The organism is Streptomyces sp. CB01201 (assembly GCF_002803085.1).
Classification (GTDB): domain Bacteria; phylum Actinomycetota; class Actinomycetes; order Streptomycetales; family Streptomycetaceae; genus Streptomyces; species Streptomyces hundungensis.
The window spans coordinates 115,343-173,013 of the sequence record NZ_NNBJ01000017.1; the positions used below are offsets into that span (position 1 = coordinate 115,343).

General features: G+C 72.2%; 48 protein-coding genes and 1 tRNA gene (2 of these 49 running past the window's edge). 22 read left to right on the forward strand and 27 right to left on the reverse strand.

Annotated features, from left to right (window positions below; genetic code table 11):
• Both iolD and CG740_RS30275 read left to right on the forward strand, forming a co-directional pair.
• Window positions 1-522, forward strand: the end of a protein-coding gene (gene iolD / locus CG740_RS30270) for a 3D-(3,5/4)-trihydroxycyclohexane-1,2-dione acylhydrolase (decyclizing) (protein WP_100578527.1). 1,368 nt of this gene lie to the left of the window's left edge; 522 of the gene's 1,890 nt are visible here — the last part of the coding sequence; its start codon lies off the left edge, out of view; it ends in the stop codon at window positions 520-522.
• 14 nt (window positions 523-536) lie between these two features.
• Complete coding sequence (locus CG740_RS30275; RefSeq protein WP_100578463.1) at window positions 537-2,039, forward strand: CoA-acylating methylmalonate-semialdehyde dehydrogenase; 1,503 nt, start codon at window positions 537-539, stop codon at window positions 2,037-2,039.
• Window positions 2,040-2,123: 84 nt separating this feature from the next.
• Here CG740_RS30275 and CG740_RS30280 read toward each other — a convergent pair whose 3' ends face one another.
• Window positions 2,124-2,903, reverse strand: a complete 780-nt coding sequence (locus CG740_RS30280) for a helix-turn-helix domain-containing protein (protein ID WP_100578464.1) — start codon at window positions 2,901-2,903, stop codon at window positions 2,124-2,126.
• Window positions 2,904-3,237: 334 nt separating this feature from the next.
• Here CG740_RS30280 and CG740_RS30285 point away from each other — a divergent pair, with 334 nt between their 5' ends.
• The 6 genes from CG740_RS30285 (at window position 3,238) to CG740_RS30310 (ending at window position 11,126) form a co-directional block, all read left to right on the forward strand.
• Entirely contained in the window at window positions 3,238-3,699 is a 462-nt protein-coding gene (locus CG740_RS30285) for a glycine-rich domain-containing protein (protein ID WP_100578465.1), read from the forward strand.
• Between the two features lie 79 nt (window positions 3,700-3,778).
• Window positions 3,779-4,495: a class I SAM-dependent methyltransferase gene (locus tag CG740_RS30290; protein WP_234376557.1), complete on the forward strand. Its 717-nt coding sequence runs from the start codon at window positions 3,779-3,781 to the stop codon at window positions 4,493-4,495.
• Window positions 4,496-4,970: 475 nt separating this feature from the next.
• Complete coding sequence (locus tag CG740_RS30295; RefSeq protein WP_100578467.1) at window positions 4,971-6,368, forward strand: APC family permease; 1,398 nt, start codon at window positions 4,971-4,973, stop codon at window positions 6,366-6,368.
• Window positions 6,369-6,389: 21 nt separating this feature from the next.
• Complete coding sequence (locus CG740_RS30300) at window positions 6,390-7,163, forward strand: maleylpyruvate isomerase family mycothiol-dependent enzyme (RefSeq protein ID WP_100578468.1); 774 nt, start codon at window positions 6,390-6,392, stop codon at window positions 7,161-7,163.
• 475 nt (window positions 7,164-7,638) lie between these two features.
• Window positions 7,639-10,260, forward strand: a complete 2,622-nt coding sequence (locus CG740_RS30305) for an alpha/beta fold hydrolase (RefSeq protein WP_100578469.1) — start codon at window positions 7,639-7,641, stop codon at window positions 10,258-10,260.
• Between the two features lie 8 nt (window positions 10,261-10,268).
• Window positions 10,269-11,126: an ABC transporter permease gene (locus CG740_RS30310; protein WP_100578528.1), complete on the forward strand. Its 858-nt coding sequence runs from the start codon at window positions 10,269-10,271 to the stop codon at window positions 11,124-11,126.
• 99 nt (window positions 11,127-11,225) lie between these two features.
• On the opposite strand, the gene CG740_RS30315 is transcribed toward CG740_RS30310, so the two are convergent.
• Both CG740_RS30315 and tsaD read right to left on the reverse strand, forming a co-directional pair.
• Window positions 11,226-12,497, reverse strand: a complete 1,272-nt coding sequence (locus CG740_RS30315; RefSeq protein WP_100578470.1) for an aminotransferase class I/II-fold pyridoxal phosphate-dependent enzyme — start codon at window positions 12,495-12,497, stop codon at window positions 11,226-11,228.
• A gap of 116 nt (window positions 12,498-12,613) precedes the next feature.
• A complete protein-coding gene (gene tsaD / locus CG740_RS30320; protein ID WP_442802861.1) occupies window positions 12,614-13,756 on the reverse strand; it encodes a tRNA (adenosine(37)-N6)-threonylcarbamoyltransferase complex transferase subunit TsaD in 1,143 nt (380 codons plus the stop codon).
• Window positions 13,757-13,917: 161 nt separating this feature from the next.
• Here tsaD and qcrB point away from each other — a divergent pair, with 161 nt between their 5' ends.
• The 4 genes from qcrB to CG740_RS30340 all read left to right on the forward strand — a co-directional run bounded on the left by qcrB (window position 13,918) and on the right by CG740_RS30340 (window position 17,452).
• Window positions 13,918-15,480 carry a cytochrome bc1 complex cytochrome b subunit gene (gene qcrB / locus CG740_RS30325; protein WP_100578471.1) on the forward strand — a complete coding sequence of 521 codons (1,563 nt, stop codon included), beginning with the start codon at window positions 13,918-13,920 and terminating at the stop codon, window positions 15,478-15,480.
• 29 nt (window positions 15,481-15,509) lie between these two features.
• Window positions 15,510-15,932, forward strand: coding sequence for a PPOX class F420-dependent oxidoreductase (locus tag CG740_RS30330; protein ID WP_100578472.1), 423 nt, complete (start codon window positions 15,510-15,512; stop codon window positions 15,930-15,932).
• Between the two features lie 55 nt (window positions 15,933-15,987).
• Window positions 15,988-16,686, forward strand: a complete 699-nt coding sequence (locus tag CG740_RS30335; RefSeq protein ID WP_100578473.1) for a TetR/AcrR family transcriptional regulator — start codon at window positions 15,988-15,990, stop codon at window positions 16,684-16,686.
• 367 nt (window positions 16,687-17,053) lie between these two features.
• The gene (locus CG740_RS30340) at window positions 17,054-17,452 is read left to right on the forward strand and encodes a response regulator transcription factor (RefSeq protein ID WP_234376558.1); all 399 of its coding nucleotides are present in this window, start codon (window positions 17,054-17,056) and stop codon (window positions 17,450-17,452) included.
• 287 nt (window positions 17,453-17,739) lie between these two features.
• Here the strand turns inward: CG740_RS30340 and CG740_RS30345 are convergent.
• Window positions 17,740-17,812: transfer RNA gene (locus tag CG740_RS30345), tRNA-Arg, on the reverse strand.
• Window positions 17,813-18,176: 364 nt separating this feature from the next.
• Here CG740_RS30345 and CG740_RS30350 point away from each other — a divergent pair.
• The 4 genes from CG740_RS30350 (at window position 18,177) to CG740_RS30365 (ending at window position 24,086) form a co-directional block, all read left to right on the forward strand.
• Complete coding sequence (locus CG740_RS30350; protein ID WP_100578475.1) at window positions 18,177-19,781, forward strand: dynamin family protein; 1,605 nt, start codon at window positions 18,177-18,179, stop codon at window positions 19,779-19,781.
• Window positions 19,778-21,484, forward strand: a complete 1,707-nt coding sequence (locus CG740_RS30355) for a GTPase (RefSeq protein WP_100578476.1) — start codon at window positions 19,778-19,780, stop codon at window positions 21,482-21,484. Before CG740_RS30350 ends, CG740_RS30355 begins: the two co-directional genes overlap by 4 nt.
• A gap of 308 nt (window positions 21,485-21,792) precedes the next feature.
• Complete coding sequence (locus CG740_RS30360; protein ID WP_100578477.1) at window positions 21,793-22,353, forward strand: single-stranded DNA-binding protein; 561 nt, start codon at window positions 21,793-21,795, stop codon at window positions 22,351-22,353.
• A 314-nt stretch (window positions 22,354-22,667) separates the two neighbouring features.
• Window positions 22,668-24,086, forward strand: coding sequence for a thioester domain-containing protein (locus tag CG740_RS30365; protein WP_100578478.1), 1,419 nt, complete (start codon window positions 22,668-22,670; stop codon window positions 24,084-24,086).
• A gap of 380 nt (window positions 24,087-24,466) precedes the next feature.
• Here the strand turns inward: CG740_RS30365 and CG740_RS30370 are convergent, their stop codons facing one another.
• The 13 genes from CG740_RS30370 to CG740_RS30425 all read right to left on the reverse strand — a co-directional run bounded on the left by CG740_RS30370 (window position 24,467) and on the right by CG740_RS30425 (window position 34,615).
• Entirely contained in the window at window positions 24,467-25,729 is a 1,263-nt protein-coding gene (locus CG740_RS30370; protein WP_100578479.1) for a tyrosine-type recombinase/integrase, read from the reverse strand.
• 67 nt (window positions 25,730-25,796) lie between these two features.
• Window positions 25,797-26,030, reverse strand: coding sequence for a helix-turn-helix transcriptional regulator (locus CG740_RS30375; protein WP_100578480.1), 234 nt, complete (start codon window positions 26,028-26,030; stop codon window positions 25,797-25,799).
• Window positions 26,031-26,514: 484 nt separating this feature from the next.
• Entirely contained in the window at window positions 26,515-27,990 is a 1,476-nt protein-coding gene (locus tag CG740_RS30380) for an ATP-binding protein (protein ID WP_100578481.1), read from the reverse strand.
• Window positions 27,991-27,993: 3 nt separating this feature from the next.
• Window positions 27,994-28,884 (reverse strand): bifunctional DNA primase/polymerase, encoded by an 891-nt coding sequence (locus CG740_RS30385; RefSeq protein ID WP_234376559.1) that lies wholly within the window; start codon window positions 28,882-28,884, stop codon window positions 27,994-27,996.
• Between the two features lie 92 nt (window positions 28,885-28,976).
• A complete protein-coding gene (locus CG740_RS30390; RefSeq protein WP_100578482.1) occupies window positions 28,977-29,249 on the reverse strand; it encodes a hypothetical protein in 273 nt (90 codons plus the stop codon).
• 20 nt (window positions 29,250-29,269) lie between these two features.
• Window positions 29,270-29,428, reverse strand: coding sequence for a hypothetical protein (locus tag CG740_RS39895; protein WP_159030434.1), 159 nt, complete (start codon window positions 29,426-29,428; stop codon window positions 29,270-29,272).
• Window positions 29,429-29,450: 22 nt separating this feature from the next.
• Window positions 29,451-29,906 carry a hypothetical protein gene (locus CG740_RS30395; RefSeq protein WP_100578483.1) on the reverse strand — a complete coding sequence of 152 codons (456 nt, stop codon included), beginning with the start codon at window positions 29,904-29,906 and terminating at the stop codon, window positions 29,451-29,453.
• Between the two features lie 205 nt (window positions 29,907-30,111).
• Window positions 30,112-32,229 (reverse strand): FtsK/SpoIIIE domain-containing protein, encoded by a 2,118-nt coding sequence (locus tag CG740_RS30400; protein WP_100578484.1) that lies wholly within the window; start codon window positions 32,227-32,229, stop codon window positions 30,112-30,114.
• Window positions 32,230-32,291: 62 nt separating this feature from the next.
• Window positions 32,292-32,609, reverse strand: a complete 318-nt coding sequence (locus CG740_RS30405; RefSeq protein ID WP_100578485.1) for a hypothetical protein — start codon at window positions 32,607-32,609, stop codon at window positions 32,292-32,294.
• A 1-nt stretch (window position 32,610) separates the two neighbouring features.
• Window positions 32,611-32,952, reverse strand: coding sequence for an RRQRL motif-containing zinc-binding protein (locus tag CG740_RS30410; RefSeq protein ID WP_100578486.1), 342 nt, complete (start codon window positions 32,950-32,952; stop codon window positions 32,611-32,613).
• The gene (locus CG740_RS30415; protein WP_100578487.1) at window positions 32,952-33,803 is read right to left on the reverse strand and encodes a protein spdB; all 852 of its coding nucleotides are present in this window, start codon (window positions 33,801-33,803) and stop codon (window positions 32,952-32,954) included. The genes CG740_RS30410 and CG740_RS30415 overlap by 1 nt, the downstream gene beginning before the upstream one ends.
• A complete protein-coding gene (locus CG740_RS30420) occupies window positions 33,800-34,063 on the reverse strand; it encodes a DUF6284 family protein (protein ID WP_100578488.1) in 264 nt (87 codons plus the stop codon). Before CG740_RS30420 ends, CG740_RS30415 begins: the two co-directional genes overlap by 4 nt.
• Before the next feature lie 99 nt (window positions 34,064-34,162).
• A complete protein-coding gene (locus CG740_RS30425) occupies window positions 34,163-34,615 on the reverse strand; it encodes a pRL2-23 (protein ID WP_100578489.1) in 453 nt (150 codons plus the stop codon).
• A gap of 410 nt (window positions 34,616-35,025) precedes the next feature.
• On the opposite strand from CG740_RS30425, the gene CG740_RS30430 reads away from it, so the two are divergent.
• The 5 genes from CG740_RS30430 to CG740_RS30450 all read left to right on the forward strand — a co-directional run bounded on the left by CG740_RS30430 (window position 35,026) and on the right by CG740_RS30450 (window position 39,414).
• Window positions 35,026-35,799 (forward strand): GntR family transcriptional regulator, encoded by a 774-nt coding sequence (locus CG740_RS30430; protein WP_100578490.1) that lies wholly within the window; start codon window positions 35,026-35,028, stop codon window positions 35,797-35,799.
• On the forward strand, window positions 35,796-36,365 hold the full coding sequence (locus CG740_RS30435; protein WP_100578491.1) for a GNAT family N-acetyltransferase: 570 nt from the start codon (window positions 35,796-35,798) through the stop codon (window positions 36,363-36,365). The genes CG740_RS30430 and CG740_RS30435 overlap by 4 nt, the downstream gene beginning before the upstream one ends.
• Window positions 36,366-36,565: 200 nt before the next feature.
• Window positions 36,566-38,230, forward strand: coding sequence for an energy-dependent translational throttle protein EttA (gene ettA, locus CG740_RS30440; protein ID WP_100578492.1), 1,665 nt, complete (start codon window positions 36,566-36,568; stop codon window positions 38,228-38,230).
• Between the two features lie 6 nt (window positions 38,231-38,236).
• The gene (locus tag CG740_RS30445) at window positions 38,237-38,725 is read left to right on the forward strand and encodes an acyl-CoA thioesterase (RefSeq protein ID WP_100578493.1); all 489 of its coding nucleotides are present in this window, start codon (window positions 38,237-38,239) and stop codon (window positions 38,723-38,725) included.
• Window positions 38,722-39,414, forward strand: a complete 693-nt coding sequence (locus tag CG740_RS30450) for a hypothetical protein (RefSeq protein ID WP_100578494.1) — start codon at window positions 38,722-38,724, stop codon at window positions 39,412-39,414. Before CG740_RS30445 ends, CG740_RS30450 begins: the two co-directional genes overlap by 4 nt.
• A 327-nt stretch (window positions 39,415-39,741) precedes the next feature.
• Here CG740_RS30450 and CG740_RS30455 read toward each other — a convergent pair whose 3' ends face one another.
• The 4 genes from CG740_RS30455 to CG740_RS30470 form a co-directional block, all read right to left on the reverse strand.
• Complete coding sequence (locus CG740_RS30455) at window positions 39,742-40,680, reverse strand: ABC transporter ATP-binding protein (RefSeq protein WP_100578495.1); 939 nt, start codon at window positions 40,678-40,680, stop codon at window positions 39,742-39,744.
• Window positions 40,677-43,466 (reverse strand): FtsX-like permease family protein, encoded by a 2,790-nt coding sequence (locus tag CG740_RS30460; RefSeq protein WP_100578496.1) that lies wholly within the window; start codon window positions 43,464-43,466, stop codon window positions 40,677-40,679. The genes CG740_RS30455 and CG740_RS30460 overlap by 4 nt, the downstream gene beginning before the upstream one ends.
• Window position 43,467: 1 nt before the next feature.
• Window positions 43,468-46,710, reverse strand: a complete 3,243-nt coding sequence (locus CG740_RS30465) for an FtsX-like permease family protein (protein ID WP_100578497.1) — start codon at window positions 46,708-46,710, stop codon at window positions 43,468-43,470.
• A 216-nt stretch (window positions 46,711-46,926) separates the two neighbouring features.
• Entirely contained in the window at window positions 46,927-47,331 is a 405-nt protein-coding gene (locus tag CG740_RS30470) for a globin (protein WP_100578531.1), read from the reverse strand.
• Window positions 47,332-47,588: 257 nt separating this feature from the next.
• On the opposite strand from CG740_RS30470, the gene CG740_RS30475 reads away from it, so the two are divergent.
• Window positions 47,589-48,566, forward strand: a complete 978-nt coding sequence (locus tag CG740_RS30475) for a methyltransferase domain-containing protein (RefSeq protein ID WP_100578498.1) — start codon at window positions 47,589-47,591, stop codon at window positions 48,564-48,566.
• On the opposite strand, the gene CG740_RS30480 is transcribed toward CG740_RS30475, so the two are convergent.
• The 6 genes from CG740_RS30480 to CG740_RS30505 form a co-directional block, all read right to left on the reverse strand.
• Entirely contained in the window at window positions 48,547-49,968 is a 1,422-nt protein-coding gene (locus CG740_RS30480; RefSeq protein ID WP_100578499.1) for an FHA domain-containing protein, read from the reverse strand. The two genes, CG740_RS30475 and CG740_RS30480, sit on opposite strands and share 20 nt — an antisense overlap.
• A 148-nt stretch (window positions 49,969-50,116) precedes the next feature.
• Entirely contained in the window at window positions 50,117-51,475 is a 1,359-nt protein-coding gene (locus tag CG740_RS30485; protein ID WP_100578500.1) for a vWA domain-containing protein, read from the reverse strand.
• 82 nt (window positions 51,476-51,557) lie between these two features.
• Window positions 51,558-52,808 (reverse strand): PP2C family protein-serine/threonine phosphatase, encoded by a 1,251-nt coding sequence (locus CG740_RS30490; RefSeq protein WP_100578501.1) that lies wholly within the window; start codon window positions 52,806-52,808, stop codon window positions 51,558-51,560.
• On the reverse strand, window positions 52,805-55,417 hold the full coding sequence (locus tag CG740_RS30495) for a serine/threonine-protein kinase (protein WP_100578502.1): 2,613 nt from the start codon (window positions 55,415-55,417) through the stop codon (window positions 52,805-52,807). Before CG740_RS30495 ends, CG740_RS30490 begins: the two co-directional genes overlap by 4 nt.
• Window positions 55,414-56,694 carry a hypothetical protein gene (locus tag CG740_RS30500; RefSeq protein ID WP_100578503.1) on the reverse strand — a complete coding sequence of 427 codons (1,281 nt, stop codon included), beginning with the start codon at window positions 56,692-56,694 and terminating at the stop codon, window positions 55,414-55,416. Before CG740_RS30500 ends, CG740_RS30495 begins: the two co-directional genes overlap by 4 nt.
• 95 nt (window positions 56,695-56,789) lie before the next feature.
• Window positions 56,790-57,671 carry the 3' portion of a glutamate ABC transporter substrate-binding protein gene (locus CG740_RS30505; RefSeq protein WP_234376562.1) on the reverse strand. Its footprint extends 54 nt past the window's final position, so only the last 882 of its 936 coding nucleotides appear in the window; the start codon falls outside the window, past its right edge; the stop codon is at window positions 56,790-56,792.

A 57,671-nucleotide genomic window follows, 5' to 3' on the forward strand; every position in this document is an offset into this window, starting at 1 on the left:
GCGATCGGAGTAGCCCTCGCGGCGCCCGGCCGGCCCGTCTGGGCCCTGGTCGGCGACGGTACGTATCTCATGAACCCCACCGAAATCGTCACCGCGGTGCAGGAGAACCTCCCCATCAAGGTGGTGATCCTCCAGAACCATGGGTACGCCTCGATCGGCGGGCTCTCGGACGCGGTGGGGGGTGAGCGGTTCGGCACGGCCTACCGGTTCCGGGCGCCGGACGGCAGCTTCGGCGGAGCGCCGCTGCCGGTCGACCTGGCGGCCAACGCGGCCTCGCTCGGGATGCGGGTGCTGCGCGCCGAAACCGTGCGTGACCTGCGGGAAGCCCTCGGGCAGGCGCGCCGCTCGGACGTGCCTACATGTGTCTACGTGGAGACCGAAACGCCCGACACAGTGTCGGGCCCGCCCCCGGCCCAGGCGTGGTGGGATGTGCCCGTGGCCGAGACCGCGACCCGCACGTCGGCGGTCACGGCCCGCGAGGAGTACGAACGGCACGTCACCGCCCGACGCCGCCATCTGTGAAGGAGCACTTGGACATGACGAAGACCGTCCACCACTGGATCGGTGGCAAGACCGTCGAAGGCACGTCGGGCAACTTCGGCCCGGTGACCGACCCCGCGACCGGCGAGGTCACCACGCAGGTCGCCTTCGCCTCGGCCGAGGAGGTGGACCAGGCCGTCGCCATCGCCAAGGCGGCGTACGCGACCTGGGGCACGTCCTCGCTGGCGCAGCGCACCACGGTGCTCTTCAAGTTCCGCGCGCTGCTCGACGCGAACCGGGACGCCATCGCCGAGCTGATCACCGCCGAGCACGGCAAGGTGCACTCGGACGCGCTCGGCGAGGTCGCCCGCGGTCTGGAGATCGTCGACCTGGCCTGCGGCATCACCACCCAGCTCAAGGGCGAGCTGTCCACCCAGGTCTCCAGCCGGGTGGACGTGGCCTCCATCCGCCAGCCGCTGGGCGTGGTCGCGGGCATCACGCCGTTCAACTTCCCGGCGATGGTGCCGATGTGGATGTTCCCGCTCGCCATCGCGTGCGGCAACACCTTCATCCTGAAGCCGTCGGAGAAGGACCCGTCGGCCTCGATGAAGATCGCCGAGCTGCTCGCCGAGGCGGGGCTTCCCGAGGGCGTCTTCACCGTCCTGCACGGCGACAAGGTCGCTGTCGACGGGCTGCTGGCCCACCCGGACGTGGCCGCCGTCTCCTTCGTCGGCTCCACGCCCATCGCCCGGCACATCCACACCACCGCCTCCGCCAACGGCAAGCGGGTGCAGGCGCTCGGCGGCGCCAAGAACCACATGCTGGTGCTGCCGGACGCCGACCTGGACGCGGCGGCCGACGCCGCCGTCTCGGCCGCCTACGGTTCGGCCGGCGAGCGCTGCATGGCGATCTCCGCGGTCGTCGCGGTGGGCGCGATCGGCGACGAGCTGGTGGAGAAGATCCGCGAGCGCGCCGAGAAGATCAAGATCGGCCCCGGCAACGACCCGGCCTCCGAGATGGGCCCGCTGATCACCGCGGCCCACCGCGACAAGGTGGCCTCGTACGTGAAGGGCGCCGCGGCCCAGGGCTCCACGGTCGTCCTCGACGGCTCCGACTACACCGTCGACGGCTTCGAGAACGGCCACTGGATCGGCCTGTCCCTCCTGGACCACGTGCCGACCACCGCCGACGCCTACCGCGACGAGATCTTCGGCCCGGTCCTGTGCGTGCTGCGCGCCGAGACGTACGAGGAGGGCCTGGCGCTGATCAACGCGTCCCCCTTCGGCAACGGCACCGCGATCTTCACCCGCGACGGCGGCGCGGCCCGCCGCTTCCAGCTGGAGGTCGAGGCCGGCATGGTCGGCGTGAACGTGCCGATCCCGGTGCCGGTGGGCTACCACTCCTTCGGCGGCTGGAAGGACTCGCTCTTCGGCGACCACCACATCTACGGCAACGACGGCACGCACTTCTACACCCGCGGCAAGGTCGTCACCACCCGCTGGCCCGACCCGGCCGACGGCCCCTCCGGCGTCGACCTGGGCTTCCCGACGTCTCGTTAATGCCTGACGCCCAACAGGCACCCCAAACGCAGACCCCCGGCCATCCCTCACCGGCCGGGGGTTCCTGCTGTTCGGGCACCGCGTTCACTCGGGTGCCTGGCTGTACCGTTCCAAGGTCGCCTTGCTGGTGGACCGATCCACTAGCCGCAGTTCCCACGGCCCCGTGTTCACGTCGAAGTCTTTGCCGAACCCGACCCACTTCCCGGCCATGCGTCGGTCGGTCGGCTCCACCAAGAGCTGAATGGCCCCGTGGTACCTGGCCCCGTTGTAGTAGCCGTCAGCGGCCGTCTGCTCCACCCACGACCCCGTGACCACGTTGCGGTCCACGGTGAGATCCAGGGTCAGCGGGCTGTCCGGGTTCGTGCTCGCGCCCGGGAGTGACTGAGCCGTCAGCCGGTTCCCGTGCTGGACGATCACTACGTAGTGCTTGGCCTCGTACGTCTCCGAGCGGCTGGACGAGTAGAACTCGTAGCGGCTGAGCCACACCCCAGAGAACGACTCGTCACCCGGCTGAGTAGCTGTCTGAGCGCCCACCACGGCGGAGGTGACGCCTCCTGTCCCTGCATCCATGTCGTGCCCTCCTGTCCCGTCTGCGTGCACCCGAGCCATCGGCACGGGCAGCGTGAACCCCAGGGCCTCGACGGGACGGCCTGTGACCCGCTCCAACGCCCGCGAGTAGACACCCCGGGGGGTCTTGCTCGTGCCGGACTCCCAGCGCTGCACCAGCCGCTTGGAAGCCTCGTTCGGCTCTCCCAGTTCTTGCCCGGCCCGGCGCAGGGCCCTGGCCAAGTCGTCTTGGCTTAAGCGCAGGCCGATACGCACGGCCCGCAGCACATCATTCGGCACCACGGCGGTCGTCGTCATGACGTCAAAGCTAGACCGAACGCCTGCCCAATGACACCCAATTGACGCCCTTGGAGGCGTCATTGACGCCTAGCGAGTGACGCCCACGCGACGCCCGAAACGTCGTCGTTCCGACCGCCCGGCGGCGCGAGCATCGTTCCACCAACCGACCAGGCAGCGGAAGGCAAACGATGACCATGACCGTCCGGGTGTCTCACGACTCCGGCCAGACATTCGGCTCTCGGGTGATCCACCCCAGCAACAGTGCCGAGAAGCCGTTGACGCCCATGGCCTCCGCCGCCTGGCCGCCCTGCAAGTGTCCCCGATGCTCCGCAACGACCAGGAAGGCACAACTGTGACGATCACCCTGACCAGGCCGGTCACGACCAAGCTGATCTCCCCCCGCCTGTCTGCCCGCCTCATTGCGGACGTGCGGAAGATCCGGCCCGGCATGACCGACGACGAGGGGGAGCGCGGCGTCTACGCCATGCTCGGCTACCTCACCGCGTGCGCCACCACCACGGCGCCGCTGGCCCCCTCGAAGGCCGTGGACGACTTCTGGCACGCCTTCGTGCTCCGGACGACCGACTACGCCGTGTTCTCCAACCGTCTCGCGGGCCGGTTCCTCCACCACGTCCCCGACGGCGAGCCGGACGGCGACAAGGACGACAAGGACATGCACACGCTCGGCCGGACCCTCGCGGCCGTCAAGGCGGCCGGGTTCCACATCGACCCCGCGTTCTGGCCCATCAACGCGGCTGGCGACTGCTCGCAGTGCCACGCTGGCTGCACCGACAGCCCCGTCGGCGGCAAGTAGCCTCCCCGCCCTAGCGGGCGGTGGCCAGCTCCACCCAGTCGCCCAGCCGCCCGGTTCCCCATGCCGGGCGGCTGGGCCCGTGAACGAGAACGGAACCGAAGTGTCTGACACACGTAGCGCTGCCTGGGACGAGTATGCGAAGACCAAGCCCCAAAGGCGCGAGACGAACGCCCGGGGCGAAACTACCTGGTTCAACTGGACTCAGTACGCCGACCACGGCCCCGGGGCCGACGTGCTGAACCTCAAGGCCGGGGACAGTGTGCTCGACCTCGGGTGCGGGTCCGGTGGGAACCTCGCCCACCTCGCCACCCTGGGTATGAAAGCTGTGGGTATCGACCTGTCCCCGAAGCAGCTCGACAAGGCCCGCGAACGGTGGCCCGACGTGGACGGCATGGAAGTCCACAGGGGTGACGCCGTGACGTTCCTCGGAGAGACATTCACGATCTTCGACGCCGTGTTCAGCGTCTTTGGCGCCGCGTGGTTCACCGACCCTGCCCTACTGCTGCCGGTCGTTCACGCGAACCTCAAGCCTGGGGGAGTGTTCGCCTTCTCCCAGCGTCCCCCTGTCGAAGGCTGCTACGGCTGTCAGGCGTCGTACATCCCACGTGGTGAGGACGAGGACCCCGCCATCGTCAAGCGGTGGGACTACGAGCCCGAGATTTGGTGCTCGCTCCTCAAGGAGTACGGCTTCCCCGACGTGACCGCGACCGTCCTACCGACCTCCAAGAACGACAAGCGCACCATGGGAACGCTCTTGGTCCGCGCGGTACGCGGAGACCAGTCGCGACTGTTCTGAGCCACCCCCACCGCACACGGCCCCACCAGCACGCCTCCGGCCGGTGGAACCGCCCTGTGTCGAGTCGAGACGCGTCCCGCACCGATAGCCGACATACGTCCGGGTCACCCGGGTACGGCCCCGCCCGGCTTGCCCTCGCCTGTGGATCGGGCGCGCTGAGAGCCGCCCTCGGTCCAGGTGGGCGGCTGAGCGGGCGTCGGCGCGTCCACACCGCGGAAAGTTACGGACAAACTTCGGCACCCGCGCTGCGGTTCCCGCACACCCCGACTGTCCTGCCTTGACGCGCCCTTAACGCCGAATACCGGTGACGGACCCTTCCGGATCTTCGGATTCCGCAGGTAACCCCCTATTGACCTGCGGTTCTCCGAAGGATTGCATATCGGCACCCGGGAGCCGCCGAATATTCACCAGCCCGCCTACGGAGGCGATACCGCTCCCGCGCATCGGAACCGCACCAGTCGATCGGAACCGCACGATGACGGAAACGCTCAGCGCCCCCCAGGCGCTCGCCCCCGCGACCGGCCCCACCCCGCAGAAGCTCAAGCGTTCCATCGGCGTCGTGGGCGGCACCCTCCTCACGCTGTCGTGCGTGACGCCCGCCTCCACCCTGTTCGTCGTCGTGCCCGACCTCTTCTCCACGCTCGGCACCTACACCGCGCTCACCATCGCGATCGGCTCGCTGCTCTGTATCGGCGTCGCCTTCTGCTACTCGGAGCTGGGCACGCTCATCCCGAGTGCGGGCGGCGAATACGCCATGGTGTCCACGATGGCGGGACGGCTCGCGGGCTGGCTGGTGTTCGTGCTCTCGCTGCTGGTCGTGATGATCGTGCCGCCCGTCATCGCGATGGGCACCGCCGACTACCTCGCCCCGATCGTGCACATACCGGCCCCCGCCGCGGGCGCCGGCGTCATGCTGCTCGCCACCCTGGCCGGCCTGCTCGACCTCCGCGCCAACGCCTGGATCACCGGCATCTTCCTCGTCCTTGAGGTCATCGCCGCCGGAGTGGTCGCGGTGCTCGGCTTCGCCCACAGCGAGCGCGGCGCCTCGGCGCTCGTGCACGGCTCGGTCGCCGGTGACGGCGGGGCGCCCTCGACGGTCACCGCGATGATGGTGATCTCGGGCCTCGCCATCGCCCTCTTCATCACCCAGGGCTTCTCGACCGCCGTCTACCTCTCGGAGGAGCTGGAGCACCCGCGGCGCAATGTCGCCCGCACCGTGCTCGCCACCCTCGCCATCTCAACTGCCGTGATCCTGGTGCCCGTTGTCGCCATCACCCTCGGCGCCCCGGACCTCGCCGCCCTCACCAGCGGCAACCTCAGCGACATGGTGACCGCCTGGTCCAACTCCGCGGTCGGCACCTTCGTCAGCCTCTGCGTCGCGCTCGCCATCATCAACGCGGGCATCGTGATGGTCATCCAGAACTCCCGGGTCCTGTTCGCCTCCGCCCGCGACAAGGCCTGGCCCGAGCCCGTCAACCGGGGCCTGTCCCGGCTCGGCCGGTTCGGCTCCCCGTGGGTGGCCACCCTGCTCGTCGGCGTCCCCGGCGCGGCCCTCTGCTTCGTCAAGCTCGACACCCTCTACGGTGTCACCGGCGTCTCGGTGACCGCGATGTACCTGCTCGTCGCCGTGGCCGCCCTGCTGTGCCGGCGCGGCGCGCACAAGCACACCGCTGCCTGGCGGATGCCGCTGTGGCCCGCGGTGCCGGTCCTGCTCATCGCCGTACTCGCCTACATCCTGACCCAGCAGGAGACCGAGTACCTGGTGTGGACCGGCGGCATCACCGCCGTCGCCACCCTGTACTGGGCGCTGTACCTGCGGCCGCGCCGCGACACCCGCTGGCTGGTCAGCATCCCCGAGGACAGTCACGTCTGAGCCGTTGCCTAGGGTGGTGCCATGACTCTCGAACATGGCACCTACTGCGACGAACTCGTCCGTCAGGCAACCGAGTTGAGGTCCCACCTGTCCGGTGCGGACCTCTCCGCGACCGTGCCCACCTGCCCGGACTGGACCCTGCGGGAGCTGGCCGTGCACGTCGGCGGGGCACACCGCTGGGTCGAGCACATCGTGCGCACCCGCGCGACGAGCATGGTCAAGCCGGGGGAAGTGCCCGACGCCGGCGGCCCCGAGAGCGACGATCCGGCCGCCCTGGACGCCTGGCTCGCCGAGAGCGCCGAACGCTGCGCCGCCGCCCTGCGCGAGGCCGGGCCCGACCTGAAGGTGTGGTCCTGGATGGGCGACACCACCACCTCGTTCTGGTCGCGCCGGATGACCCACGAGACCGCCGTGCACCGCGCGGACGCGGCCGGCACGGTGGGCGCGCCCTACGCGCTGCCCGCCGATGTGGCGGCCGACGGCATCGACGAGTGGCTCGACATCATCACCTTCGTCCAGGCGTTCAAGAAGGACGAAGCCCCGCTCGGTGAGCCCGGCCAGTCCCTGCACCTGCACGCCACGGACGCCCCCGAGGCGGAGTGGTTCATCGAGATCGGTGACGAGGGCTTCACCTGGCGGCGCGCCCACGCGAAGGCGACGGTCGCGCTGCGCGGGCCCCTCGCGGACGTGCTGCGCGTCTTCTACCGGCGCCTGCCCGTCGACTCCCCGTCCGTCGAGATCCTCGGCGAGCCGGCCGTCCTCGACCACTGGCTGACGACGACCGCCTTCGGCTGAGTGGGCCCCCTCCCGGAGCCCCCGGGGGCCACGGCCCCTGGGGGCTCCGCCCCCAGCCCCCCGTTCGCGCCTTAAGGGCGCTCGTCCTCAAACGCCGGACGGGCTGAGGGTGCCCGGTGCGGGCCAGCACCAAGGCCTTCAGGGTCACCTACAGGGGCGCGGGGCTGTGTCGTTGCGCGGCTCCGCCGCGGTGGGCGCGACCAACGGGGCGCTGAGTCACCTACAGGGGCGCGGGGAACTGCGCGACCAGCCACGCACGGTCCGCAGACGAAAACAGGGGGCCCGGGGCGGAGCCCCAGCGACCCGGCCCGAGCCGCACCCGGCCCGAGCCGCACCCGGCCCGAGCCGCACCCCGCGCACCGCACCCCGTACTCCCCCCGCGGTACGCGAACAGGCGCCCGTACTCCCCGGGTACAGCCCGCACTTCCACCCTGGGGCAGCATCGGTTGTCGGCGCGGGAGCATACCGTTGGGGGATGGAGATCAGCATGCGCAGACGCCGATGGCGGGTGGCCGCGGGGGCGGCGGCCCTCGTCGCCCTGGCCGGCGCCGGCGTCTGGAGTGCCGCCGGCGCCTCGGGTGCCCCCGCCGTGCACCGCGAGGACCGGGTGCTCGACATGCCCGGAGCGAAGATCGACACGTCGTTCTTCACCGCGGGCAGCCCCGACGACAGGCGGCCCGCCGTGCTGATCGGACACGGTTTCGGCGGCAGCAAGAAGGAAGTGCAGGGCCAGGCCGAGCAGCTCGCGCGCGACGGGTACGCCGTCATGACGTGGTCCGCGCGCGGCTTCGGCAAGTCCACCGGGCAGATCGGGCTCAACGACCCCGAGTTCGAGGTCAAGGACGTCTCGCGGCTCATCGACTGGCTCGCCGAGCGGCCCGAGGTGCGGCTGGACGGCGTGGGCGACCCGCGCGTCGGCGTGACCGGGGTGTCCTACGGCGGCGCGATCTCGCTGCTCGCCGCCGGATACGACAAGCGGGTCGACGCGATCGCCCCCGAGATGACGTACTGGAACCTGTCGGACGTCTTCTTCCCGGACGGGGTCTACAAGAAGCTCTGGGCCGGGATCTTCGTCTCCACGGCCGGCGGCTGCCAGAAGTTCGAGCCACAGATCTGCGCCATGTACAACAGGGTCGCGACCGCGGGGCAGCCCGATCAGGCGGCCGAGAAGCTCCTGGAGTCCAAGAGCCCCTCCGCCGTGGGCGACCGGATCAAGGTGCCCGCGCTGATCATGCAGGGCCAGACGGACTCGCTGTTCCCGCTCGGCCAGGCCGACGCCATGGCGCAGCGCATCACCGCCAACGGCGCCCCGGTCTCGGTGGACTGGGTCGCGGGCGGCCACGACGGCGGCGACCGCGAGACCGGCCGGACCCAGGCCCGCGTCACCCAGTGGTTCGACCGGTACCTGAAGGACGACAAGGGCGCCGACACCGGCCCCGCCTTCCGCGTCACCCGCACCGGCGGGGTCAACTCCACCGATGGGGCAGCCCAGTTGAGGGGCGCGAGCAGTGGGACGTACCCCGGCCTGGAGAGTGGGCGGCACACCGTCGCGCTGGCCGGGCGCGAGCAGAGCTTCGACAACCCGCCCGGTGGCGCACCGCCCGCCATCTCGGCGGTGCCCGGCCTCGGCGCGGGCCTGTCCGGCCTGTCCTCCCTCGGCGTCGGGCTCTCCCTCGACTTCCCCGGCCAGTACGCCAAGTTCGACTCGGCGCCCCTGACCACCGGGCTGCACGTCACCGGCTCGCCCACCGTGAAGCTCAAGGTGAAGTCGAGCGGCGACGACGCCGTGCTCTTCGGGAAGGTGTACGACGTCGGCCCCGACGGCAAGCAGCAGGTGCTGCCGGCCCAGCTCGTCGCCCCCGTCCGGGTCGCCGGCGCCAAGGACGGCAAGGCCGTCGAGCTGACGCTGCCCGCCGTCGACCACACCGTCGAGGCGGGCCACCGTCTCCGCCTGGTCGTGGCCGCCACCGACCTCGGCTTCGCCTCCCCGGCCGCGCCCGCCACCTACACCGTCTCCCTGGACGGCGACGGCCTGGCCGTGCCCACCGTGCCGGCCGCGCGGACCGCCTCGGCGGGCCTCGCCTGGTGGGTGTGGGGGCTGCCGCTGATCGGGGCCCTCGCCGGCGGAGCCCTCCTGATCACCCGGCGCACCCACACCCCCGCGCCCGATCCGGAGCTTGCCCAAGTGCCGCTCCAGATCACCGGCTTGACGAAGAAGTACGCCAAGTCCAGCGACCGGTATGCCGTGCGGGACCTGTCCTTCCGCGTCGAGAAGGGGCAGGTGCTCGGCCTGCTCGGGCCCAACGGCGCCGGCAAGACCACCACCCTGCGGATGCTCATGGGGCTCATCCGGCCCGACGGCGGCGAGATCCGGGTGTTCGGCCACGCCATCCGGCCGGGCTCCCCGGTCCTGTCCCGGGTCGGCGCGTTCGTCGAGGGCGCCGGCTTCCTGCCGCACCTGTCGGGCCGCGAGAACCTGGAGCTGTACTGGGCGGCGACCGGCCGCCCCGCCGGGGACTCCCGTATCGAGGAGGCCCTGGAGATCGCGGGCCTGGGCGACGCCCTCCAGCGTGCGGTGCGCACGTACTCGCAGGGCATGCGCCAGCGCCTCGCCATCGCCCAGGCCATGCTCGGCATGCCGGACCTGCTGATCCTCGACGAGCCGACCAACGGGCTCGACCCGCCGCAGATCCGCGAGATGCGGGACGTGATGATCCGGTACGCGGAGGGCGGCCGCACCGTGATCGTCTCCAGCCACCTGCTCTCCGAGGTCGAGCAGTCCTGTACGCATCTGGTCGTGATGGACCGGGGCCGGCTCGTCCAGGCGGGCCCGGTCGCCGAGATCACCGGCGGGAGCGACACCCTGCTCGTCACGACGGTCGAGCCGGTCGCCGAGGCCGTCGTCGACAAGGTGGCCGTGCTGCCCGGCATCGGCTCGGCGCTGCGCACCGACGACGGCCTCCTGGTCCGGCTCGAAGGCGCCACCACCACCCAGCTCATCACCGAACTCCTGCGCCTGGACGTGCAGTTGACCGGTGTGGGCCCGCACCGCCGCCTGGAGGACGCCTTCCTCACCCTGATCGGAGGTTCCGCGTGAGCACCCTGATGGACACCCCGGCGGGCGAGACGGCCCCCGGCTACCGGGCCCGGCACACCCTGCCGCTGCGCGTCGAGGCCCGCCGGCAGCTGAAGCGCCGGCGCACCCTGGTGATGGGCGCGGTGCTCGGCGCGCTGCCGTTCGTCCTGATCGTCGCGTTCGCCATCGGCGGCAGTCCGAGCAGCCGCAACGGCCGCATCACCCTGATGGACACGGCGACCGCGTCCGGTGCCAACTTCGCCGCGACCTGCCTGTTCGTCTCGGCGGGCTTCCTGCTGGTGGTGCCCGTCGCACTGTTCTGCGGCGACACCGTGGCCTCCGAGGCGAGCTGGTCCTCGCTGCGCTATCTGCTGGCGGCGCCGGTGCCCCGGGCCCGGCTCCTGTGGTCGAAGCTGGCGGTGGCGCTCGGATTCAGCGCGGCGGCGATCGTGCTGCTGCCGGTGGTGGCGCTCGCGGCCGGGACCGCCGTCTACGGCTGGGGGCCGCTCCAGATCCCGACCGGCGGCTCGCTCGGCGCCGGGCAGGCCGTGGTGCGCCTGGCCATCGCGGTCGCCTTCGTCGTCGTGTCCCAACTGGTCACCGCGGCGCTCGCGTTCTGGCTCTCCACCCGCACGGACGCGCCGCTCGGCGCGGTCGGCGGAGCGGTCGGCCTGACCATCGTCGGCAACGTGCTGGACGCGGTGACGGCGCTCGGCGGCTGGCGGGACTTCCTGCCCGCGCACTGGCAGTTCGCCTGGGCCGACGCGCTCCAGCCGCACCTGGAGTGGGGCGGCATGCTCAAGGGCTCGGCGGTCTCCGTCGCCTACGCCCTGGTCCTCTTCGCCCTGGCCTTCCGCGGCTTCGCCCGCAAGGACATCGTGTCGTAGGCCCCGGGGGCGAAGGCTCCGTACGCGCGTCGGCCGCCTCCGGGCCCCGGGATCCGGGGTGCCCGCAGGCGGCCGACGGCGTACGGGTCGAGGCCCGGATCAGGCGGCGAGGAGCTTCTCGTAGCCGACGAGCCGCACGCACGCGGTGAGGCCGAGGATCGCCTGCTCCAGCTCCGCGAGGCCCGGGTAGCTGGGCGCGATGCGGATGGTGGCGTCCTTCGGGTCGCTGCCGTACGGGTGCGTCGCACCGGCCGGGGTCAGCACGACGCCCGCCTGCCCGGCGCGCGCCACGACCTCCTTGGCGCAGCCCTCGGGCACTTCGAGGGTGACGAAGTAGCCGCCCTTGGGGAGCGTCCAGCTCGCGAGGCCGGTGCCGCCCAGCTCGCTCTCCAGGATCCGCTGGACGGTCTCGAACTTGGGCTGGAGCAGCGCGCGCTGGCGCTCCATGTGGGCCCGTACGCCCGCCGCGTCCCGCAGGAACAGGACGTGACGCAGCTGGTTGACCTTGTCCGGCCCGATCGAGCGCTTGGAGCTGTTGGCGAGCAGCCACTGCACGTTGGCCGGCGAGGAGCCGAAGAAGGCGACGCCCGCGCCCGCGGCGGTGATCTTCGAGGTGGAGCCGAAGACGAACGCCCGGTCCGCGTGACCGGCCTCGGCACAGGCGCCGAGCAGGTCGGCGATCTCGGCGGGCTCGTCGGTGAGGTGGTGGGCGGCGTAGGCGTTGTCCCAGAAGACGCGGAAGTCGGGGGCCGCGGTCTCCATCCGGGCCAGCCGCTCCACCGTCTCGTCGCTGTAGCTGACGCCGCTCGGGTTGCTGTACTTCGGCACGCACCAGATGCCCTTGATGCCCGCGTCCTCGGCGACCAGACGCTCCACCACGTCCATGTCCGGGCCCGCGTCGGTCATCGGGACCGGGATCATCTCGATGCCGAACCGCTCGCACAGCGAGAAGTGCCGGTCGTAGCCGGGCACCGGGCACAGGAACGCGAGGCGCTCCTGGTCGACCCAGCGCGACTCGGCGCCGGGCAGGACGCTCAGCATCGCGTGCACCAGACAGTCGTGCATGAGCTCCAGGCTGGAGTTGCCCGCGGCGAGCAGCTGGCCGGCCGGCACCTGGAGCACCTCGGCGAATATCTCCCGGATCTCGGGGAGGCCCTGGAGACCGCCGTAGTTGCGTACGTCGGTTCCGTCGGCGGCGGTCCAGCGGCCGCCCGGCAGGCTGAGCAGGTCCTCGGAGAGGTCGAGCTGCTCGGGCGCGGGCTTGCCCCGGGTGAGGTCGAGCTTGAGACCGCGGGCCGCAAGCGCCTCGTAGTCCTGCCGGGCCTGGTCGAGCAGCCCGGCCAGGGCGTCGGAGGTCAGCTCGGTGGTCATGGTGTTTCCTCTCGCGGGGCCGCGCGGGCGTGGGACGGTTTGGGGTGGGTGCGCCGGGTCGAGCTTACAAAGAGCTGCCCGCGCACCGGACGACCGCCTGCCCCGGGGCCGGACGATCAAGCGGGCACGCCTCGCGCGACGGGCTGCGCGGCCGTGTATCCCAGCGCCGCGACCGGGTGCAGGGCCGCGTACTCCAGCGGTGCGGACGGGTCGATGGAGACGTCCAGCGGGGCGGGCTCCGCGCCCGCGCGGACCAGCAGGTCGCCGACCGCGGCGATCATCGCGCCGTTGTCGGTGCACAGGCCGAGCGGCGGGACGCGCAGGGTGATCCCGGCCGCCGCGCAGCGCTGCTCGGCGAGTGAGCGCACCCGCGAGTTCGCGGCGACCCCGCCCACCACGACCAGGGTGTCGACGCCGTGCGCACGGCAGGCGGCGACCGCCTTGCGGGTCAGTACGTCGGCGACCGCCTCCTGGAGCGCGGCCGAGCCGTCGGCGACCGGCAGCACGGCGCCCGCGTGCCGCTCGGCCCAGCGGGCGGCGGCCGTCTTGAGGCCGGAGAAGGAGAAGGCGTACGGGTCGTCGCGCGGCCCGGTCAGCGGCCGCGGGAACGCCACGGCCGCGGGGTCGCCGCCCCTGGCCGCCCGGTCGATGGCGGGGCCGCCGGGGTAGGGCAGCCCGAAGACCCGGGCGACCTTGTCGAAGCACTCGCCCGCCGCGTCGTCCAGGGTGTCGCCGAGGTGGACGATCGGGTCGCGGGCCAGGTCCCGTACGAGGAGCAGCGAGGTGTGGCCGCCGGAGACGATCAGCACCATGCAGGGGTCGGGCAGCGGGCCGTGCTCCAGGGTGTCGGCGGCCACGTGCCCGGCCAGGTGGTGCACTCCGTACAGCGGTACGTCCAGGCCGTAGGCCAGCGCCTTCGCGCCCGCGAGTCCGACCTGGAGGGCGCCGGAGAGCCCCGGGCCGGTCGTGACGGCGATGGCGCCGATGTCGGACGCCCTCAACCCGGCCTGTTCCAGGGCCTGTTGGACGACCGGGGTGAAGGAGTGGACATGGGCGCGGGCGGCGATCTCGGGTACGACCCCGCCGTAGCGCGCGTGCTCGTCCATGCTCGACGCCACCGCGTGGCCGAGCAGCCGTCCGTCCCGTACGAGCCCGGCACCGGTCTCGTCGCAGGACGACTCGATCCCGAGCACCACCGGAGTGCCCACCCCGACCACCTCTTCCGCGCGTTCTGCATGATTGTCGCTCTTGCAACCCATGTGCAATAAGGGTAGGGGGTCCGCGCGGCCCGTTGCCGCATCCGGCCCGCCGCGCGGTGGCCCCTCCGTAAGCGCCCCCCCGCCATAAGTGGGGAGAGATCCCCAGTTAGTATGCGGAGGTCGGATGCCGAGCGATCGGTGCGGAGCGAGGGGGGTTTGCGATGGCCGGGCGTCGTGGAGAGCGGATCGTCGACTGGGCGGACGGGCGGGTGGGGATCCACCGCATCGCCAAGAGCACCATGCGGAAGATTTTTCCGGACCACTGGTCGTTCATGCTGGGCGAGATCTGCCTGTACAGCTTCGTCGTCATCATCCTGACCGGCGTCTGGCTGACGCTGTTCTTCAAGCCGAGCATGGCCGAGGTCGTCTACGACGGCTCGTACGTCCCGCTCAACGGGCAGCGGGTCTCCGAAGCCTTCGACTCGACGATGCACATCAGCTTCGAGGTGCGGGGAGGCCTGCTGATCCGGCAGATCCACCACTGGGCGGCGCTGGTCTTCATCGCGGCGATGTTCGTGCACATGATGCGGGTCTTCTTCACCGGCGCCTTCCGCAAGCCCCGTGAGATCAACTGGCTGTTCGGCTTCGGCCTGCTGTTCCTCGGGATGCTGGACGGCTTCTTCGGCTACTCGCTCCCCGACGACCTGTTGTCCGGTACGGGGATCCGCTTCATCGAGGGTGTCATCCTCGCGGTGCCCGTCGTCGGAACGTACGTCCAAATGTTCCTGTTCGGCGGGGAGTTCCCCGGTACGGACATCATTCCGCGCTTCTACAGCCTCCACGTCCTGCTGATCCCGGGGATCATGCTGGGTCTGCTGGTGGCGCATCTGATCCTGGTCTTCTTCCACAAGCACACCCAGTTCGCCGGGCCGGGCCGCACCGAGCGGAACGTGGTCGGCATGCCGCTCCTTCCGGTCTATCTGGCGAAGGCGGGCGGCTTCTTCTTCCTCACGTTCGGCCTGCTCGCGGCGGTCGCGGCGGTCGCGTCGATCAACCCGATCTGGGCGTTCGGCCCGTACCGCCCCGACCAGGTCTCCACCGGCGCCCAGCCCGACTGGTACATGGGCTTCGCCGAGGGCCTGATCCGGGTGATGCCCGGCTGGGAGATCACTGCGTGGGGCCACACCCTGGCGCTCGGCGTGCTGATCCCGTTCCTCCTCTTCCCGACGGTCCTCGGCCTGATCGCGGTGTATCCCTTCGTCGAGGCCTGGATCACCAAGGACCGGCGCGAGCACCACCTCCTGGACCGGCCGCGGAACGCGCCGGTGCGCACCGCCCTCGGCGCGGCGTGGATCAGCCTGTATCTGGTGACGCTGGTGGGCGGCGGCAACGACCTGTTCGCCACGCACCTCCATCTCTCCCTGAACGCGATGACCTGGTCGGTGCGGATCGGCTTCTTCGTGGTGCCGGTCGTCGTCTTCGGGATCACCCGCCGCTGCTGCCTCGGTCTCCAGCGGCGCGACCGTGATCTGGTGCTGCACGGACGCGAGACCGGCCGGATCATGAAGCTGCCGCACGGTGCATACGTGGAGGTCCACGAGCCCCTGCCCGCCGCGCGCCTGCACACCCTGACCGCCCACGAACAGCCCGAGCCGCTCACCGGAGGGGGTTCGCTGAGGGCCCGGCTCTCGCGCGCGTACTTCGGCGACGGCGGGCAGGTCCGCAAGGCGACGCCGCGGGAGCGCGAGACCCTGGCGGCGGGGCACGGGCGGGACGACCGGTGAACGGGGTGGGGGCCAGGGCCCGTACGGGCGTGACCGGGTTGGCCGAACTGGCGGGCGGCAGGCGCCTGTTGATGACCACGTACGCCCCGGACGGCGCGGCCGTGACCGACCGCCCGTGGGTGATCCGGGACGGCCCGGGCCTCGGCATCCTGATAGCGACGGGGTCCCCGCTCGCGGCCCGGCTGCGGGCGGGGTCGCGGATCCTGCTCGGCGAGGGGACCACCGCCCCACGGGGGAGGGCGGTGTTCCTCGACGCGGAGGGGAGCGTCCGGTACCGGATCGCGCTGCTCGACAAGTACGGCCTGCCCGCGGCCCTCGCCCTGGCCCGCAGCCGTCTGCGTCACGGACTCGACGGAACGGTCGGGGTGCGCCTCGTGCTCGGTGCGGGGCCCGCCGGCCCGGGCGCGGTGGGCTCGCCGTGGCGGCCGGACTGGTCGTACAGCCTGAACTGAGGGGCGGCCGAGCCGGACGAGCCCCGGGGCGGACGGGGTTGTAGGGTCGGCGACCATGCCCCCGCAGTCGCCGCCGCAAGGCGAGAGCCGAGCCCTGCCCCCGAAGACGCCCCCGCCGCTGCGGCGGGACGCCCAGCGCAACCGGGACCTGCTGGTGGCGGCGGCGCGCGAACTCTTCGCGGAGCAGGGCCTGAACGTTCCGCTGGACGAGATCGCCAAGCGCGCCGGGGTGGGCAACGCCACCCTGTACCGGCGCTTCCCCACCCGGGGCGACCTGGTGGAGGCCGTCTTCCACGAGGACCTCGGCGCGGTGATGGCCTCGGGCGAGCGGGCGCGCCTCGCCGACGACGCGTGGGACGCGCTCACGGCCTACCTGGAGGACGTCTGCGCGATGCTGGCCCGGGACCGGGGGGTGGGCGAGCTGATGACCACCGGGATCGAGGGCGTGCCGACCCTGGACGCGATCCACGTCCACAACCACACGACCCTGAGCGAACTGATGCGCCGGGCCGCGGCGGACGGCGAGCTGCGCCCGGACGTCGTCACGGAGGACCTCCTCTTCGCCCTGAGCGCGCTCGGCACCTCGCTCCCCGCGATCGAATCGGTCAGCCCCGGCTCCTGGCGCCGCCCCCTGGCCCTCCTCCTGGCCGGTTTCCGCGCCTGCGCCCAACGCCCTTTGCCGGCCCGCCCCCTGACCCCCGAGGAAACGGCCCGGGTCCACCGGGAGCTGGGCGGAGAGGCGCCGGCGGGGTGAGGCCTCTAAACTCCTGGGCTCGGAAATCCTCGGTGCGCAGAAAACAGCGGTAACGCTATCAACCGGTATCCGCGGGACGCCAGACGCAAGACGAGAACCTGCCAGGTGCGCGGAATCGGCACTCGGACCACGCCTCGGCCTGGACAATCATTCGCAGGCCGATGCCGAGGAAAGCAGGGCCGGGGAGAGCGGGATCGCGCCCCCTTGCCCGTGAGCCGCGCATGGCTTGTCTCGGCGGAGCCCGGACAGGTGGCCGCACATCGTCGGGCCAGGCACATCGTCACGATGGGCGGGCCGGTCACGGGGCGGATCCTGGGCCTGGGTGGCGATGCGGCACGCAACGTACGGCTGGACGGGGGATTTACCGATGCGGGATTTACCGATGCGGGATATGGCGACGGCTGCAAGCGCCGAAAGCTGCCAGTGCGAAATGCTGCGTTTTCCTCACGGGGAAGAGGGAGTGCTGAACCGACTCAGCGCGAGGGAGAAGGAGGTTCTGTATCTGCTGGGAACGGCGGCGAGCAACGTCGGTATCGCCCGCAGGCTGGGCATTGCGGAGAGAACCGTCAAAAAGCATGTGGCGAATATTCTGGCCAAATTGGGCGTATCTTCCCGGCTCCAGGCCGCCCTGGTGGCCATCGTTCAACACGAACTGATCTGCCCGCATGTGGTGTCCGCCCGGACCCTCCCCTTGCGTACACCTCCCCAAGAGTCACTTTCCGCCCAGGGCATCGCCGCGCAGGCTGTGGGAAGTCGTCTGCGCTGACGCGGACCGGCCCTCCGGCGGGGCCTCGGCCGGGGCCGGGTGCCCGACACTCCGTGCGGGCGGCCCGTGCGGGCGGCCCGTGCGGCCCCCCGGTAGAGGCCCCGCCCGATGAACCCGTCGGACCCGCCCCCGCGCCCACGGGGGCGGGTCCGGCGTCTTGCGCCCCCGCGGCCGCGGGCGGCCGGGTGGCCCGATGTCTTACGCCCCCGCTACCGCCCGCTCGGTACGGTGCTCCGGCCAGCAAAAAGGCCCTCCCGAAGGAGGGCCGGACGCCCGGTTGGGCTGGGCGCCCCCGGCAGGACTCGAACCTGCGGCCAAGCGCTTAGAAGGCGCCTGCTCTATCCACTGAGCTACGGGGGCCGGATGGGGCCTGGGTGGCCTGGAGCCCCGGGCCGGCGAGGGCGTGGGTCCGGGACGGTCCCGGGCCGGTGACCTTGCCGGGGACAAGGATAGGGCTCCTGTCACCTCGTCCCGGTTGCTTCACCTGCGTGGCACGATGTGGAGGTTCGGTGAAGCGAACCGATAATCGCAGGCAGGTACGAATCGTGCAGCGCTTTTGACGCTCGCGGCGCAGGGTGTTGTGCACTCGTTATGCCTGCGTCCCACTCGTCCCGTGTGTCCCATCTGTCCGTTCGGCGCGTCTCGGTGGCCTATGGACGCGCGCGGAAGTGGCCATACGCTTCAAAAAGCCGCCAAAATTGGGCATTCTTCGCATGTGGTGACCATGGACGTACGGCCTCAGCTCATCGACGCACTTTCCGCCCTGCGCGACAGTGTCGCCGCCGTGCGTCTCCCACTGCCCCTGCCAGGCGCCCCGCGCGCCCGGCAGACGCGCAGTGAGCTGCTCGCACAGCTCGACGACTATCTGCTGCCCCGGCTCCGAGATCCCGAAGCCCCGCTCCTCGCGGTCATCGGCGGCTCGACCGGCGCCGGCAAGTCCACCCTCGTCAACTCCCTTGTGGGGCGCAGGGTCAGCGAGGCGGGCGTGCTGCGGCCCACCACGCGGACGCCCGTGCTCGTGTGCCACCCCGACGACCGGGAGTGGTTCTCCGGGCCGCGCGTGCTGCCCGAACTCACCCGCGTCTGGCTGCCGCAGCAGCACGAGGACGCCGAGCGGGACGGCCGGATCGGGCAGGACGACGACGGGGCCGTACGGGTCGAGACGGCCACCACGCTGCCCCGCGGACTCGCGCTCCTGGACGCCCCGGACATCGACTCGCTGGTCGTCGGCAACCGCATCCTGGCCGCCGAACTCATCTGCGCCGCCGACGTCTGGGTCATGGTCACCACCGCCTCGCGGTACGCGGACGCCGTGCCCTGGCATCTGCTGCGTACCGCGAAGGAGTACGACGCCACGCTCGTCACCGTCCTCGATCGGGTGCCGCACCAGGTGCTCGCCGAAGTGTCGCGGCAGTACGGGGCGTTGCTCACCCGGGCCGGGCTCGGGGAGGTGCCGCGGTTCACCGTGCCCGAACTGCCCGAGTCCGCCGGGGCCTCGCACGGGCTGCTGCCCTCCACCGCGGTGGCCGCGCTGCGGACCTGGCTCACCCACCGCAGCCAGGACCCGGCCGCCCGCCAGCAGGCCGTCGCCCGTACCGCCTCGGGCGCGATCGAGTCCCTCAACGCACGGATGCCGGAGCTCGCTTCGGCCGTCGCGGCCCAGTACGCCGCCGCCGTACGCCTCACCGGCGCCGTCGAGGACGCGTACGCCAAGGAGGGCGACCGGGTCCGGCGCCGGCTGCGGGCCGGCGAGGTGCTCGCCGGGGACGCGCTCACCCGCTGGCGCGCCCACCCCGGCGGCGCCACCTCCGCCGAGCTCCTGGACGCGCTCGTGGACAGCCTCGCCGAGCTGCTCCGGTGCGCGGCCGCCGCCGCCGACGAGCGGGTCAGGGACGCGTGGGCGCGGGAACCGGCCGCGGCAGGGTTCGGCGACGAGGTACGCCATGTGGACCCGGAGGACCGCATCGGGCTCGCCGTACGGCGCTGGCGGCGGGTGCTCGAAGAGCTGGCCGAGGACGAGGTGCGGGAGATGGAACGCTCGGTCGCGCCCGACCCCGAGACGGTCGCGGCGCTGCTCGCCGCCGCCCTGCTCGGTGGACGCCGGGCCCGCCGGGCGGGCGAGCGGCTCGCCGAAAGGATCGGCGCGCAGGGCGCGCTGCGGCTGCGCGACAAGGGCGGCGAACTCGTCGCCACGTACATCGACCAGGTGCTCGGCGCCGAACGCGAACGGCGGCTCGCGCCGCTGGACGCCCTGGAGGTGACGCCCGAGCCGCAGGCCGGGCTGATCGCCGCACTGTCCGTAGTGCAGAAGGAGAGGAAAGCGGCATGACGCAGGAGGTCGAGGACCGCTGGGCCGACGGGCTGATCGCGCGGCGCGCCGCCGAGCCCGGCGAGATGACGTCCCCCCGCGAGGAGGGGGCTCAACCGCAGGACGACGTCACGTTCGAGCCCATCGGCGGGCCGTACGTCGGTGAGGTGCGCGGGCGCCTGGACGCGCTGCGCGAACTCGTCGGCCTCTCCCGCACCCGGCTCGACGCGACGGCGCTCGCCGAGGCCGGGCGGGTGCTCGACGAGGCGTCCGCACGCCAGCGCCTGTCCGCGCGGCACACCGTCGTGGCCGTCGCCGGGGCCACCGGAAGCGGCAAGTCGACCCTCTTCAACTCCCTTGCCGGAAGCCAGATTTCGGACACCGGTCTGCGCCGCCCCACCACCGGCGCGCCCATCGCGTGCAGTTGGACCGACGGCGCCGCGGGCCTGCTCGACCGGCTCGGCATCCCCGGCCGGCTGCGCCGCCGCCCGCTCGACAACGCGGGCGTCGACCTGGAGGGCCTGGTCCTCGTCGACCTCCCCGACCTGGACTCGGCCGTCGTCTCGCACCGGCAGGCGGCCGACCGCGTCCTCGCGCTGGTCGACGCGATCGTGTGGGTCGTGGACCCCGAGAAGTACGCCGACGCCGTCCTCCACGAGCGCTATCTGCGGCCCCTCGCCGGGCACGCCGAGGTCAGCTTCGTGGTGCTCAACCAGGTGGACCGGCTGCCCGGCGAGGCCGCCGACCAAGTCCTGGACGATCTGCGCCGGTTGCTCGACGAGGACGGCATGGCGCTCGGCGAACACGGCGAGCCCGGTGCCTCGGTGCTCGCCCTGTCCGCGCTGACCGGCCAGGGCGTGGGCGAACTCCGCGAGCAGCTGGGCCGGTTCGTGCAGGAGCGCGGCGCCGCCGGCCGCCGGCTGGCCGCCGACGTGGACGCGGCCGCGGCCGAACTGCGCCCGCTGTACGTGGCGGACGGCCGGCCCGGACTCGGCGAGCGGGCCCGCCGGGACTTCGCGGACCGGCTCGGCGAGGCGGTCGGGGCCTCGGCCGCGGGGGAGGCCGCCGAACGCGAGTGGCGGCGCAACGCGCAGCGCGCCTGCGGGACTCCCTGGCTGCGGCTGTGGCGCTGGTACGACCGGATCCGCGTCCCGGCCGTGCAGCGGCCCCGCTCCGACGCTCAGATCGAGGAGCAGGTCACCGCCCGCCAGCGGGTCGAGCAGGCGGTCCGCACGGTGGCCGACGAGGCCGCGGCTGGGCTGCCCGCGCCCTGGGCCCAGGCCGTGCGCGAGGCGGCGGTGCGGGGCGCCGACGGGCTTCCGGAGGCGCTGGACGAACTCGCGGTGCGCGAGGAGCTGGAGCGCGGCACCTCGCCCCGGCCGCGCTGGTGGCCCGCTGCCGTACTGGCCCAGATGTTCATGACGGGCATTCAGATCGTCGGCGGGCTCTGGCTGCTCGGGCAGATTGTGGGGGTGCTGACCCCCGGCCTGATCGTCCCGGCGCTGGTGATGCTGGGCGGCATCGTCGGCGGCCCGCTGATCGAGTGGGCGTGCGCGGTCGCGGCGCGCGGCCCCGGGCGGCGCTACGGCCAGGAGGCCGAACGCCGGCTCCGCGAAGCCGCAGCGGCCTGCGGCCGGGCCAAGGTCCTGGACCCGGTGGCCGCCGAGCTGCTGCGGTACCGGGAGGTGCGCGAGCAGTACGCGGCGGTGGTGGGGTCGGGGTGACGGGGTCCGGGGTGACGGGGACGGGGTCCCGGGTGACGGGACGGGACGGGGCGATGGGGCGGGGCGACCGGACGAGGGGACGGGGCGACCGGGCGAGGGGCGCGGCCCGGCCGTGGGGTCGCCCGGCGGGGTGAGCGGGTTTTCCACAATCCGGGGGTAGTCCACAGGCCCCGGCACACACTCCCCGCCCGGTCCAGCATGGAGATCGACAGCGCAAGGGTTCGATCGACGGCTGGACCGGGCGGGGTTCTCTCTGCCCGGCGCGAGCCGGTGGGCATCGGGCAGGGACGGTACGGGGGTTGAGAGCAGTGAACGAGACGATGGTGACGCTGGTCGGCAATGTGGCCACGCAGGTGGAGTGGCGCGAGACGGCGACGGGCGGGGTGGCCCGGTTCCGGCTCGCGGTGACCGCGCGCCGCTTCGACCGCGAGCGGCAGTCCTGGGTCGACGGGGCGACCAGTTTCTACACGGTGTGGGCCGGGCGGGTGCTCGGCATGAATCTGACGGGGTCGGTCGCGATCGGTGAACCGGTCGTGGTGCACGGGCGGTTGAAGGTGCGGGACGAGGAGCGCGAGGACGGGTCGCGCCGGTTCTCGGCCGATGTCGACGCGGTGGCGATCGGGCACGACATCTCGCGCGGGACCACCGCGTTCCGCCGGGTGTTCAAGGGCGGGGCGAGCCCCGTCGAACGGGCCGGCCCGCACGGGGCGGAACTCGGCCCGGCGCCGGGCGGCGAGGCGGTCGTAACCGACGCCGCCGGGTCCGTCCCGGCCGGGAGGAGCGGGGCGGTTTCGGCCAGGGACGTCCCGGCGGTGGTATGGGAATCGGCCACACCGGTGGCCGAGACGGTTCCTCCGACGCCCTTCTAGGCGGGGGGACTTGAGGGAGGAAGTTGGGGAAGGGGCAGGAAGAGGGCGTGCGGTCCGAGGCCGGCCGTTGTCCCGAAACTCCCCTTCTGTCCAGGGGATTTGTCGATAAGCCCAGGTGGCACACGTGTTTTGGGATAACGATTGCGAATCGGAATGGTTATCTGATGTCATCCCTGCGGATCGCCGACTTCCGCATCCCTAGGATTCCGGCGTACTCACGGGGCACTTGAGTCTGCCGGCGAGGCACTTCCCCCACGCGCACCTCTCGTGCACGCGCACCACATGCGAAAGCGCCTCGCCCGAAGGGGAATTCTGTGTTTTCAGCCGTTCACGGGCCTACCGCCCGCAAGCGGGGTGCGCTGCGCCTCGCCACCGCCACTGCCGTCACGGGACTCGTCGCGGCCGGTGCGATAGCCGGCGCGGGCACGTCCTTCGCGGACGACAAGCCCGCCGCCTCGTCTTCGGGTGTGCATGCCACCCTGAAGAGCGCCTCCGTCACGGTGGGGGCCAAGATCGACGTCAACAACCACGGCAAGAAGACTGCGCCCGTCGGTGGACTGTTCGAGCTCAAGGTCGACAACGCGGGCGTCATCCAGACGTACTGCATCGACCTGAACCACGAGACCGTGGACAACGCCAGCTACAAGGAAGTGACCTGGGCGGAGTCCTCTCTCGCGAACAAGGCCGAGGCCGCCGGCAAGATCAACTGGATCCTCGACCACTCCTACCCGAAGGTGACGCCGGACCAGTTGTCCAAGGCAATCGGCGGCAAGGACCTCACCAAGGACACGGCTGCCGCTGCCACCCAGGCCGCGATCTGGCACCTCTCCGACGACGTCGAGGCCGTCCCTCAGGACGCCGCGGCGGCGGAGCTGACCACGTATCTGCTCGCCAAGGCGGAGAACAAGCCGGAGCCGAAGGCTTCCCTGGGCTTCGACAAGGACGCGGTCTCCGGCCGCCCGGGTAGCCAGGTCGGCCCCCTCACGGTCCAGACCAACGCCAAGAAGGTCGCCCTGGGGATCGCCCCGGGCGCGGCTGCCGGTGTGCAGCTCACCGACGTGAACGGCAAGGTCATCACCTCCGCCGTCAACGGCACCCAGGTCTACTTCAAGGTGCCCAAGGGCACCGCCGACGGTTCCGCCAAGGTCACCGCCAGCGCGCAGACCACGGTTCCGGTCGGCCGGGCCTTCGTCAGCGACGGCGAGATCCAGAGCCAGACCTTCATCCTGGCCAGCACCAGCGTCGTGCCGGTCACCGCGGTGGCCACGGCCAAGTGGGCGGACCAGGGCGCTGCCCCGGCCGTCTCCGTGAAGAAGGACTGCGTCAAGGGCGGCCTCGACGTCTCGGTCAGCAACAAGGGCACGAAGGACTTCGACGTCGTCGTGCTCGGCAAGAAGCTGACGGTTCCCGCGAACTCCTCGCAGACGGTCTTCGTGCCGGTCGCGGAGGACGCGAAGTACGACTTCACCATCGCCGACCAGCACTTCTCCGGCGTCCTCGACTGCAAGACGGCCGGCACCGGTACGCCCACCCCGTCCTCGAAGCCCAGCCCCGCCTCGGCCGGTGGTACCTCGACCGGCGGCAGCTCGACCGGGACCAACGGCGGCACCAACCTCGCCGAGACCGGTAGCTCCAGCTCCACCCCGATGATCGCCGGCGCGGCGGTCGTCCTGGTGCTGCTCGGTGGCGGCGCCGTCTTCTTCCTCCGTAAGAAGAAGACCGCGGGCAACTGACCAGCAGCCCGGCAGTGCGGTGAGCTCCCACTGAGCTGACCCCGACGGCCCCGGTACGCGATCGCGTACCGGGGCCGTCTGCCGTCGAACAAGGGGGCCGTCGCCTACGGGGCCGTCCGCCGTCCTGCTGTGCGGCTTGCCCCGTGCCGGCTGCCGTGCGGGGAAATCGCGATCCCCGGCCACGGCCCGTTACCGTCCGACTACCCAAGTCCACCCAAACGCCCAGGTCATGGGCCACCGGCCATACCCGTTTCCCCCGGGGGGTGGCCGTCAGGCAAGATGGGGTGTTTTTGGCGAGTCCGACCATGAAATGTGTCCCTGACCAGCAGCGGAACCGCTTGCCAAGGGCCGGTTTGGGGCCGTGGGCCGTCTGTGGGCCGTCAGGCCGCTTCCGGGAGCCCCGGCAGGGTCCCGGGGTGGATGCGGTGGAAGACGGCCGACACAGCCTTGCGCGTCCGCTCCTCGCTGCTCGGCATCAAGTGCGTGTAGATCCGCAGTGTGAAGCCAGGGTCCGAGTGTCCCAGATAGATGCTCAGAGCCTTGATGCTCTCCCCACCGTCCAAGAGCATCGACGCGTAGAAGTGACGCAGAGCGTGCATGCCGTCGTCGGGTGCAGCGGCATAGCGCTTGCCTCGCTCCCTGGGTGGGATGACACCAGCGGACGCCAGGGCGGGCTTCCATACGGAGTCATCGAAGTAGCTGCGCCAGATGGCACGCCCCACGCCACTGGTGAAGACCAACTGCCGGGCGACCAAGGGGCCGTCCGGTGTCTTCCACGGCAGCTTCACCTCAACCGGCGGAAACCGGCGCATGTGGTCACGGAAGGCGCCTGCTACCACGGGGCTGAGCGGCACGTCCCGCAGCTTGCCCCTCTTGGGCGGGGCGAACACAAGCGTTCCGCGTACGCGCTTGACCTGCTGGCGCACGTACACCCATCCGGTCCCGAAACCGATGTTGTCCGCGTCCAGGCCCAACACTTCGCCCTGGCGCAGTCCGCAGCCGCCGGCCGCATCTACGGTGGCCGCGTACCGATCGGGTAGCCCGGCACGCACCGCGAGTACGCGAGACTCGGGCCACGGCTGAATCAGCCGGGGATCGGGGTCCGGGGCCTTGACCGACTGGGCATGGCACGGGTTCTTCTTGAGTACGCCGTCATCCACGGCCGCGTTGAACAGAGACGACACCGAGTCGTAGATGGCACGCCGGTAGGTGGCGTTCGGTACGGCGGACTGAAGAGCGCTCAGCCAGGTGCGCACGTGTTCAGGCTTGAACGACCCCATAGGGCGCTTACCCAGGTGGGGGACCGCATGAAGCCGAATGCGCCGGTCGACAGCTTCCTGACTTCCCAGGTCGGTTGTCAGACCGCCGAGCCACTTCGCTGCGTACTCGCGGAACGTGACCTGTCCGGCCTTCGGGTCGATGTAGTCGCCCGTGTCCATGTCCGCCTGAATCTTCGTGAGCCACTTCTCAGCGCGCCCCTTCTGGCGGTCCGGGAAGCTCTTGGACTGCTCGGTGCCATCGGGGCCGACGTACCGCGCGCGGTAACGCAGCCCGATGCCGTACCGGTCGCTCTTGATGCGGTGAGGCTTGCCGTCGGCGCCGATGTCGGTCTTGTACCAGCGGTCTTGAATGTGGCCTGCCACTTCGGACTCCTCGGGAACGTGAGCAGGGACGCGACCGGTGGTCGCGTCCCTGCTGGGGCGGTGGGGTTCAGTCGTCGTGGTCGGAGCGGCTGTCGACCCAAGCGCGTACGGCGGCAGGGTCGTAGCGCACGTGCCGGCCGACTCGGAAGCCGGGCGGCCCTATGCGCTTCTTGCGCCAGGTGTAGAGCGTTTCGACGCTCTCCAGGGCGAACAAGGCCACCAGGTCTTCAGGGGTGAGGTACCGGTCCGGGAGTCCGGCCCGCAGGGTGGCGCGCGGGTCGCTGGTCGTTGGCGTGGCCATGCGGCAGGTCTCCTTGTCGTGGAGGCGGAACGGCTGGGTTGGTTCTCGGGCTTCGTGGCTGTGCTGTCCGAGGCGGGGATTTCTGCGTCATCGCGTCATCCGCGTCATCTGAGCCGTTGACGTGCGGTTTTGGGTGACGCAGGGGTTCGGGGTCTGCGTCACCGGTGACGCAGCCGTCCGTCATCGGGTGACGCACCGATGACGCAGGTGACGCACGATGACGCAGGATTCGGCGGTCTGCGTCACCGCTGTTGTGGCAGGTCAGGGGCCGTCTGGCGTGCCGTGGTGACGCGGGTGACGCAGAGCTTCCCTTCTTAGGAAAAAAGAGGGGGTGGTTTCTGTGGTGGTGCGGTGCTGCTTCGAGCGTGGATGCGGGGCCGCTTCGCGGCGCGACCCTTGCCGAGCGGCTGGCGCCGCCGGAACGGCAAGAGGAGCACCCGGCGAGGCGTGCTCCTCTTGCTTGTCCGCCCGACGGGGCCGCAGGTTAGAACGCCGCTTGCTGCTCAGGTGGCGGGGGCGGGGCCTGGCGGGCCATCTCGATGTAGCGGGCGGTCTTGCTGCGGCCCCAGTCCACGAGGACGCCTCGTGCGGCCAGGGTGGGCTGTAGGCGTTTGAGGCGGTCTGAGAGCACCTTGCCGGTGGTCGGCCAGCCTTTGGGCAGGGGGCGGCATTCCTCCCCGCTGTAGAGGCCGGTGAGGGCGTGCAGCCACTCGGCCGACGTCATCCGTTGCTCGGTGCCCGGGTCTAGGTCGGCGGCGTGCTTGAGGACGGTCTGCGCGAGGAGGTCCCCTTCGATGACGTCGTCGTTCAGGTCGTCCAGGCTGGCCCGGTAGGCGTCGAGGGTGCCGAGCCCGGCCACCGCGTCGAACTGGGCGCACAGGTGGGCGAAGTCGGCCATGCGCAGGTCGGTCGGGGTGACCGCGTCGGCGGCCCGCACCTTGACCGCCAGGTCGAGGAGCGACCCGAGGACGATGGGTAGTGCTTCGGCGTAGTCGGCCCAGAGTTCGGCTTCGGTGCGCCGTACCCGGGGCCGCTCCAGCCGCAACGGCAACAGCCGCTCAGCGAGGTCGGGGCGGATGACGCCGACGTCGATGCCGGTCAACAGAAGCGGCCGGCGGTAGCGGGAGCGGTAGACGTCCCCGTCACTGAACAACGCGCGCTTGATGCTCTCGGCTCCGGTGACGATGCAGCACATCAGGTCCGAGAGGTCCGGAGGGAGGTGGGAGAGATTGTCGAGGGCGGTGACCCATCCGGCGGCCACGGCCGTGATCAGGTTCTCCTCATCCTTCGGCGCGCGCCGAAGGTCCCCGGTCATCCCTTCGAGGATGCGGACCAGCATCCGCCCGCCGGTCGACTTCCCGGCGCCCTGGGGGCCGGTGAGGAAGGGGGCGGGGACGGGCACGGAGGGTTCCAGGCAGCCGAGGAGCCAGGCGATGGCCAGGCACTCGGTGGCGGGGCCGGCGAAGTTGCACAGGCCCAACAGGAGGTCGATGCCCTTGCCGTCCGTGTCCGTCGCGGGGAGGGGGAGTTCGCCGGTGAGCTGGGTGCGCCGCCAGCACACCTCACGCGGGTCGGGAACGAGGATCTCCCACCCGGTGGGGTGGATGCGGACGGACTGGCCGTCGTCGCGGCCCAGGTCCAGCCACGTCGCCCCGTCGAACCCGGGGGCCACGCGGATGTGCGTGGGCTGAACGTCTTCCGCGAGTGCGAGTGCTTCGATCAAGTCCAAGGCCTCCTTCATGGCGGTGCCGTTGAACACGCCGTGCCCGTCGCGGAACAGGTCGACCATGAGTTCTTGGCGGTGGCTGCCGGTCGTGCCCTGGGATCGGATCGGCCGGGCGACGGGGTGGCCGTTGCGCTGCGCGTACACGGTGCCTTCGGTGGTGCGGAAGTACCGGAAGTGCGCTTGCGCGTATTCGGTGATGACCTTCCGCGCGGGGTCCTTCTCGTCCTCAGGCATGGTTCACATCCCCAGGGCGGTGCGGGCGTTGGACCACGCGTCCGCGCAGTGCCGGGCGGACTCGCCCCGGGCCTGCGCGGCGGCGAACAAGCGGGCGGCGTGTGCGTCGGTGAGGCAGCCGCACCGGCCGTGCGTGGACAGCACCGCCAGGAAGGTGCGGTACACCGTCGCGTGCACCGCGCTCCGAGCCTCGGTGATCCGCTGCTCCGCCATCGCGATGCCGCGTTCCAGGTAGGCGGGCGTGCGGTGCGGGCACTCCCCGCCCCCGGCCAGTGCGGCCACGGTGACGACGGACGGGCGCCGGGCCGGGGACGGCTTCCCGACCAGCGCGCGCACGGCGTCCGGCAGGGCGGTGAGGGTGCCGGTGCCGTGGCCGCGCCAACGGGCGTAGGCCATGGTCGACTTGATGTCGACACCGGCCCGGACGCCGTTCACGGACCGCATGGTGCCCTGATAGACCCAGTGCTCCCCGCGCGTCGTGGGCAGAGTGCGGGTGGGCGGCAGGCTTTCGCGGGCCCATGTCACGGCGGCTGGCGTATCGAGATCGACCACCGTGAGCCCGGCGCCGCCGGGGTGGTAGCCGATGCCTACCGCTCGGTGCCACGCTCGCACCCAAGTCGGGGAGTTGATGACGCCGGGGTCGGTGGTCGCGGCGGCCCAGGCGTGGCACACGTCCGGGCAGGCACAGGGTCCGGCGTTCTTCATGTTCGGACGCCCACCGCACGCGTTGTTGGCGCAGGTAGGGCAGTTGCCGAACGGGACTTTGCCCCGGCGCAGGGGCAGCACCGGCAGGCCCGCACGGGCCAGGTCCAGCGCGCTGGTCAGGAGATCGCTCACGGCAGCGAGAGGCGGGGGCGGGGTGCCCTCTCGCCGGATGTCGGTGGGTTGCGTCATGCTGGGGTACCTCCACTGTTCAGTTGAGCTGTGCAGGTGGACAAGGGCGGCCCCGCGACTTTGGCGAGACGAGGGGGCCGCCCTTGGCGTAGCTAGAACGGGGGTTCGTCGCTCCAGGGGTCGCGCTGCTCGGGGCGTCGGCGCAGGAGGCGGGGCAGGCGCGGGAGCGATAGCAGGGTCAAGCGCCATTCGGTCCAGCAGGGGCAGGGGTACCAGTCGGTGCCGGCGTATTCGCCTTCGTGGTCGCCGTAGTCGCACCCGATACCGCCGTCGCCCTCACAGTCGGGGCAGTCGGGGCGGGGGGTGTCGGTCAGGATCAGCGTCCGGCGGGACCAGCCGGTGAGCTGTAGGCGGAGTCGGAGCACGGGGCTGCCTTTCGACGGTGTCAGGAGGCGCGGACTCGGGGGCGGTTGCGGGTGGTGTCGGGGTATTCGCTGCTACGCGGGGCGGTGTTGGGCCGGGACCCCATGTAGGCGATTCCGCCCGGGGTGGTGGAGGCCATGCCGGGGTAGCGCCTGGGTGGTCTGGCCGGTGTGTGAGCCACGGGGGTTCCCCTTCCTGCCTGGTCAGCCGTGGAAGCGGTTGCGCTTGAAGATCGCTTTGCGGATGTTGACGACGGTGCCGCCGTCCCCGTGGCGGGGGCCCAGGACTTGGGCCGCGATCCAGCCGCCGAAGATCACGGCCGCGAGGATGATGAGCTGGTGGATCAGGGCCGCCATGGCGGCGATGAACGTGGTCAGGACAAGCAGCCCGCCGCACGCGGCGGCGAACCCGATTCCCCCGAGCGCGACGTTCACGGCGGTGCGGGACACGGCCGGTTTGGCGGTGACGGGTTCGGGCTTGGCCGCGTCGATGGCGTAGCCGGTGACGACGCGTCCGTCGGGCAGGACGATGCTCGCCACGGTCGGCACGGTGCCCGGCTGGTGGGGCGTGAGCGGTGCGGGAACGGACGGTATCGGGGCGGGATAGTGGACTTCCACGGCCCGTTCTATGGGCGCGTGCCGGGCCTGTTGGGGGAACATGCGGAATCCCTTCCGGAGATGGGCAGGGAGGCAGAGACACCCCCTGCCGGGAGCGTGGTGGAGGGGGTTTCGGGGGTGCTGACCTGCGCGGCTCCCTGACTCCCTGACAGATCATTTGCGCAGGTGAGAGGGAGGGAGGCGGGTCAGGGAGGGGGGTAGGGAGTTCTCCCTGACTCCCTGACCCGCCGGGGCTTCGCTCCCTGATCTATGCGGCGGAAGCGGAACCGTCCGCGTCGCGGTTGGCGAGCGCCCGGGCGATGCGGTCACGGCCCACGACCATGACGCCATCGGACTTGTAGGGCTCGGCCCCGGTGCCGTCGAGGACGCGCTTGAGATCGAGGAACGACCACTTGCCGTAGGCGTCGGCGTTGAGGGCGGCGAGCCGGGCGAGGACATCCTTGGTCCGCACCCGGTCGGCCGTCCCGACGACGGAGGCGATGTCAGCGAGCGGGTCAAACTCCTCGCCCCGCTCGATCGCGTGCAAGGTGGTGACGCCGTCGCGCAGGGCCTTGGCCCGGTCGGTGATGGCCACGGCCGCGTCGTCGTCGATGTAGTGCGTGCGCACGGTGATGGAGGCCTGCCCGGCGGGGATGGCGATACCGTCCGAGGCGACAACCAGCGTGCCCCGGTCGAGCCCCGGACGCAGGAGGTTCGGGGCGGCGCCGCCGTCAACGGCCTTGTCCCCGAGTGCCATCCGGGCCTGCGACTCGGTGCCGAGTGCGAGCGATGCACGCGTGTGGGCACCTTCGCGGACCAGCTTGGGCAGGTTCTCGTTGGTCGGGTCCTGGGTGCCCTGCCACATCAGGACGTTCACGGCCCGACCCTGGTTGTGGATCTTGCGAACGGCCATGAAGTACCGGGAGTTGGCCTTCGAGCCGCCATACGGGCGCCTCTGGTCGTCCTTGGCCGGGCACATGAACGCCACCTGCGCCTCATCCACCAGCACGATGAGCGGCGGGAACGCGGTCCCCTGCGGTGCCTGGATGCGGCGGTTCATCTCATCCACCGCACCCTCAACCATCTCCGTGACCTGAATGACGTGATCGTCAGTCGGTCCCTGAATCAGCGTCTTCGCCAGCCCGTCGAACATGGCCCAGTCGCCCACGCCCTTGAGGTCGCCCATCAGGAACTGCACCGACTTGTCCAGCGCCAGCCACAGAGCCAGCGACCGCAGCGCCACGGTCTTGCCCTGGTTGGAGAGACCCGTGATCAACAGGTGGCGCTGGTAGAGGCTGATGGCCGCAGCATCCCCGCGCAGGTCCTGGCCCCAGGGGGCGCGGCCCTTGACGTAGTCGGCGGTCATCGTCTCGTCCGTGACCAGCGGGGACGGGCCGATCGGCTCATCCAGCGCACCACTGTCAGCGACCCACAGGCGGACGGTGCGGGCGGCTTGCGGGATGGTGATGAACACTTCGTGCTCATGCCGGGACAGGTTCTCGGCAAGCTTGCGGCGCCGGTTCTGCACCTCGTTCGTCGAGACGCCGGAGGGGAGGGTGACGTCGACTTCGACGCCGCATCCGGCGATGCGGATCGGGCCGAGCATCGCCGCGCCGGCGTCGCCCATTTCCTTGATGGCCCGCCCGAGTGCGGGCACGCCGAGGTCGCGCAGGGCCTTGACGACGATGGACGGGGTGATCGGCTCGCCCTCACCGTTGCGCACGGCCGCCGGGAGCGCCCAGTTCGGGGCGGCTTGCTGGTGGCGGCCGACTCCCCACAGGGCGAGCAGCGCGAGGAACGGGCCGATCGTGACGGCCGGACCCCACACCACCGTCGCCACGGTGATGAGCAGGTTGATGAACTCGACCGTCGCCATCAACGGCGTGACGACCTGGGTGACGTCCTTCGTCGCGACCGCCATGACGACACCGAGGGCGACCAGCGAGCCGACGCCCATGCCCGCGCTCACGGCCACGCCCTTGGCCGCATCCAACGGGGAGTGCAGGAGGTCCATGCGGCGGCGGTGGCGGGCGTCACGGAAGCGCTGCCCGCGCTCCTCCCACTCGGCCGCGACCTCGTAGTTCCCGGCAGCCTCGGCGGCCCGGAGCATGCGTTCGTAGCGGGTGGCGGTGCGACCCTCCCACGTCCGCTTGACGACGATGCGGGTGCCGCCGACCACGTACATGCCGTGCCGGACCGTCAACCGGGCGGCGCTGCGGGTGTGTTCGTGGGTGACGATGGCGCGCACGGCCCGCCCGGAGCGCACCCACAGGGGCACCGGCGGCTTTTCGGCGCCCGGCGCTACTACAGCAAGGCTCGGCGCCCCAGAGGGCCCCGGAGGGGCGCTGGTGGCGTCTTTGGTGAGGCGAACAACGTTGGAATCCATGGGAGTTGACTCCTGACGGTCCAGGTTCGGAGAGAGGGAAGGGATGGTGAGGGCGGGGGTGGTCACCACCAGCCGGAAGACTTCTTGGCGGCCTTGGTCCGGGCGGCGTCCGTGACGATCCGCTGCCGCTCGGTCCGCAATGCGGTGATCTCCGCGATCAAGCGGGTTTCGGCGCTCTGCCACGCGGTGTCCATGGCCCGGTCGCCACGATCGGTCCCGGTCCCCTTGTGCAGTCCGCGCGCGGTGGAGACGGCCCCGCCCAGCACGGCCCGGCGCTCACGGCCGTTGAGCGGCCACAGCTCCCGGTTCTGGACCGCCTGCAACTTGCGTTCGTTGTTCTGGATCTCCCGGTCAAGGCGCCGGGTGTCGGGCTTGCCCATGTCAGGCGCTCCTCGGAGAGGTGGAACGGGAATCGCAGGGCACGCAGGTGCCGAGCGAGAGCGGGATGACGTATCCGGCATCGCGCCCGCACCCTGGGCACATGCGGCGGGCGGCGTTGGCCTTGGCCAGTGCCGCCCGCCGGGCCGGGGTCATCGGCCGCACGGGCTTGGCCAGGTCGACGCGGTACAGGAACGCGACCAGCGGGCCCCGGCGCCGCCGGGGCCGCTCCAACTGGGCCGCCACCTCCTGACCACCCGGCCGCAAGCCCCGCGCACGGAGCTGGCGACGGGTGGCGAACCCGTCCGGCGCCAGGCGCCACCGGTAGACCGGCAACGTGGCCATCAGGCCACCCGCTTCCACGCGGAGCGCAGACGGACTTCAGAGGCGGCGTGCCCGGCGGAACGGAAGCGGGCGGCCATCTCCCGGTACGAGAGCGCCGGGGTCTGGCTGGTGCGGATCTCGTCCACCAACGCGTCCAGCGCCGCATCCGTCAACTGAGCCCCTTCGAGGGCGGGCACGGGCTCGGTGGGGCCCCAGACGGGCAGCTCCCACGGGCGCGTGACGCCGGGCGTGACGGGGGCGGTCACGCTGGTCAACGCCCTGCCCGTCTCGGTTCCCGCCCGGGTGGACTCCAGCGTGGCCCACGCCTTGGAGAGCGTCTTGGCAGTGCTCGCCTGAACCCGTGCGACGCGCGCCCCGGACTGCGTCACGGCAGACAGGCGCGTCTCCTCCGTAGCGGCTTGGGACCGCAGCCGGGCCCGGGCAACAGCGGCTTCGTCGCGGGCTTCCTGCCGGATGCCCTGGATCGCGTCCAGCGCCCCGGCCGTGAGCGCGGTCTGCTCCCACAGACCGTGCACCAGCCACAACGCCTTCGCCGCCACGGGCAGCCACGCGACCGCCAGCCACGCGCCGGTAGAGGTCTCAGCGGTGAGGGCGTGGGCGACCAGAACACCGGTGGCGATGAGGCCGAAGCCCCAGCCCACGGCGGTGACTGTGTGGCTGTGGTCGCCCTGTGCGGCGAGGCGGCGTTCGTAGGCCAGGGTGGCGAGCCATCCGCCGTCGATGCCGAGCCCGACGACCAGCGCGACGGGCCACGGGACGGCCGTGCCGAGCCAGAGCAGCACCACGGCCAGGGTCAGCACCATGGACACCGCCGTCATCGCTACGGCAGGCAGAACAGTTTTAGTCCTCATGCCGCACCGCCCGCAGTGCGCGCGTGCTGGTTGCCCACCGCCCGGCGGGCCGCCAGGACCTTGCGCCGGGCCCGGCGGATACGCCGGGTGTCCAGCTCGTTCGGGGTGCGGTCGAGCGTGATGATCTGTGCGTCCAGCAGCTCGACTTCCGCCAGGATCAGCGGCATCTCGATGTCGATGGCGTCGAGTTCGGCCGGTGTCGGCTCGATGTCCGGCAGGGTGCCGGTAACGGCCGTCTGAAGTGCGGCGATGTACTTCATGAGTCGTGGTCTCCCTAGCAGGTGGTACGGCTCATGCGGCCCCGGAGTTGCACCTCCGGGGCCGCGCCGTTGAAGGGGTCGTGCGGGCTGTTTTGCGGGTCAGGCGTAGAGGGCGGTGGCGCCTGCCGCGCGCAGTGCGGTGTGTGCCTGGCGGGCCCGGAGCCCGGCCGCGTCCAGCTCCTCGGCCGGGACGTCACCGAGCGCCATGGCCGCGTCGACCGCTTCCTGAGCGAGCGCCAACAGGCGGCGGTCGCTGGTGGCCATGTGGAGGGTGTCCATGGCGGAGGTGACGGCCGAGCGGGCCGCGTAGCGGGCCTGCCGTGCCTCCACCGTGTCGGCCAGAGCCTCGCGGCGGGCCTTGATCTTCAGGTACTGCTGTTCGCGGTGACCGACCAGAGCGGCCAGCAGCGCCGGGACGGCTTCGGCCAGTGCCTGGCGGCGCCGTTCGGACTGCGCGGCCCGGGTGGTGCGGCTTGCGGTCAGGTGCTGCATGAGCCCGGCGACCAACGCGCCGGCGAGCGTGCCCAGTACGGCTATCAGCGTTGCGATCATGACGTCCCCCAGAGGGTTCGGATCGGATGGTCCGGCTCCCTGCCACCCCGCCCGTACGACCACACGGGCCGGACGGGCGGAGGAGGCAACCGGCCGCCGCGTAGCGGCGAGTGGATGAGCGTGCAAGTCCCCTTTGGGAGCGGAACTCCCGTTGAAGGCGTATGGGGACGTGACCTTTCGGTCTCAAGCCCTCCGGCTGACAAGGCGCCGGGAAACCTCCCCCCGTCCAACGCGGGGCCCCTGGGTCATGCAGGTACAGCGCAATCGGGAACAACTCAAGGGAATTGGACCGCTTGCTCAACTTGTTGGTACAAGCTGATGCAGTGATGCTGCACCCACGGACCGTGAGTCGTCAAGGGATTGGGGCCCACATGTACCAACAAGTTGCGCGAGTGCGTCATGATGAGGGCATGAGCAAGCAGCCGAAGTATCGGCAGGTGGCCGACGCGCTCCGCCGCGAGATCGACAACGGCACGTACGCCCCTGGGGCGCGGTTGCCGTCAGAAAGCGAACTGTCCGCCCGGTTCGATGCGTCCCGCAATACGGTGCGGTCGGGTCTGAACCTGCTGGTCACGGAGGGATTGATCTCGTCCAGCCAAGGGCTGGGCTACGAGGTGCGTTCGCATGAAGTCTTTGTGCTGAACGCGTCCCGCTTCGAGAACTTGGATCTCCCGCAGAACGGCGACGCGTACAGCACCGACGTGACGGCCGCCGGCCGCCGGCCGCATCAGACGTTCCGGGTGGAGCTGACTACGGCCCCGGAGTACGTGGCCGAGCGGCTCAAGGTCGAGGCCGGGGATACGGCGGTCCTGCGGTTCTGTCACCGCTTCGTGGACGACGTGCCATGGTCCACGCAGGCCACCCACTACCCGGAGTGGCTAGTCACCAAAGGCCCGCGCCTGACCGAGCCGGGAGACATCGCCGAAGGGACGACCCGCTATCTCGCCAGTCTGGGCATTGAGCAGATCGGGTACTTCGATGAGATCGCTACCCGCATGCCGACGCCGGAAGAGGCCCGGCTCTTGGAGATAGGAGCCGGGGTGCCGGTGCTCCTCTGGACGCGTACCGGATTCTCGGATGAGCGCCCGATCCGCTGCACCATCACGACCTTCCGGGGCGACCTGAACCGGATGAACTACGAGATCGGCGAACTGTCCGCCCGAAGCGAGAACGAGCCCCAGTGATAATCACCCCTGCCCAGCCGGGCGACCTTGCCAAGCTGCTCGCATTCCGAGAGGAGGCGGCGGCTTGGCTGAGGGAACTCGGGAGCGACCAGTGGAGCCGCCCGTACCCGGCCGACCGTCTGATGGCCACCATCGAGAGCGGGACCGTGTTCATGGTCTGCGACGGGGATGCCACCGCCGCCACCATCACACTGACCCCAGAGGCTGAGGCGGGTCTCTGGACGGGTGACGAACTGGGCGAGCCGTCGATGTTCATCAACAAGCTCACCGTTGCCCGCACTCACGCCGGGCAGAACGTCGGCGGCCGGTTGCTCGACTGGGCAGGGGACCGGGCGCACCGCGCGTCCGCGAAATGGCTGCGGCTGGATGCTTGGACCACCAACGAGGGTCTACAGCGCTATTACCTTCGCCAGGGGTTCGATCACGTCCGGACCGTGAGGGAAGGGGGAGCGGTCAACGGTGGCCCGCGCGTCTCGGGATGGTTGGCGCAGCGGCCGGCCCGTCCCACGGATCACGGGTTCGTAGACCTGGCCCCCGCTCCATCTGCCGTTTCGCCCATTTCCTGATGCGCGGCTGGGGCCGTCTGTGGGCCGTCAAAGGGCCGCCAACGCCGACTGATGCCCACCAACGTCGACCGCTCGGGGGAGAGCGGCCGACGGAAGGAGCGCTGATCAGCGGCCTCTGACCTACCCATTCGCTCGCAGGGGTGGCGGTACGGCAAGATGGGGTGTATCTGCCCACACATCGATCTGCCGGACGGTTTCTCTTGGCTGAGTTCATCTACACCATGCGCAAGACGCGCAAGGCGCACGGCGACAAGGTGATTCTTGATGACGTCACCTTGAACTTCCTGCCCGGCGCGAAGATCGGTGTGGTCGGCCCGAACGGTGCCGGTAAGTCCACCGTTCTCAAGATCATGGCGGGCCTTGAGCAGCCCTCCAACGGTGACGCCTTCCTGTCGCCCGGTTACAGCGTCGGCATCCTCATGCAGGAGCCCCAGCTCGACGAGTCCAAGACCGTCCTGGAGAACGTCCAGGACGGCGCCGCCGAGATCATGGGCAAGCTCAAGCGCTTCAACGAGGTCGCCGAGCTGATGGCGACCGACTACTCGGACGCGCTCCTCGAAGAGATGGGCAAGCTCCAGGAGGACCTGGACCACGCCAACGCGTGGGACCTGGACGCCCAGCTTGAGCAGGCCATGGACGCGCTCGGCTGCCCCCCCGGCGACTGGCCGGTCACCAACCTCTCCGGTGGTGAGAAGCGTCGCGTCGCGCTCTGCAAGCTGCTCATCGAGGCCCCGGACCTGCTCCTCCTCGACGAGCCCACCAACCACCTCGACGCCGAGTCGGTGAACTGGCTGGAGCAGCACCTCTCGAAGTACGCGGGCGCCGTGGTGGCCGTCACCCACGACCGGTACTTCCTGAACAACGTGGCCGAGTGGATCCTGGAGCTCGACCGCGGCCGCGCGCTGCCCTACGAGGGCAACTACTCCACGTACCTGGACAAGAAGGCCGCCCGCCTGAAGGTCGAGGGCCGCAAGGACGAGAAGCGCGCCAAGCGCCTCAAGGAAGAGCTGGAGTGGGTGCGGTCCAACGCCAAGGGGCGTCAGACCAAGTCCAAGGCGCGTCTGGCCCGCTACGAGGAGATGGCCGCCGAAGCCGACAAGATGCGGAAGCTGGACTTCGAGGAGATCCAGATCCCGCCGGGCCCGCGTCTGGGCTCGATCGTCGTCGAGGTCGAGAACCTCTCGAAGGCCTTCGGCGACAAGGTCCTGATCGACGACCTGAGCTTCACGCTGCCGCGCAACGGCATCGTCGGCGTCATCGGCCCCAACGGCGCCGGCAAGACCACGCTCTTCAAGATGATCCAGGGCCTGGAGACGCCGGACAACGGCTCGATCAAGGTCGGCGACACGGTCAAGATCAGCTACGTCGACCAGAGCCGCGCCAACATCGACCCCAAGAAGACGCTGTGGGCCGTCGTCTCCGACGAGCTGGACTACATCAACGTCGGCCAGGTCGAGATGCCGTCCCGTGCCTACGTCAGCGCCTTCGGCTTCAAGGGCCCGGACCAGCAGAAGCCGGCCGGTGTTCTCTCCGGTGGTGAGCGCAACCGCCTCAACCTGGCGCTCACGCTCAAGGAGGGCGGCAACCTGCTGCTCCTCGACGAGCCCACCAACGACCTCGACGTCGAGACGCTGTCCTCCCTGGAGAACGCGCTCCTGGAGTTCCCCGGTGCCGCCGTCGTGATCTCCCACGACCGCTGGTTCCTGGACCGAGTGGCCACCCACATCCTTGCCTACGAGGGCGAGTCCAAGTGGTACTGGTTCGAGGGCAACTTCGAGTCGTACGAGAAGAACAAGGTCGAGCGCCTCGGCGCGGACGCGGCCCGCCCGCACCGCGCCACGTACAAGAAGCTCACCCGGGGCTGATCGCCAGTGGCCCGTCATATCTACCGCTGCCCGCTGCGCTGGTCGGACATGGATGCCTTCGGGCACGTCAACAACGTGGTCTTCATCCGGTACTTGGAGGAAGCCCGCATCGACTTCATGTTCCGCCTCGCACCGGGTGACGGGTCGCCGTCGTTCCAGGGCGGGTCCGTCGTGGCCCGGCACGAGATCGACTACAAGCGGCCCCTGGTGCACCGGCACGAGCCGGTCATCATCGAGTCGTGGGTGACGAAGATGGGCGCGGCGTCGCTGACCATCTCCTACGAGATCAAGGAGCCCGGCGACGAGGGCCTCGTGTACGTCACGGCGTCCACCGTCGTCGTGCCCTACGACCTCGCGGCGGGGCGGCCTCGGCGGATCACCGCCGAGGAGAGGGCCTTCCTGGGGGAGTACCTGGACGACGGCGTCCGCTCCGACGACGCCGTACGTTCCGACGACGGTGTCCGTGCCGACGGTCAGGAGCGGGCCGCGGCATGAGCGCCGTGCTGGGGTTCGACGATGCCAGGGAGGTGGCGGACCTCGCCGCCTTCCTCGGTCGCCTGATCCACTACGACCGGGCCGCCGCCGTCCGTCTCCAGGCGGGTGGCGGCGCGCTGGCCGTCTTCGGCCGGCCGCCCTCCTTCGAGGTGCTCGCGATCCGCACGGCCCGGCTCGTGGACGCGTCCCTCTCCCTGGACGTGACCGTCTCCGCCGGTGAACTCCTCGAATCCCTCGACGAGTCGGCGGCGACCGCGGGCGTTCCCGTCGCCGTCACCGGGCCGCCGTGGACCGGAGTCCTGCCGCCGCGCGGTGGCTGGCAGCCGGTGCCGGGGCTGCCGGAGCCCGAACGGATGCGGGGGGCGGTCTCGGCCGCCGTCGCCGAATTCCGGTCCCGGGACGAGCAGTTGCCCGAGGCGCTGCGCACGCGGGCCGAGCGCGAACGGATCGGGCGCGAGATCTGGTCCCGTACGCTCGGCTCCACCGAGCTGCCGCTGCGGGCCGTGCACGCGGCCCAGTCGCTCGGGTTCCTTCGCCCCGTACGCGCGCTCGCCTCGGCGGGCGCGCCGTCCGCCCCCGAGCCGGTGGCCCTCTTCGCCTCCGGCCCGTGGCTGCGGCTGCGTACGCCCTATGGCTCGGTCGCGCTTCGCCGTGCCGGTGCGGCGGGGTTGACGGTCACGCCGGCCTGACCGTCTCCTTTGCGGGCCGGGGCGCGGCGGCCCGGGGTGCGGTGGCCCGGGGTGCCCTACTCCGCGCAGTTCCCCGCGCCCCTTGGGTTGCCCTTCGTCCGCGGGCCGGCCGTGTGTTTGCGCAGTTCCCCGCGCCCCTGAGTCCGTTTTCGTCTGCTGGCCGTGGTGGGCTGGTCGCGCAGTTCCTCGCGCCCCTGGGCCCCCCGCGCCCCTCGGGCCCCCGCGCCCCTCGGGCCCCCGCGGCCCTCGGGCCCCCGCACCCCTGGGGGCCGTCCTCGGGCGTGGGGAAACCGTGCGAGGGGCATCCGTTGGGGGGCGGGGGGCTGGCTACTGGTCGGCCGGCCAGATTTGGATGTGGTCGGGTTCCAGTTCCAGGGCCACTCGATGCTCCAGGTCCAGCGCGCGCGTGTACTCCGCGGGCAGCTGAAGCCGCCCCGCCCGGTCGAGCATCGCGTACTCGCGGGCCACCAGGGACTCCTCGCCGGTCGCCGCGTCGACGTGGGTGCGGCGCAGGACCTCCGTCGAGGTGCGGCCGTCCCGGATGGCCACCGTGCGGCGGACCTCGCTCGCCACCGCCTGATCGTGCGTGACGATCACGATCGTCGTACCGAGCTCCTCGTTGGCCTTCCGGAACGCGGCGAAGATCTGCTCGCCCGTCGCCGAGTCCAGCTCGCCCGTCGGTTCGTCGGCGAGCAGCACGGACGGGTTGTTGGCGAGCGCCACCGCGATCGCGACGCGCTGCTGCTCGCCGCCCGACATCTGGTGCGGCCGGCGATCGCGGCAGTGTGCGACCTCCAGGAGGGCGAGCAGTGAGTCCGCCCGTTCGGCCTTCTTCCGCTGTGCCAGGCGACTGCCCAACTGCATCGGCAGCGCCACATTCTGAATGGCCGTCAGATATGGCAGCAGGTTGCGGGCCGTCTGCTGCCATACGAAGCCCACCACGTCACGGCGGTAACCCAGCCGGGCCCGGGAGTCCATCGCGAGCAGATCGCGCCCCGCCACCCTCGCGGCCCCGGCGGTCGGCACGTCGAGCCCCGCCAGGATGTTCATCAGCGTCGACTTGCCACTGCCCGAAGCGCCGACCAGGGCCATCAACTCGCCCTCGGTCACCAGGAGATCGAGGCCCTGGAGGGCCTGCACCTCCACGCCGTCGGTGGTGAAGACGCGGACCAGCCGGTCGCAGGCGATCAGCGCGTCATGGCCGTACGCGGGCCGGTCGCGGTGGGCCGTGGCCCGGCGCTCCAGGTCTTCGAGCGATGTGGTCATCGAGCGTCTCCTGCCCTGAGTTCGGTGATGGTTCCGCGCCGTCCGCTCCACCAGGCCTGTGCCGCGGCGACGCCCGCCGCGAGCAGCACCACGCACACGGCGGGCAGCGCCAGCGACATCGGGTCCGCGCGGAGTTCGGCGCCGACCGGCGCGAGTCCGCCGGTGTTGGCCATGGCCAGGCCCGCCAGGTCGATGCCGGGTGCGAGCAGTGCGATCGAGGCCCAGCCGGTGAGCGCGCCGCCTGCCCCCGCCAGAAGGGCCGACGGCAGCGCCTCCAGGACCAGCAGTGACCGGCCCTGACGCCGGGTCAGGCCCATGGTGCGGAGCCGGGCGAGCAGCGCGGAGCGTTCGGGGGCGCCGCGCAGCAGCGAGAGCAGCAGGGCGAGGGCGGCCAGGCCCGCGCCCGCCGCGACGGCCGCCGTGTAGATGTGTCCGGCGCCGGTCTGGAGCGGAGAGTCTGCGTACTCCTGGCGCACCTCGGAGCGCAGCGCCACGCTCACGTGCGCCCCTGCGGCGGCCTCGCGCAGGGCCTTCCCGTCGAGGGAGGTCCCGCCGACGAGCAGCACCGTCGCGTACTTCGCGCCGAGGCCCGCCGTGTCGAGCAGCAGGAAGTCGCTCTGCGGTACGGCGGCCGAGCGGTCCTGGACGGCGATCACCCGCACCGCCAGGTCCTTGCCCGCCACGTGCAGCGTGACCGGCTCCTTGCCCAGGCGGTGGGCGACGGCGGGCGAGGCGATGGCCGGCAGCACGGCCTTGCCGGGGGCCACGGCCTTGCCGGGGGCGTCCGGCGGCGCCTTGATCCGGTCGGCGTCGATGCCGAGCGCGGTGCCCGCGGTCAGCCGGGCGTAGGAGGCGGGGTCCACGCCCGCGACGGTGGTCCTGTCGATGGCGCCGGGGTTCTCGCCCTCGTCCCCGCCGGCACCCTGGCCGGAGCCGGCTCCGGCGGGCAGCGGCACCGAGTATTCGATGGACACCGGTGAGATGCCCTGGACGCCCGGCACCCTGGAGACGCGCCCCGGCAGATCCCCGGGCAGCGGCAGATCGCTGCCGATCCGCGCGTCGGTGCCCGTCGCGTACAGCGCCGCCCGGTCGCGCGCGTCGTCGGAGCCCGCCAGGACCGAGCCGCCGAACGCGGCCGTGGTCAGCGCCGTGAGCAGGGCCAGCAGGGGCAGCGCGCCGCCGCCCGGGGCACGTCCGGCCCGGGCGAGCGCGAGGAAGCCGACCGTGCCGCGCAGCCGGGTCGCCGGTCGGGCCGCCCAGCGCAGTGGCAGCGGGTACAGCCGGATCAGGACGAGCGCCGCGATCACCCCGACCAGTACCGGGGCAGCGCTGAGCAGTGCGTCGGCGGGGCCGCCCGCGGTGCCCCGGCGGCGCAGCGCGAACACCGCGGCCACCGCGAGTGCGAGCAGCGTCAGTTCGGCCACCGTGCGCCGCGCGGAGGGCTTCTCCCGTACCGGATCGGCGCGTTCGGCCGCCGAGCGGACGGTGCGGTGCGTCAGGGCCGCGCGCACCGGCAGCGCGAGGCAGCCGAGCGCCGCGACGCCGGCCGCCGCCGCGAGCGCGGGGCCGAACCTGCCCTCCGGCAGGGCGAGTACGGCGAGCAGCAGACCGAGGGCGGCGGCCGGCACGACCACGACCGTGCTCTCCGCGAGCAGCCGTCCGGCGATCTGCCGCAGCGCGCCGCCGCGGGCGCGCAGCAGCGCGAGTTCCGCGGCGCGGCGGGACGCGGCGAGGCCGCCCGCCATCAGGAGCACCACGGCGGCGACCGTCGCGGTGCCGAAGCCCGCCACCGCCACCACCGGGTCGATCGAGTCGCGCACGGTCTGGTAGGAACGGAGTACCTGGTCGAGTTCGGTGTAGGAGGAGGACGAGGCCGCGTAGACGGTGTGCAGCCGGGAGAGTGCGGGGCCGCTCTGCAAGGAGGCGAGTGACGCCTTGACCGCCGTCAATTGACGATCCGTCAAAGCTGTTGTTTGCGGAGCGAGTTGGACGTACATCTCCGGCTTGCCGTCCGTCGCGAACAGGGTCGCGGCGGCGGTCGGTGCGAGCAGCAGGCCGCCGTGCCAGTACTTCGGCGCGTCGCGGTCGTCGCTCGCGGGAAGCAGCTGCGGGGTGCGGAGCGCCGGGAGGACCGACCAGTATCCGGCCTCCGGCAGCAGGGGTTCCACGACGCCGGTCACCTTGAACGCCAGCGGCGGACGCCCGATCCCGGCCACGTGCAGCACCGAACCCGCCCTGAGGTCCAGGGACTTGGCGGTCTCCACCGTGACGGCGACCTCGGCCTCCGCCGCCTTCTGGTCGGCGGAGCCGGCGGGCAGCCGGCCCGACACCAGGCGGCTGTGCGAGCCCAGATCCGCCTGCGAGGCCACGGTGAACCGCGGCGGGAGCCCGTTGGGGCGGGGCAGGTACGGTTCGTCGGACGGCAGCTTGCGGGTGGTCCGCAGCCCGTACGTCGACTGGGTGGGGTCGCTGGTCAGCGGGGCGGGCACGTTCCGCACGACCGCGTCGAAGCGCTGCCTCATCGGCTCGGGGCCGACCATCGCGGCCCGCTGGTCGTCGGGCAGCGCGAGCCCGGGCGCGCCCGCGGTGAACTGCAGGGCGGTGCGGCCCGGCGGGGCCGACGCGACGGTGCGGCGCAGGCCCTCGTCCTCGTACGTGTCGACGCCGCGCGGGTAGGCGGCGGCCAGCCAAGCGGTCACCAGGACCAGGAGGGCGAGCGCGGCCGCGGCGCCCGGCGCGGTGCGCAGCCGGGTACGGACCCAGGGCGCGACTGCCTTGCCGGTCATGTCAGTTGCCCCCTTGGCTGCGGAGTGTGACGGCGGGGTCGGTGCGGCGCAGCGCGAGCGCCGCGACGATCAGGACCGGCACCGCGGCGATCCCCGCGAGCAGCAGCGCCACCCGCCCGGCCGGCAGCTCGACCAGGACCGCGGGCACCGGCTGGGCGGCCTGGTCGGTCAGCACGATCAGCGGAACCACCGCTCTGGTCAGTACTTCGCCGAGGCCGAGCCCGGCCAGCAGCGCGATCCCGATCAGCACGCCCTGTTCGGCGGCGATCAGGCGGGCGAGCTGGCGGCGCGGGGCGCCGAGCGCGCGCAGCACCCCGAACTCCTGGCCCCGCTCGCGCAGCGATCCGGTCGCGCTCACCGAGAAGCCCACCGCCGCGAGCGCCGCGGCCACGATCGAGGCCGCCGCGAGCGCGGACTGCGGGCCCGCGCCCAGCGGGTCGCCGCCGAGCTCCTTGGCGATCTCGGCGCGGGAGACGATCTGCGCGGGGTCGGTGTCGGGGCGGTCCTTGAGTGCGGCGGTGGCCGCGGCGGAGCCGCCCGGAGTGGTGGTCAGCCACCACTCGGTGGGGGACAGGGTGTCGTCCTTGGCCTGGAGGACGCGGTTGACGGCACGCAGATCGAGCAGCAGGCCGCCGCCGTCGACGGCGGGCGCGCTCGTGGCCGTACCGCCGGGGCCGATGGCCCCGCTGCCGGTGGTGGGCAGCTGCTTCAGCCGCCCGGCGATCCGCACCTTGACGGTCTGGCCGGAGAACGGCACCTCGATGGTCGCGCCGACCTCGCTGCCGGTGGACTCCAGGAACCGGTCGTCGGCCACGGCGGCCGGCAGGGGCGCGGTGGCCCGGTGCGCGGCGAGCGTGAGGGTGCGGGTGACGGAGGTGATCCCCGTGTCCCAGTCCGTCTCGCCCTTCACGTCCTCGCTGTCGGCCGCCCACTGCCCGGCCTTCGGGAGCGCGAGCGCGGTCTCCTTGCCGCCGGTGCCGGTGGCGCGCAGCCCGTCCACGGCGAGGTCCTGCCGCGGGGTCCGGGCGTCGGACAGGCTGGACACCGCGTCCAGGCCGGTCAGGAGCAGCGGCCCGGCGGGGCGGCCGATCGGCCTGCCCGCGGCGGCGCCCAGATCGAGGACGAGGTCGTGCGGGCGGCCGTCCGCGGGCAGTGCGCCGAGGACGAACCGGTATTGCAGGCCGTAGCGGTCCTCCAGGGTGGCCGTCACGGTGCCGGCCAGGGCGCCCGTGGTGCCGCCGCTCAGCCGCAGGGTGAGGGCGAGCCGCTGGGCGTCCTCGGGCAGTGCGGCCCCGGGCGGGGCGTCCTGTTCCGGCGTGAGCGCGCCGAGTACGTCCTTGCCGGAGCGGCCCGCGAGGTCCTCGCGCAGCAGGAAGCCGTCGGCGTGCCGGGTGTCCAGGGCCAGTACGGTGCCCGAGCGCCCGGCACTCATCGGCATCGAGGTGCGCACGGCGGGGGCGGCCGCGCGGACGCCGGGAACCGCGGCGAAGGAACCCGCCTGCCCCAGGGGACTGGTGGCGGAGCCGAGGACGCGGATGTCGGTGCCCGCGCGGAAGTCGGCCTGGTCGTTCTGCGAACGGTTCCAGGTCGCCGACTGGCCGAGCGTGAGCAGTCCCATCGCGACCGCGAGGACCAGGAGCAGCACCGGGCCCGCACCGCGCAGCGGGCGGCGGCTGAACTGCCAGCCCGCGAGCGCCGCCGGAAGGCCGCGCCCGCCCGCCGCCCGCCGCTCCGCGAGCCGGGCCGCGGGCGGCATCAGGCGCAGCACGAGGACGGTCCCGGCGAGCAGGGCCAGCGCGGGCGCCGCCACGAGCAGCGGGTCGATGCCGAGGCCGCCCGAGGAGTCGGTGCTGAGGGCGCCGCCCCCGGAGGCCGAGGTCTGCCGGTCGAGCTGCCAGTAGGCGACGCCCGCGATCACCAGGAGCCCGATGTCGGCGCCCGCGCGGACCGGCGCGGGCAGTGCGCCGGCCCGGCCCGCGCGGCGTGCGGGGCCCGCCGAGAGGGCGGGGGCCACCACGGCGGCCGCGCAGCCGAGCGCGACGAGGACGGTGACGAGCCACACCGTGCTGGTGAGGGAGGTGTCCAGGCGCAGCCCGGCCCGGGCGAGCGCGCCGTGACCGGCGAGCAGCCGGGTCAGCGGGCCCGCGAGCAGCGGGGCGGTCAGCGCGGCCGGCACCGCGAGCAGCAGGGCCTCGGCGGCGGCGAGCCGGGCGATCTGGCGCCGCGATCCGCCGCGGGCCCGCAGGAGTTCGGTCTCGCCGGACCGCTCGCTGCTCAGCAGGCGCGCGACCAGGAGCAGCGCGTACCCGGCGAGCAGGATCAGTTGGAGCGCGACGATCAGGACGGTGGAGCGGGAGACGAGCAGTGAGCGGTCGGCCCGGTCCAGGATCTCGGGCAGCGAGGTCACCGCGGTCGCGCTGCCGCCGAACACCGCTTGTTTCACCAGGGACTTGGGGCCCTGGGTGGATGCGACGCGCAGCCGGGCGAGGTCGCCGGTGCCGATGCCGGAGAAGTCGGCGGAGGCCAGCCAGCCGCTCCGGCCCGCGCTGACCCGGCCACCGGCGAGCACCGAGTCGTCGGCGAGCAGCGGGCCGTAGGTGGTGAAGTCGACCTTGCGCATGCCCCGGCCGCCGAGGTCGTCAAGCCGCCAGTACGCGTCGGAGACGTCGATCGCCCGGTAGACACCGGTGATGCGGACGGTCACGCCCGGACCGCCGAAGCGGTCGGTGAGCGCCAGGCGCGCCCCGGGGCGCAGGCCGAGGCGCCCGGCGGCGGACTGGGGCAGGGCTACCTGGATCTCGGCGGCGGAGCCGCCGGCGGCCGGGGCCGCGGGCCACTCGCCCGCGGTGAGGCGTACCCGGGAGCGGTCCATCGAGGCGAACAGGGTGAGGTCGAGATCGCCGCCGCGGGCGTCCGGCGGCTGTGCGGAGCGGGGCAGGGCATAGGGCCCGGACTGGGTGAACTCCCTTGTGGTGAAGGGGAGTTGGCCGAAGGTGGCGCGGGCTCCGGCGCGTACCGCGGCCGTCGCCGCCGGTCGCTGGTCCGGCTTGATCTCGGACTTGACGGCGAGGGCTGCGGGTGCGGCGGAGCGGGTGGCGAGGGTGCGGCGCAGGGCCGCGTCCGAGACCGATCCGGAGAACGCGGTCAGCGCGGCCAGGACCGAGGTCGTGAGCAGCACGGCGAGCAGCGCCGCCGTGAGCAGCAGGCGGTGTGCGCGAACACGCAGAATGACGAAACCCGGCACACGGCCCCCCTTGGCTTGTGAGCCATCCCCCCGAAATGTGCCCAGATGCTTTCAGAGGGTTTGGGGCGGCCGAAACCGCTTACCTGCTGTTCTTGCCCGATCGTGATCGGAATGCGACCACGAACGACCGAATTTCGGTCGCGAGGGCAATCTCCCCGAGTGCTTTCGGGCACCGAGCGGTGAGCCCGGACAGCCAGGCAGCGCGAGGCCGGGTGGTCAGCCCTCGGAGTTGACCATCGAGGCGGCCGCGTATGTCAGGTACTTCCAGAGCGTCTGCTCGTGCTCGGGGGACAGGCCCAACTCGTCGACGGCGGTACGCATGTGGCGCAGCCAGGCGTCGTGCGCGGCCCGGTCGACCGTGAACGGCGCGTGCCGCATCCGCAGCCGCGGGTGTCCCCGGCCGTCGCTGTAGGTGCGCGGGCCGCCCCAGTACTGCATCAGGAACAGGGCGAGCCGCTCCTCGGCCGGGCCCAGGTCCTCCTCCGGGTACATCGGCCGCAGCAGCGGGTCGCCGGCGACGCCCCGGTAGAAGAGGTGGACGAGCCGGCGGAAGGTCTGCTCGCCGCCGACCTGCTCGTAGAAGGTCTGCTCCTGGAGCGTCCCGCGCGGAATCTCGGTCACGTCGAACACCCTCGCAATGCCAGTCGGGCCTGCCCCGGGACAACGCCCGGGGTCCAGGGGCCGTCCCCCGGGAAATGCGGCACGCCTCCATGGTCTCAGACCGGGTGACCGAGGACCGGCGGCGTAGGACCACGCTCGCGGGGACGACCGGGGGCACGCTCCCGGCCGGCCCCGCGACGGGCATGCCCCCGGTGGTCCCCGTGACTGGGGGCGTACGACCACTCGCCTGCGGGGGCCCGGCGCAGCACAGTGGACCTATGAGCGCGGACCTGGCACTGAGGCGGGCCCTGGTACGGCGGATCGTCGCGGGCGGGGCGCTCGCCGACCCGGCCCTGCGGGCCGCGTTCGAGGACGTGCCGCGCCATCTCTTCGTGCCGTACTACTACGAGGGCGCGCCCGGCGGCCGCCATGTCCGGCTGTGGGGCGAGGACCCCGATCAGGACCGCCGGGAACGCTGGCTGACCGGGGCGTACGCGGACGCCCCGCTGGGGACCCGGATGCGGGACGGCGACCTCGTCTCCTCCAGCAGCCAGCCCTCCCTGATGGCCCGCATGCTGGAGGCGCTCGACCTGCGCGACGGGGACCGGGTCCTGGAGATCGGCGCGGGTACCGGATACAACGCGGCGCTGCTGTGCCACCGGCTCGGCGAAGCGCACGTGACCACCGTCGACCTCGACCCCGAGATCACCGAATCGGCCCGGGCCCACCTGGCGGCGGCCGGATACCACCCCGCCGTGATCACCGGGGACGGGTCGCGCGGTGCGCCCGCGCGGGCGCCCTTCGACAAGGTCGTGGCCACCTGCACGGTGGGCTCGGTGCCGCAGGAGTGGCCGGACCAGTGCGGCACCGGCGCGCTCATCCTGGCCCCGCTCGCCACCGGCCTGATCCGGCTGCGGGTGGCCGGCCCGGGCCGCGCCGAGGGCCGCTTCCTGCACACCCCGGCCTACTTCGTGCCCCTGCGCGGTACGGGATCGCCGCCGCGGGGCACCCCGTACACGGGCGGCCTGCCCCGCGAGAGCGTCACGAACGAGCTGTTCCGCTTCCTGCTCGAACTGACCGCGGGCAGCCTCGATCCGTACGAGGCGCACGCGCTGTGGCGCCGCGAACAGCGCCCGCCGCGTGAGCGGTTCGGGGTGACGCTGGACGGCGCGGCCCAGTGGGCGTGGCTGGACGATCCGCAGGGGCCCTATGCCTGGCCCCTGCGGGATCGGCCTTTCAGCCCCGGCGGACGGTGATCGTCGTCCAGGCGCCGACGTGTACCCGGTCGCCGTCCTGGAGCGGCACCGGCACATACGGCTGGATCGGCTCGCTGGAGCCGTTGACCGTGGTGCCGTTCGTCGAGTTCTGGTCGACGACCGCCCAGGTGCCGTCCGGCTGCTGCACGAGCACCGCGTGCTGGTGCGAGACGCCCGGGTCCTCCGGCGGCACCGACAGGTCGATGTCGGGTGCCTCGCCGGTGGAGTGGCGGCGGCGGCCGATGGTGATCTGGTTGCCGGACAGCGGGCGCTGCTGCTCGGGGGAGTACGCGGGCAGGTTGAGCCCGGCCGCCTCCGGGCCGCTGCGCTGCATCATCGCCAGGAAGTAGTCCCGGTCGGGACCGATGGTGATCGACCAGCCGGCCGGCGCCGGGGGCGTGACGGGCTGCGGCCAGTCGTCGCTCCGCTCGGGAGCGGACGGCGGTGCCTGCTGCGGCGCGGCCTGCGGGGCGGCAGCGGGCGGGGCGGGCCGGGACGCGGGCTGCGGCCAGTCGTCGTCGGCTCGCTCCTGGGGCGGCTGCGGCACGGACGGGGTGCTGGGCCGCGGCCAGTCGTCGGCGGCGCGCTCCTGGGGCGCGTGCGGTGCGGACGGCGTGCTGGGCTGCGGCCAGTCGTCCCCGCGGTCGGGTGCGGGCTGGGGCCAGTCGTCGCCGCGGTCGGGCGCGTTCCTGCGGCCCGGCTCCGGTACGGCCGGGGACGGCGGAGGCAGCGTCCAGTCGTCGTCCCGGGCGGGCGCCGGCTGCGGCGGCTGGGCCTGTGGCGGAGCCTGGTGCTGGAAGGCGGGCGGGGGCGGGGGCGGACCGCCCTGGCCGCCGTTGAACGGGCCCGGCGGCGGAGGCGGCGGACCGCCCTGGCCGCCGTTGAAGGGTCCGGGCGGCGGGGGCGGCTGCTGCTGGAACGCGTTGGGCGGCAGCTGCTGCCCGGAGCGCTGCGAGGGCTCGCCGGCCAGCGGTTCGGCCGGCCGGTTCATCTGCGAGGGCCGCGAGCTCTGGTACTCGTACGGGTCGCGCGGCGCGGGCGGCGGGCCCTGCTGGAAGGCGGGCGGCAGATTCAGACCCGGGCCGGGGCCCCGCCCGGGGCCGGGGGCCGCGCCGGGGCCCGGTGCGGGCATCGGCTGCTGCGGGGCCAGCGGGGTGTACGAGGTCGCCGTGTTGGTGAGGAAGTTCCAGCGGCACTCCTCGCAGAACGGCGCCCCCGCCTCACGCGGGGTGCGGCACTGCGGGCAGAGCTCGGCCTGGGCGGTGGCGGCCGGATCCCCGGGACCCGGGTAGCCGTACGCGGGCGGAGGCGGGGGAGGCGGCGGCACGGCGCCCATGCGATGGCCGCAGATCTCGCACCAGTCGTCGGAACCCGACTGGTGTCCGTTCGGGCAGGTCGGCATGGAGTCGCTTCCCCCTCTCATCATCCGGCCCCGTGGGCCGCGGCGGTTCTGAGTGCTGTCCGTACTTCTCGGCACTTCTCGGTACGGTTCGAAGCGTTTCGGGCAATCACGCACTTCTCGGGCGTCATCACTTCTTGTTCGCTTCTGGTTACTTCTTGACGCGAACGGTCTTGGTGGAGCGCGTTTCGAGGGTCATCTCGTCCGCTTCCGCGACCTTCGCCTTCAGTCGCACAGTACCTGTCGCCTCGTCCACGACGTCCACCACCTTCGCGAGCAGTTTCGCAGTATCGGCGTTCCCCGAGGCGGCGGCCAGCTGCACCGCCCGGCCCAGCTTCGCGGTCGCCCCGTCCACATCGCCCGACTTGCGGGCATCGAGGCCCTGTTGGATGACCTGTGCCAGTTCGGCCTGTCCCGTGTAGTGCGCGACCTGCGGGTTGATGGAGGTGGAGGCCGCCATGTCGTCCGTCCACACGGCCCGCACCAGGCCCTGCGAGAGCAGCTGGGGCGCACCGCCCTCGCGGTCCGGAACGATCAGCGAGACGCGGGCCGCCAGCATCTCCTGGCCGACATTGGCCTGGGGCACCTGGACGCACACGTGGTAGTCGCGGGACTCGTCCCCCCAGGAGCCGGTCGGATAGTCCCCGGCGCGCGGCCCCGCCTCGGTGCGACGGTCCGTCAACTCCTCGACGGTGGGCGCCACTTGCTTGACGAATCTGATCTCCACGTCGACCGGGGTCCACAGCCGCAGCGCCACGTCCGCGACCTCCTTGCCCATCGCGTTCTCCATCATCTGCGTGAAGTCGGCGGCCAGGTTGGCCGGATCCGCGACGATGTCCGCGGTGCCGAGCAGCGCGGAGGAGATCGAGGTGACCTCCTTCACCTCCCAGTCGGTCCCCACGCCGCGGGCGTCGCAGGTGAACCGCCCGGCACAGGCGTCGAGGGCCGAGCGCAGGTCCTCGGGCGACTCGTGCTCGTTGCGCCCGTCGGTCAGCAGGATGCCGTGCCGGATGGACACGTCGGCCGAGGCGAGCAGCCGGTCGGCGAGCCGCAGCCAGGTGCCGATGGCGGTACCGCCCCCCGAACTCAGCTTGCGCAGCGCCTCCTTGGCCTGGGCGCGGGTCTGGTTGTCGGCGGTGGCGAGGCGGCCGTTGCCCGGGTAGACCTCGCGGGCGATGTGCGTACCGGAGACCACGGCGAAGGCGACGCCGTCGCGCAGGGTGTCGATGGCGGCGGCCGTGGCGTCCCGGGCGTTGCGCATCTTGGTGGGCGGGTACTCCATCGAGCCCGAGCAGTCCACCATGATCACCACGGCCGCGGTGGGCGGCCGGCCCGGTATGTAGGCCGGCGAGGCCGAGGCCGTCGTGAAGGGGGCCCCGCCCAGGGTGCCGCCGCCGGTGGAGGCGACCGTGACGATCGCGTTGACCTCGCGGCCGCCCTCGGGCAGGAATTCGTTCTGGTACACCTCGACGGAGAACTGCGGCACGGTGGACTTGGAGAAGTTGGCCATCGGAAGGGCTCCTTGAGGCTCCATGGACCTGAAGTGAAAGAAGTCGGGCAAGCGGCACAAGCGGGAAACAAGGGAAGCGGGCCTAGTTGTAGGCGGATCCTGCCCCTTGCTCCGCCACCGCGAACGGCAGCACGGCCACTGTTACGTTGTCGTGGCCCCCGCCGTCCAGGGCGTGCCCGACGAGCACCTGGGCGCTGTGCAGCGGTCGTTCGGCGGCATCCGGCGGGATGACCCGGGCCAGCTCCTCGGCGCCCTCCGCGTAGTTCCACAGACCGTCCGTGCAGACCACCACCACACCGGAGCGGTCCGGCTTGAACGAGGCGGTGTGCGGGTCGAGTTCGTAGGCGTCCGCGCCCAGCCAGCCGGTGATGGCGTGAGCCCGCTCGTCCGCGTAGGCGTCGGCCTCGCTCATCAGGCCGGCCGCCACCATCTGCGCGGCCCAGGAGTCGTCCTCGGTGAGCCGGGCCGGCGCGGTCGTGCGGTCGTCGGGCACCCAGTACGCGCGGCTGTCGCCGATCCAGCCCACCACGAGCAGACCGCCCGCCGAGATGGCGGCCACCAGCGTGCACGCCGGGGCGTTTTGCTGGCGGTGCTGATCGTGCGCGAGGGCCTGACCGGGCTGCTGCGCAAGGGAGTTGACGGCCTCGGCGGCCACGAGGATCGCATCGTGCATCGCCTGCTGGGGATGGGTGCCCTGCGGCAGCGAGACGAGCAGCGCCTCATTGGCGGCCGCGGCCGCCGCCTCGGACGCCTCGTCGGGGCGGGTCGCCGACGACACCCCGTCGCACACGACGGCCACGACGGCGGGCGAGCCGTCGGGCAGCGCGGTCGAGGACAGCGCGAAGGAGTCCTCGTTGCGGTGGTGGCGCAGCCCCCGGTCGCTGACCGCGGACACCGCGCCCAGCTCCTGCTCCATGTGGTCGCGCTCGCGCGGCTGCGCGTGCCCGCAGTTCTCGCAGTACCCGTCGTCGTCGACCCGCCCGGCCCGGCAGGCCACGCACACCTTGGCGCCGGGCGCCGGGGGCCGGGCCACATGGGTGTCCGGGTCGGGCTCGGCGGCACGCGGGTCGGGCGCGGGCAGCGGATACTCCGCGGCGCCCCCGGTCCCGTCCGGCGCGGCGTGCGGCTCGTCCGTGCGTACGGGGTGGGGGAGTTGGGGCTGCGGCGGGGCCGCCGCCACCGGGGACGTCATCTCGATGGTCGGATGGTCCAGCGGCGGCTCGGGCACGGCCGACAGGTCGTACCCGCAGGCCCCGCAGAACAGGTCCCCCGTCTCCAGCGGCTCTTCGCAGCCGGGGCAGGCGGCGAGCTGATGCGTCTGCGACATCGTCACACCCAGGTCCGGGGGCGGAATCGGTTGGCCCGTTCCACCAGGTCGATCCTTTCCTCGCCACGCTGTGCGAGCCGGGCGAGCACCCGGTACGAACGTTCCAGACCGAAGCGCAGGCCCCGCTCTTCCACGTCGCTGCCGAGGAGAACGGTTCTGCTCTGCCCGGCGCCGGTGCTCCCCGACAGTACCCAGTCCAGGGCGGTGCCCAGGACCTCGGTCGCCAGCTGTTCACGTCGTACGGGGTCGAGACCGAACGCGTCGAGCGCCTCGACCTGGGCCGAGGCCGCCAACAGGTCGTCGAGCAGGGGGTCTTGCGGGGCGCGGCTGCGCAGCCGCGCCCGCACCGCCGCGACCCGGGCCGCCGTGTAGTGGATGGATGCCTCGGGCACCGACTCCAGGGTGCGCACCGAGCCGGCGCGGTCCCCGGCGGCGAGCTGCACCCGGGCCAGCCCGAACGCGGCACTCACATAGCTGGGGTCGGTCGTCCACACCAGGCGGTAGTACTCGGCCGCGTTGTCGAGCTGGCCGAGCACCTCCGCGCACACGCCGAGGGCGAGCTTGGGCGCGGGCTCGCCCGGGAACGCGTCGTAGATCGCGTCGAAGGACAGCGCCGCGTTCTCGTTGTCGCCCGCGGCCAGCGAGGCGAGCCCGCGGTACCAGACCACCCGCCAGTCGTCCGGGAAGTCGGTCTCCAGGGCGGCCAGGGCCTTGTCCGCGGAGTCCCGCTCGTTCATGTCGAGCCGGGCCCGCAGCTCGCGCAGCCTGCGTTCGATGGAGTGGGCCGGGGCCGAGCGCAGCGCGGTGATCAGCTCGGCGGGCGCGGCCGCGATCAGGCCCGCGAGGAAGCCCGCGTTGGGGTCGCCCGGGTCCACGTGCGGCACGGGCAGCGCGAGCGAGGTGCCGCGCGGGTCGAGCGGCACGAGCGCGGGGCCGCCGGGCTGCCCGCCGCCGCTCGCGCCCTCGGCGCGCGGCACCGGGACGGCAGCCGGTGCCATCGGCTGGGGCAGGCCCGGAGTGTTCGGCGCGAGGGCGGGCAGCGCAGGCGCGCCGGCCGGGACCGAGGCGAGGGCCGCGGCCGGGACCGAGGCGGCCGCGAGGGCCTTGCGCGCGCGTCGGCCCACCGGCGCCACCCGGGCCCCCAGGCGCGAGACGTCCCCGCTCTGCGGGGCGAACAACTTCGTGTCGATGACGCGCAGTTCGGTGCCGAACAGGGTGGAGAGGGCGGGCCGCGGCCGGCCCGTCTGGAGCGCCACGACCTCCCGCAGGACACCCGTCAGCTGCTCCGCCATCTCCTGCGCGGAGGCGAACCGGCGGGCCGGATCCGGGTCGGTGGCCCGCACCAGGAACCGGTAGAACGACTCGTACTGCCCGAACACGTCGATGTGCTCGGGGTCGGGCAGGCTGTCCGCGTAGACGTTGGTGTAGCCCTGGAAGTCGAAGGTCAGCACCGCGAGCGTGCGGGCCACCGTGTACAGGTCGGAGGCGACCGAGGGGCCGACCTCGGCGACCTCGGGGGCCTGGTAGCCGACCGTGCCGTAGATCGCCGACTCGTCGTCGTCCATGCGGCGCACCGCGCCCATGTCGATCAGCTTCAGCTGGTCCTCGGTCTGGATCGCGTTGTCCACCTTGAAGTCGCAGTAGAGCAGGTTGCGGCTGTGCAGATGGCCGAGCGCCTCCAGGGCCTCGATGCCGTACGCGCAGGCCTGCTCCACCGGCAGCGGATCGCGCTTGCCCGCGGTGGTGCGGCGCTCGTTGGCGATCTCCTTGAGCGACTTGCCGCCGACGTACTCCATGACGATGTAGCCGTCGAGCGAGCCGGTGCGCTGGTCGAGGTGCTCCACGAAGTTGTAGATCCGCACGATGTTGGAGTGCTCGATCTCGGCGAGGAAGCGCCGCTCGGAGATCGCCGCCGCCATCGCGTCCTGGTCGCCGGTGTCGAGCAGGCCCTTGAGGACCACCCAGCGGTCGGATACCGCCCGGTCCACGGCGAGGTAGACCCAGCCGAGACCGCCGTGCGCCAGGCAGCCCATCACCTCGTACTGGCCGTGCACGATGTCGCCGGTGTGCAGCTTCGGCACGAAGGAGTACGGGTGGCCGCACTTGGTGCAGAAGCCCTCGGTGCGCCCGGGGCGCTCGCCGCGCGAACGGCCCACCTGGGCGCCGCAGTCCGAGCGCGAGCAGAACCGCTTGCGCTCGGGGACCTCCGGGTTCTCCATCACCGCCGAGCGCGGGTCGGGCCGGGGCACCTGCGGCACCGACACCAGACCGGCGCCGAGCCGGCTGCGCGCGGACGAACCGGCCGAGGCGCCCGAGCTGCGCACCGACACCGACCGCGAGGTGGCCGTGCCGCTCAGCGAGGACAGCCGCCCGGAGACCGAGCGCCGCGAGGTGGAGGACCGCGAGGAGCGGGCCGAGGCGCGCGAGGAGGAGCGCGAGGACTGCGAGGCCGAGCGGTGACCACCGCCGGTGATCCCGGTCGGCGGTGAGGAGACCATGCCGGTCGGCGACACGACCGGGGCGAGCCCGCAGGTGTCGCAGTACAGCTCCCCGCCGCCCATGTCCTCGTACGAGCCCGCGCAACCGGGGCGCTGGCACTGGGTGTTCTCGCTCATGATTCCCCCCTCTGGTCCACGGGCCCGGGATTCCTCGGGACCAGGACGTCCGCGGCCGCCCGCTGGTAGCGCAGCACCGCCTCTTCGGCGACGCGCAGATCGCAGGGCGCGGACCACAGCATCCGGCGCGCCGCGTCGTACCGCTCGATCAGGAACGGGTCCTCGGCCATGCCGTGCCGGGCGACCTTCGCCTTGTACGCGTCCAGCCGCCCGCGCAGCTCCGCGCGGACCGCGAGCGGTGCGGTGACCGCGGTCAACGACGCGCGGGCGCGCAGCAGTTCGTCCTCGGCCTCGCGTTCCAGGGATTCCAGGAGCGGCGAGAGGCGGTGCCACTGGGAGTGCCTGCGGTACTCGGCGGCGGCGGCCAGCTGCTCCTGGAGCGCGATGGAGGGGCCGCTCACGGCGGGCACCTCACTGGCCGCGATCTTCGCGAGGACCTCGCCGCGCGCCGAGCGGGCCTCGGCCAGGGTGCGGTCCGCCCGCGACAGGACGTCCCGCAGCCGTGCCAGGCGCTGCTCGGCATCCTGACGCACCGTCAGAACGGCGTCGATCTCCCGGCGTACGTCCTCCAGGGCGCGGGCCGCCCGGTCGTAGCGGCCGGTGTCGGGGCGGCCGCCGCCCGGCGCTGAACTGCCCGGCGCGGCGACCCAGAACGCCAGCGGGTCGGAGATCACCTGGGCGCGCAGCTCGGCCAGCTCGGCCGTGATCGACTCCAGGTCGTCCCCCGAGGGGTGCTCGCCGGGCCGAACGCCCACCGAGTGCGCGAGGCCCCGGGTGCGGTGCAGCTCGGCGGCGAGCAGGTCTATCCGCGCGGGCAGCGCCGACCACACCGTGTCGGCGGCGACCACCAGGTCGAGCGAGCGCGCGTACAGCTCGTTCATCCGGTTGACCAGCTCGGCGAGCGTGAACCGCTCGGTGAGCTTCGCCGGGCCGCCGGCCAGGGTGGGGGCGCCGTGCAGGGCGGCGCCCGAGAGCGTCACGGACTCGCCGCGCAGCCGGTCGGTCAGCTCCACCAGGTCCTCACGGCCGGGCCAGCGGCGCCGCGAGCGCAGCTCACGGGTGGCTTCGAGGGCCGCCGAGTACGCGTCGAAGTACCCCCAGAGCAGGGTGATCGACTGCTCGGTGGCCGCCCAGCGCTCCTTGGTGACGCCGGTCAGGTCGGCGCCTTCCAGGAGCCTGCGCCCGGCATGGTCCTGGAGGGCGAGCAGCGAGGTCTCCACGGCCTCGTGCTCGGCGCCGAGGCGTGCCAGGGCACGGTCGACCTCGTCCCGGTCCATGACCGGCTCCGGGGGTCCCCCGGTGGAGCTGGGGGAGGATCCCGCGCCCATCGATCACCTCTCCGCTCGTTGGTAGGTCCGGGTGGTCAACCGGCTCATCCCGTCCGGTACTTGGGGGCTGGCGGGCTCGATATGCCGGGCAGGTCGGCGGCGAGCCACTTGCGGTACGCCGTCATCCAGGGGCTGTTGGCGCCGCCGTTGCGGTAGTCCACCAGGACCTGGTTGATCCGCTGCACCAGGTCGGTGTTGCCGAGCTTGACGGCGACGCCGTAGTACTCCGTGGTGAACGGGCTGCCCTTCAGCTGCACCGCCGGGTCCTGGGCGGCCTGGCCCGCGGCGAGCGCGTTGTCGGTGACGACCGCGTCCACCAGGTTCTGCTGGAGGCGGACCAGGCAGTCGAGCTGGTTGGGGACCGTGAAGTCCTGGTAGTCGGCGCCGTGCGCGTCGGCCTTGAGGGCGTCGAAGGCGGTGGAGCCCGCCGCCACACAGACCCGCTTGCCCTTGAGGGAGTCGTCGAAGCCGGTGATGGCGGAGGTCTTGGGGGCGAGCACCTGCTGGCCCGCCTCGAAGTAGGCGGTGGAGAACGAGGCCTGCTTGATGCGGCCGCAGTTGACGGTCATCGTGCGCACCACCACGTCGACCGTGCCGTTCTGGAGCGCGGGGATGCGCTGGCTGGTGGGGATGGCCCGGTAGATGACCGCGTTCTCGTCGCCCAGGATGTTCTTCGCTATCGCCTTCACCAGATCGATGTCGAAGCCTTCGAGGGTGCGGGTCGCCGGATTGCGGTAGCCCCAGCGGAAGCTGTTCTGGTCGACGCCGGCGATCAGCTTGCCGCGCCGCTTGATGGCGTCGATGTTCGGCCCGTCCGCCGACGACGGGGACAGGCTCGCCTCCGGGTCCTTGCAGTCGTCGGCCTTGGCCTGCACGGCCCGAGCCACCCCGGGGCCCGCGACGGTGGCCGCGTCCGCCGCGTCGCC

Bases quoted from the DNA above. Each gene is read 5' to 3' on its own strand.
- CG740_RS30335 (WP_100578473.1), top strand. From the start codon at position 15,988: ATGCCCCCGCAGTCGCCGCCGCAAGGCGAGAGCCGAGCCCTGCCCCCG.
- CG740_RS30275 (WP_100578463.1), top strand. From the start codon at position 537: ATGACGAAGACCGTCCACCACTGGATCGGTGGCAAGACCGTCGAAGGC.
- CG740_RS30430 (WP_100578490.1), top strand. From the start codon at position 35,026: ATGAGCAAGCAGCCGAAGTATCGGCAGGTGGCCGACGCGCTCCGCCGC.
- CG740_RS30480 (WP_100578499.1), bottom strand. From the start codon at position 49,968: ATGCCGACCTGCCCGAACGGACACCAGTCGGGTTCCGACGACTGGTGC.
- CG740_RS30495 (WP_100578502.1), bottom strand. From the start codon at position 55,417: ATGAGCGAGAACACCCAGTGCCAGCGCCCCGGTTGCGCGGGCTCGTAC.
- CG740_RS30450 (WP_100578494.1), top strand. From the start codon at position 38,722: ATGAGCGCCGTGCTGGGGTTCGACGATGCCAGGGAGGTGGCGGACCTC.
- CG740_RS30355 (WP_100578476.1), top strand. From the start codon at position 19,778: ATGACGCAGGAGGTCGAGGACCGCTGGGCCGACGGGCTGATCGCGCGG.
- CG740_RS30375 (WP_100578480.1), bottom strand. From the start codon at position 26,030: ATGGCCACGCCAACGACCAGCGACCCGCGCGCCACCCTGCGGGCCGGA.
- CG740_RS30385 (WP_234376559.1), bottom strand. From the start codon at position 28,884: ATGACGCAACCCACCGACATCCGGCGAGAGGGCACCCCGCCCCCGCCT.
- CG740_RS30400 (WP_100578484.1), bottom strand. From the start codon at position 32,229: ATGGATTCCAACGTTGTTCGCCTCACCAAAGACGCCACCAGCGCCCCT.
- CG740_RS30420 (WP_100578488.1), bottom strand. From the start codon at position 34,063: ATGAAGTACATCGCCGCACTTCAGACGGCCGTTACCGGCACCCTGCCG.
- tsaD (WP_442802861.1), bottom strand. From the start codon at position 13,756: ATGGGTTGCAAGAGCGACAATCATGCAGAACGCGCGGAAGAGGTGGTC.
- CG740_RS30485 (WP_100578500.1), bottom strand. From the start codon at position 51,475: ATGGCCAACTTCTCCAAGTCCACCGTGCCGCAGTTCTCCGTCGAGGTG.
- CG740_RS30425 (WP_100578489.1), bottom strand. From the start codon at position 34,615: ATGATCGCAACGCTGATAGCCGTACTGGGCACGCTCGCCGGCGCGTTG.
- CG740_RS30340 (WP_234376558.1), top strand. From the start codon at position 17,054: ATGCGGGATTTACCGATGCGGGATATGGCGACGGCTGCAAGCGCCGAA.
- CG740_RS30405 (WP_100578485.1), bottom strand. From the start codon at position 32,609: ATGGGCAAGCCCGACACCCGGCGCCTTGACCGGGAGATCCAGAACAAC.
- CG740_RS30380 (WP_100578481.1), bottom strand. From the start codon at position 27,990: ATGCCTGAGGACGAGAAGGACCCCGCGCGGAAGGTCATCACCGAATAC.
- CG740_RS30350 (WP_100578475.1), top strand. From the start codon at position 18,177: ATGGACGTACGGCCTCAGCTCATCGACGCACTTTCCGCCCTGCGCGAC.
- CG740_RS30295 (WP_100578467.1), top strand. From the start codon at position 4,971: ATGACGGAAACGCTCAGCGCCCCCCAGGCGCTCGCCCCCGCGACCGGC.
- CG740_RS30310 (WP_100578528.1), top strand. From the start codon at position 10,269: ATGGACACCCCGGCGGGCGAGACGGCCCCCGGCTACCGGGCCCGGCAC.
- CG740_RS30475 (WP_100578498.1), top strand. From the start codon at position 47,589: ATGAGCGCGGACCTGGCACTGAGGCGGGCCCTGGTACGGCGGATCGTC.
- CG740_RS30280 (WP_100578464.1), bottom strand. From the start codon at position 2,903: ATGACGACGACCGCCGTGGTGCCGAATGATGTGCTGCGGGCCGTGCGT.
- qcrB (WP_100578471.1), top strand. From the start codon at position 13,918: ATGGCCGGGCGTCGTGGAGAGCGGATCGTCGACTGGGCGGACGGGCGG.
- CG740_RS30460 (WP_100578496.1), bottom strand. From the start codon at position 43,466: ATGACCGGCAAGGCAGTCGCGCCCTGGGTCCGTACCCGGCTGCGCACC.
- CG740_RS30315 (WP_100578470.1), bottom strand. From the start codon at position 12,497: ATGACCACCGAGCTGACCTCCGACGCCCTGGCCGGGCTGCTCGACCAG.
- CG740_RS30410 (WP_100578486.1), bottom strand. From the start codon at position 32,952: ATGGCCACGTTGCCGGTCTACCGGTGGCGCCTGGCGCCGGACGGGTTC.
- CG740_RS30455 (WP_100578495.1), bottom strand. From the start codon at position 40,680: ATGACCACATCGCTCGAAGACCTGGAGCGCCGGGCCACGGCCCACCGC.
- CG740_RS30305 (WP_100578469.1), top strand. From the start codon at position 7,639: ATGGAGATCAGCATGCGCAGACGCCGATGGCGGGTGGCCGCGGGGGCG.
- CG740_RS30300 (WP_100578468.1), top strand. From the start codon at position 6,390: ATGACTCTCGAACATGGCACCTACTGCGACGAACTCGTCCGTCAGGCA.
- CG740_RS30500 (WP_100578503.1), bottom strand. From the start codon at position 56,694: ATGGACCGGGACGAGGTCGACCGTGCCCTGGCACGCCTCGGCGCCGAG.
- CG740_RS30395 (WP_100578483.1), bottom strand. From the start codon at position 29,906: ATGTTCCCCCAACAGGCCCGGCACGCGCCCATAGAACGGGCCGTGGAA.
- CG740_RS30415 (WP_100578487.1), bottom strand. From the start codon at position 33,803: ATGAGGACTAAAACTGTTCTGCCTGCCGTAGCGATGACGGCGGTGTCC.